The organism is Paenibacillus sp. (assembly GCF_035645195.1).
Taxonomy (GTDB): domain Bacteria; phylum Bacillota; class Bacilli; order Paenibacillales; family YIM-B00363; genus Paenibacillus_AE.
In genome coordinates, this window is sequence record NZ_DASQNA010000050.1 from 57,672 (window position 1) to 111,299 (window position 53,628).

At 62.3% G+C, this 53,628-nt stretch carries 40 protein-coding genes and 4 tRNA genes (1 of these 44 cut by a window edge); 9 read left to right on the forward strand and 35 right to left on the reverse strand.

The window, feature by feature from the left end; translation table 11 throughout:
- The 8 genes from tkt to VE009_RS26050 form a co-directional block, all read right to left on the reverse strand.
- Window positions 1-1,245: the 5' portion of a transketolase gene (tkt, locus tag VE009_RS26015; protein ID WP_325012843.1), read on the reverse strand. It extends 774 nt beyond the left edge of the window; the window shows 1,245 of its 2,019 coding nt (coding positions 1-1,245); the start codon lies at window positions 1,243-1,245; the stop codon falls past the left edge of the window.
- An 85-nt stretch (window positions 1,246-1,330) separates the two neighbouring features.
- Window positions 1,331-3,010, reverse strand: a complete 1,680-nt coding sequence (locus VE009_RS26020) for a DUF5050 domain-containing protein (protein WP_325012845.1) — start codon at window positions 3,008-3,010, stop codon at window positions 1,331-1,333.
- A 46-nt stretch (window positions 3,011-3,056) separates the two neighbouring features.
- Entirely contained in the window at window positions 3,057-3,467 is a 411-nt protein-coding gene (locus tag VE009_RS26025) for a PaaI family thioesterase (RefSeq protein ID WP_325012847.1), read from the reverse strand.
- A gap of 92 nt (window positions 3,468-3,559) precedes the next feature.
- On the reverse strand, window positions 3,560-5,236 hold the full coding sequence (locus VE009_RS26030) for a long-chain fatty acid--CoA ligase (protein WP_325012849.1): 1,677 nt from the start codon (window positions 5,234-5,236) through the stop codon (window positions 3,560-3,562).
- A gap of 28 nt (window positions 5,237-5,264) precedes the next feature.
- Complete coding sequence (locus VE009_RS26035; RefSeq protein WP_325012851.1) at window positions 5,265-7,058, reverse strand: acyl-CoA dehydrogenase family protein; 1,794 nt, start codon at window positions 7,056-7,058, stop codon at window positions 5,265-5,267.
- A 42-nt stretch (window positions 7,059-7,100) separates the two neighbouring features.
- Complete coding sequence (locus VE009_RS26040) at window positions 7,101-8,297, reverse strand: acetyl-CoA C-acyltransferase (protein WP_325012853.1); 1,197 nt, start codon at window positions 8,295-8,297, stop codon at window positions 7,101-7,103.
- A 17-nt stretch (window positions 8,298-8,314) separates the two neighbouring features.
- Entirely contained in the window at window positions 8,315-10,657 is a 2,343-nt protein-coding gene (locus VE009_RS26045; RefSeq protein ID WP_325012855.1) for a 3-hydroxyacyl-CoA dehydrogenase/enoyl-CoA hydratase family protein, read from the reverse strand.
- A gap of 1,426 nt (window positions 10,658-12,083) precedes the next feature.
- Complete coding sequence (locus VE009_RS26050; RefSeq protein ID WP_325012856.1) at window positions 12,084-14,309, reverse strand: (Fe-S)-binding protein; 2,226 nt, start codon at window positions 14,307-14,309, stop codon at window positions 12,084-12,086.
- Window positions 14,310-14,540: 231 nt separating this feature from the next.
- Here VE009_RS26050 and VE009_RS26055 point away from each other — a divergent pair, with 231 nt between their 5' ends.
- Both VE009_RS26055 and VE009_RS26060 read left to right on the forward strand, forming a co-directional pair.
- A complete protein-coding gene (locus VE009_RS26055; protein ID WP_325012858.1) occupies window positions 14,541-15,320 on the forward strand; it encodes an electron transfer flavoprotein subunit beta/FixA family protein in 780 nt (259 codons plus the stop codon).
- A gap of 30 nt (window positions 15,321-15,350) precedes the next feature.
- A complete protein-coding gene (locus VE009_RS26060) occupies window positions 15,351-16,352 on the forward strand; it encodes an electron transfer flavoprotein subunit alpha/FixB family protein (RefSeq protein WP_325012860.1) in 1,002 nt (333 codons plus the stop codon).
- A 37-nt stretch (window positions 16,353-16,389) separates the two neighbouring features.
- On the opposite strand, the gene VE009_RS26065 is transcribed toward VE009_RS26060, so the two are convergent.
- The 9 genes from VE009_RS26065 to VE009_RS26105 form a co-directional block, all read right to left on the reverse strand.
- A complete protein-coding gene (locus tag VE009_RS26065) occupies window positions 16,390-16,761 on the reverse strand; it encodes an STAS domain-containing protein (RefSeq protein ID WP_325012862.1) in 372 nt (123 codons plus the stop codon).
- Window positions 16,758-17,207 carry an ATP-binding protein gene (locus VE009_RS26070; protein ID WP_325012863.1) on the reverse strand — a complete coding sequence of 150 codons (450 nt, stop codon included), beginning with the start codon at window positions 17,205-17,207 and terminating at the stop codon, window positions 16,758-16,760. The genes VE009_RS26065 and VE009_RS26070 overlap by 4 nt, the downstream gene beginning before the upstream one ends.
- A gap of 80 nt (window positions 17,208-17,287) precedes the next feature.
- Window positions 17,288-19,090, reverse strand: a complete 1,803-nt coding sequence (locus VE009_RS26075) for a BTAD domain-containing putative transcriptional regulator (RefSeq protein WP_325012865.1) — start codon at window positions 19,088-19,090, stop codon at window positions 17,288-17,290.
- Window positions 19,087-20,718 carry a PP2C family protein-serine/threonine phosphatase gene (locus VE009_RS26080; protein WP_325012867.1) on the reverse strand — a complete coding sequence of 544 codons (1,632 nt, stop codon included), beginning with the start codon at window positions 20,716-20,718 and terminating at the stop codon, window positions 19,087-19,089. Before VE009_RS26080 ends, VE009_RS26075 begins: the two co-directional genes overlap by 4 nt.
- Window positions 20,711-22,318, reverse strand: coding sequence for a PP2C family protein-serine/threonine phosphatase (locus tag VE009_RS26085; protein ID WP_325012869.1), 1,608 nt, complete (start codon window positions 22,316-22,318; stop codon window positions 20,711-20,713). Before VE009_RS26085 ends, VE009_RS26080 begins: the two co-directional genes overlap by 8 nt.
- Window positions 22,319-22,465: 147 nt before the next feature.
- On the reverse strand, window positions 22,466-26,353 hold the full coding sequence (locus tag VE009_RS26090; RefSeq protein ID WP_325012871.1) for an S-layer homology domain-containing protein: 3,888 nt from the start codon (window positions 26,351-26,353) through the stop codon (window positions 22,466-22,468).
- 69 nt (window positions 26,354-26,422) lie between these two features.
- Complete coding sequence (locus VE009_RS26095; protein WP_325012873.1) at window positions 26,423-27,118, reverse strand: hypothetical protein; 696 nt, start codon at window positions 27,116-27,118, stop codon at window positions 26,423-26,425.
- Between the two features lie 157 nt (window positions 27,119-27,275).
- Window positions 27,276-28,166 (reverse strand): formyltetrahydrofolate deformylase, encoded by an 891-nt coding sequence (purU, locus tag VE009_RS26100; RefSeq protein WP_414694934.1) that lies wholly within the window; start codon window positions 28,164-28,166, stop codon window positions 27,276-27,278.
- 21 nt (window positions 28,167-28,187) lie between these two features.
- Window positions 28,188-29,318: a deoxyribonuclease IV gene (locus tag VE009_RS26105; protein WP_325012877.1), complete on the reverse strand. Its 1,131-nt coding sequence runs from the start codon at window positions 29,316-29,318 to the stop codon at window positions 28,188-28,190.
- A 150-nt stretch (window positions 29,319-29,468) separates the two neighbouring features.
- Here VE009_RS26105 and VE009_RS26110 point away from each other — a divergent pair, with 150 nt between their 5' ends.
- From VE009_RS26110 to VE009_RS26120, 3 genes are all read left to right on the forward strand, one after another.
- The gene (locus VE009_RS26110; protein ID WP_325012879.1) at window positions 29,469-29,897 is read left to right on the forward strand and encodes a DUF2621 family protein; all 429 of its coding nucleotides are present in this window, start codon (window positions 29,469-29,471) and stop codon (window positions 29,895-29,897) included.
- Between the two features lie 127 nt (window positions 29,898-30,024).
- Window positions 30,025-30,303 (forward strand): autorepressor SdpR family transcription factor, encoded by a 279-nt coding sequence (locus VE009_RS26115; protein WP_325012922.1) that lies wholly within the window; start codon window positions 30,025-30,027, stop codon window positions 30,301-30,303.
- A complete protein-coding gene (locus VE009_RS26120; protein WP_325012881.1) occupies window positions 30,300-30,935 on the forward strand; it encodes a DUF1648 domain-containing protein in 636 nt (211 codons plus the stop codon). Before VE009_RS26115 ends, VE009_RS26120 begins: the two co-directional genes overlap by 4 nt.
- Here VE009_RS26120 and VE009_RS26125 read toward each other — a convergent pair.
- Both VE009_RS26125 and VE009_RS26130 read right to left on the reverse strand, forming a co-directional pair.
- Window positions 30,905-31,714 carry a glycosyltransferase family 2 protein gene (locus VE009_RS26125; RefSeq protein ID WP_325012883.1) on the reverse strand — a complete coding sequence of 270 codons (810 nt, stop codon included), beginning with the start codon at window positions 31,712-31,714 and terminating at the stop codon, window positions 30,905-30,907. The two genes, VE009_RS26120 and VE009_RS26125, sit on opposite strands and share 31 nt — an antisense overlap.
- A 133-nt stretch (window positions 31,715-31,847) precedes the next feature.
- On the reverse strand, window positions 31,848-33,644 hold the full coding sequence (locus tag VE009_RS26130) for an adenylate/guanylate cyclase domain-containing protein (RefSeq protein WP_325012885.1): 1,797 nt from the start codon (window positions 33,642-33,644) through the stop codon (window positions 31,848-31,850).
- A gap of 138 nt (window positions 33,645-33,782) precedes the next feature.
- On the opposite strand from VE009_RS26130, the gene VE009_RS26135 reads away from it, so the two are divergent.
- Together VE009_RS26135 and VE009_RS26140 are read left to right on the forward strand one after the other, a co-directional pair.
- The gene (locus VE009_RS26135) at window positions 33,783-33,965 is read left to right on the forward strand and encodes a hypothetical protein (RefSeq protein WP_325012887.1); all 183 of its coding nucleotides are present in this window, start codon (window positions 33,783-33,785) and stop codon (window positions 33,963-33,965) included.
- A 1-nt stretch (window position 33,966) separates the two neighbouring features.
- Window positions 33,967-34,131 (forward strand): hypothetical protein, encoded by a 165-nt coding sequence (locus tag VE009_RS26140; RefSeq protein WP_325012889.1) that lies wholly within the window; start codon window positions 33,967-33,969, stop codon window positions 34,129-34,131.
- A gap of 66 nt (window positions 34,132-34,197) precedes the next feature.
- Here the strand turns inward: VE009_RS26140 and VE009_RS26145 are convergent, their stop codons facing one another.
- The 10 genes from VE009_RS26145 to pelF all read right to left on the reverse strand — a co-directional run bounded on the left by VE009_RS26145 (window position 34,198) and on the right by pelF (window position 48,396).
- Complete coding sequence (locus VE009_RS26145) at window positions 34,198-36,231, reverse strand: molybdopterin oxidoreductase family protein (RefSeq protein ID WP_325012891.1); 2,034 nt, start codon at window positions 36,229-36,231, stop codon at window positions 34,198-34,200.
- A 75-nt stretch (window positions 36,232-36,306) separates the two neighbouring features.
- Window positions 36,307-36,391, reverse strand: a tRNA-Leu gene (locus tag VE009_RS26150).
- 152 nt (window positions 36,392-36,543) lie between these two features.
- Window positions 36,544-36,625, reverse strand: a tRNA-Leu gene (locus VE009_RS26155).
- Between the two features lie 78 nt (window positions 36,626-36,703).
- Entirely contained in the window at window positions 36,704-38,533 is a 1,830-nt protein-coding gene (locus VE009_RS26160; protein WP_325012893.1) for an HD-GYP domain-containing protein, read from the reverse strand.
- Window positions 38,530-41,097 (reverse strand): HD domain-containing phosphohydrolase, encoded by a 2,568-nt coding sequence (locus VE009_RS26165; protein ID WP_325012895.1) that lies wholly within the window; start codon window positions 41,095-41,097, stop codon window positions 38,530-38,532. Before VE009_RS26165 ends, VE009_RS26160 begins: the two co-directional genes overlap by 4 nt.
- Window positions 41,098-41,143: 46 nt before the next feature.
- The gene (locus tag VE009_RS26170) at window positions 41,144-43,168 is read right to left on the reverse strand and encodes a hypothetical protein (protein WP_325012897.1); all 2,025 of its coding nucleotides are present in this window, start codon (window positions 43,166-43,168) and stop codon (window positions 41,144-41,146) included.
- A 15-nt stretch (window positions 43,169-43,183) separates the two neighbouring features.
- Complete coding sequence (locus tag VE009_RS26175; protein WP_325012899.1) at window positions 43,184-44,776, reverse strand: hypothetical protein; 1,593 nt, start codon at window positions 44,774-44,776, stop codon at window positions 43,184-43,186.
- Window positions 44,773-46,149 carry a hypothetical protein gene (locus tag VE009_RS26180; protein ID WP_325012901.1) on the reverse strand — a complete coding sequence of 459 codons (1,377 nt, stop codon included), beginning with the start codon at window positions 46,147-46,149 and terminating at the stop codon, window positions 44,773-44,775. Before VE009_RS26180 ends, VE009_RS26175 begins: the two co-directional genes overlap by 4 nt.
- A 32-nt stretch (window positions 46,150-46,181) precedes the next feature.
- Window positions 46,182-46,589, reverse strand: coding sequence for a hypothetical protein (locus VE009_RS26185; RefSeq protein ID WP_325012903.1), 408 nt, complete (start codon window positions 46,587-46,589; stop codon window positions 46,182-46,184).
- A gap of 25 nt (window positions 46,590-46,614) precedes the next feature.
- Window positions 46,615-48,396, reverse strand: a complete 1,782-nt coding sequence (pelF, locus tag VE009_RS26190; RefSeq protein WP_325012905.1) for a GT4 family glycosyltransferase PelF — start codon at window positions 48,394-48,396, stop codon at window positions 46,615-46,617.
- Window positions 48,397-48,613: 217 nt separating this feature from the next.
- Between pelF and VE009_RS26195 the strand changes: the two genes are divergently transcribed.
- On the forward strand, window positions 48,614-50,308 hold the full coding sequence (locus VE009_RS26195; protein WP_325012907.1) for an ABC transporter ATP-binding protein: 1,695 nt from the start codon (window positions 48,614-48,616) through the stop codon (window positions 50,306-50,308).
- Window positions 50,309-50,357: 49 nt separating this feature from the next.
- The gene (locus VE009_RS26200; protein WP_325012908.1) at window positions 50,358-50,561 is read left to right on the forward strand and encodes a hypothetical protein; all 204 of its coding nucleotides are present in this window, start codon (window positions 50,358-50,360) and stop codon (window positions 50,559-50,561) included.
- Window positions 50,562-50,572: 11 nt separating this feature from the next.
- Here VE009_RS26200 and VE009_RS26205 read toward each other — a convergent pair whose 3' ends face one another.
- From VE009_RS26205 to VE009_RS26230, 6 genes are all read right to left on the reverse strand, one after another.
- On the reverse strand, window positions 50,573-51,583 hold the full coding sequence (locus VE009_RS26205; protein ID WP_325012910.1) for a nucleotidyltransferase family protein: 1,011 nt from the start codon (window positions 51,581-51,583) through the stop codon (window positions 50,573-50,575).
- Window positions 51,567-52,571 carry a hypothetical protein gene (locus VE009_RS26210; protein WP_325012911.1) on the reverse strand — a complete coding sequence of 335 codons (1,005 nt, stop codon included), beginning with the start codon at window positions 52,569-52,571 and terminating at the stop codon, window positions 51,567-51,569. Before VE009_RS26210 ends, VE009_RS26205 begins: the two co-directional genes overlap by 17 nt.
- Window positions 52,568-52,993 (reverse strand): lasso peptide biosynthesis B2 protein, encoded by a 426-nt coding sequence (locus VE009_RS26215; protein ID WP_325012913.1) that lies wholly within the window; start codon window positions 52,991-52,993, stop codon window positions 52,568-52,570. The genes VE009_RS26210 and VE009_RS26215 overlap by 4 nt, the downstream gene beginning before the upstream one ends.
- Entirely contained in the window at window positions 52,980-53,267 is a 288-nt protein-coding gene (pqqD, locus tag VE009_RS26220; protein ID WP_325012915.1) for a pyrroloquinoline quinone biosynthesis peptide chaperone PqqD, read from the reverse strand. Before pqqD ends, VE009_RS26215 begins: the two co-directional genes overlap by 14 nt.
- Before the next feature lie 134 nt (window positions 53,268-53,401).
- Window positions 53,402-53,483: transfer RNA gene (locus tag VE009_RS26225), tRNA-Leu, on the reverse strand.
- A 10-nt stretch (window positions 53,484-53,493) separates the two neighbouring features.
- Window positions 53,494-53,566, reverse strand: a tRNA-Lys gene (locus tag VE009_RS26230).
- Window positions 53,567-53,628: the final 62 nt, after the last annotated feature.

The window sequence follows — 53,628 nt, forward strand, 5'->3', positions numbered from 1 at the left end:
GCGCACGCCGAAGTAGACATTGCGCTCCGCGAAGCTGCCCGGCTGGAACTTGCCCGTGTCGTTCAGATGCGTGTTCGTCGACGATTCGAGATCCGCGGAGCCGCCGATCAGCGTCGGCAGGTTCGGCGAGATCGCGTTCAGCACTTTGCCGGATGCGGCGCGCGTCGCCATCGGCTTCTCGCTAGTTCCGAACGTCGGAATCGCCGCATCCCAGCCCGCCGGGTTCTCGCCCGCGAACGCCGCTTCGAACTGCGCCGCAAGCTCCGGATGCGCGTCGCGATATTTCGCGAACAGCTCGCGCCATGCCGCTTCCGCCGCATCACCCTTCGCCTTCAGCTCGGCGAAATGCGCCGCGACCTGCTCCGGCACGTGGAACTCCTCGTGCGGCCACTCGTAGAACTCCTTCGTCAGCTTCGCCTCGTCGCCGCCGAGCGGGGAGCCGTGCGGACCCGCGTGGCCGCCTTTGCCCTGCTTGTTCGGGGAGCCGTAGCCGATGACCGTCTTCACTTCGATCAAGGTCGGCGCGTCGCTCGTCTTCGACGCCGCAATCGCGCGGTTGATCTCCTGCAGGTCGTTGCCGTTCTCCACGCGCAGGTAGTTCCAGCCGTACCCTTGGAAGCGCTGCGCGACGTTCTCGGAGAACGCGAGATTCAGATCGCCGTCGAGCGAAATATCATTGGAATCGTACAGCACGACGAGCTTGTTCAACTTCAGGTGCCCCGCGAGCGACGCCGCTTCGCCGGAGATGCCCTCCATCAGGTCGCCGTCGCCGCAGATGACGTATGTATAGTGATCGATGATCGGGAAGTTCTCGCGGTTATATACCGCAGCCGTGTGCGCTTCCGCCATCGCCATGCCGACGGCCATCGCGAACCCTTGTCCGAGCGGACCGGTCGTCGCGTCGACGCCCGCCGTGTGGCCGAACTCCGGGTGACCCGGCGTTTTGGAGCCCCATTGGCGGAACTGCTTCAGCTGCTCGATCGGCGTGTCTTCGTAACCGAACAAATGAAGAAGGCTGTACAACAGCATGGAGCCGTGGCCCGCAGACAAAACGAACCGGTCCCGGTTGACCCAATTCGGGTTCGTTGGAGTGTGGTTCATAAATTTCGACCAAAGCTCGTAAGCCATCGGCGCGGCGCCCATCGGCATGCCGGGATGTCCCGATTTCGCTTTCTCGATCGCGTCGATCGACAGCGTGCGGATCGTATCGATCGACAATTGCTCGACCGTTCTGCTAGTGTTCATGCTTTATTTTTCTCCTCCTCGGAAATGCGGTTGTACGGACAATTGGTATTATTGTACCATTGTGCCCCCCGCATTACCATATAGGTCAGCGCACGACCTTGGAGACCGCCTTCCAAGGAATCGCGTCGAGTCGAATCTTGCCTGGTTCCGTCGTAAAATTCGAAAACATGAAGTACATCGTGTCCCCGACGAACAAGAAATTGCCTCGGTCTCCCTTGGCCGCCTTCGGGTACACCGTCGACAGCGAAAACTTGCGGATGCTCCGGTCCGGCCCCATCCGGTAAATCGAATGCGGCTGCGTGAAGTGCATCATGTCGAAATACACGTATGAGCCGTGCACGCGAACTTGGTAAATATCCGAATTTTTCACCAGGAACGTTTTGCTCGTTCCGTCCAGCTTCGCCATGTGGAGGCCGTCCTTGTTTTCGTACGCCATCCATTCGTCGCCGACGGACAGCTTGAGCACCAAGGAGGAGAGCTTCGTTTTCCCGGTGCCGTCGAGCTTCATCCGGTAGAAGGCGTCCTCTTCCCGAACGCTGTAATAAATGTATTGCCCCCGGACGGCAAGCACGCCGAGCGTCGCGCGGTCGTACTTCAGCGCCGTCTCGCTCTCTCCCGTCGCCGCGCGCACCCGAACGAGCTCGAACCGTTCTTTGCCGTCGGCGAGCCGCTCCGTATTCAGGAAGAACGCGTACTCCTCGGCGAAGCCGACGAAATTCGAAGCCGAGCGTTCCGATCCGTCCGGAATCCAATGCGCGTTTTCGTACACCGTCTCGCGCGTTCGGCTTCCGTCCGTCTTGACGCGGCTCAGCTCGGAGCTCGAACCGCAGTACGCCCACTCCGCTTCCCCCGGGACGATCCCGGGCGATTGGCAAACCGTGTCCGACAGCTTTACCTTTTCCCGCGTCCGAACGTTCTCTTTATAAAAACCCATCCCCTTCGTCTCGACCTGCGCGTCCGGCACGTGTACGGAGCTAAGCCACGGATACTGCGAGTAGTAAATCCAGTCGCCCTCTTTCGCATAGCTGTATCCGTCGAAGAAATGCGTGTACAAGTATACGTCGTAGTCGGCGTCCTCCGTCGACATGTTCGGGAACGCCTGGTTCAAGTAGTAGGTCAGCGGCGTATTCCCGGACGCCTTGTCCGATGCGAGGTAATCGAAATCCGCCTGCTCGCCGATAAAAATGAGGCCCGTGTCCGCGTCATAATATACGGCTTTGCCCAACGTTTGCGCCGCGTAGCGCAGGGGCACGTACGTGCGGCCCTGGAGCTGAATCCCGTCGGAAGCGCGGACCGTCAGCCGCTTGCTTCCGAGCGTTACGATTGTCGCGGTATTGGCCGCGTCGTATTCGACTTCGGCGCCGAGGCTTTCCGATACGAACCGAAGCGGCACGTACGTGACGCCGCTGCGCGACACCGGGGTCACCCGCGGGTTGCCCGCGTCGATGCGGACGGCTTTGCGCGACACATAGGCGAACGAGCTCGACAAGTTCAAGATGATCGAGCGTTCGTACAGCCGGTTTCGCGCCTCGGCCGTCTTCACGTAAGGGTCGTCGGGCAGGAACGCCTCCACCGACGAGCCGTGTTCGCGCCGCAATTCGTCGAGCGCATCCCAAGGGTTTTCTTTCGGCAAAATGTACGCGAGCGGCAGTTCCTCCGTTCCGTTGAGCTCCGCGGAGGCGCGGCCGGGCAGCAAACCGGCGAACAGCGCGGCGGCCGCCAGAGCGGCGGCGAACGCCCGTTTCGAAGGGGGCTTGAGCATCATGATGTCTCCTTATGAAAGCAAAGTAGTAGGCCGTTGCGGCGACTTCCTACTTTAGCATACGGAAACTGCCGGTGCCAACCGTTCCCAGCTTGCCGTCTGCGCCTCGGACGGACGCTTCGACGGTGAGCGTCGACGCCGACTCGTGGAGCACCTTGGCCGTCGCCGTCAGCCGGCCGGCCGCGAGCGGCGCGACGAAATGCACGTTGAGGTTCGTCGTGACGGTGCGCTCGCCCGGCCGCGCGCTCATGACCGCCAGCGCCATGACGTTGTCGAGCAGCGACGCCAGCACGCCGCCGTGCACGATGTCCATCGCGTTCAAATGTTTCTTCTCCGCGTCCAGGGCGATGACGGTCCGCTCGCGCGAAACCTCCAGCGCTTCGCAGCCCAAGTAGTCCCAAAACGTGCCCGCGGCGCGCGCCTCCAACTGCTCCAGCCACTCTTTCTCTTTTTGATCCATATGCGTTTCCCTCCGCATCCGATTTCGTTTTATTGTATCAAAAAAAAGCCCCCGCAAGCCGGCGCTTGCGAGGGCTGTCGTCGGGCCTTCCCCTAACGCTTCGCCCGCTCCTCCTCGACCAGCGCGCGCCGGAGGGGCTTGCCGATCATCGATTTCGGCAGCTCCGCGCGAAACTCGATCAGCCGCGGCACCTTATACGCCGCCAGATGCTCCCTGCAGTACGCCTCGAGCGCCGCAGCGGTCACCTCCGCTCCGTCCTGCAGCACGACGTACGCCTTCACCGTTTCGCCGCGGTACGGGTCCGGCACGCCGGCGACGACCGCCTCTTTGACGCCTGGATGCTGGAACAGCACCTCCTCGATTTCCCGCGGATACACATTGAAACCGCTTGCAATAATGATGTCCTTTTTGCGGTCCACGATCTTGAAATAGCCGTCTTCGTCCATCGTTCCCATATCGCCCGTGAACAGCCATCCGTCGCGGAGCACCTTCTCCGTTTCCTCCGGGCGGTTCCAGTACCCTTTCATTACCTGAGGGCCGCGAACGGCGATTTCGCCGACGGCGCCGACCGGCAGCTCCTCGCCCGTCTCCGGGTCGACGACCTTGCAGTCGGTGTCGGGGAACGGGATGCCGACGGAGCCCACCTTCCGCATCCCCCAGATCGGATTCGCATGCGTCACCGGCGACGCCTCCGTCATCCCGTAGCCTTCGATGAGCCGGGCGCCGGACAGCGCTTCGAACCGCTCCTGCACCTCGAGCGGCAGCGGCGCCGCCCCGCTCACGCACACGTTGACGGAGGACAGATCGTACGCTTTCAGCTTCGGGTGATTGATCAAAGCGATATACATCGTCGGGGCGCCCGGGAAGATGGTCGGCTTCTTCGCGTGGATCGTGCCGAGAACCGTCTCGATCTCGAAGCGCGGCAGCAAGATGAGCTCGCCCGCGCGAAGCGCCGCTTGGCACATAAGCACCGTGAGGCCGAATACGTGGAACAGCGGGAGCGCCGCGAGAAACCGCTCTTCGCCCATCTTCGCGCGGTAGCACCATAACGCGTTCTGATGCGTGTTCGCGACGAGGTTGTAATGCGTCAGCATGACGCCTTTGGCGACGCCCGTCGTGCCGCCGGTATATTGCAGCGCGGCGAGCTCCTCCTCCGCGTCGACGCGCGCGAGGATCGGCGCGGCGAGACTTTCCGCCAGCACGTCTTTGAATCGATGCACCGTGTCGGTGTACGTCATAAGGACGTATTGCTTGCTGCGCTTCAGCTTAAGCGGGTACAGCCAGCTTTTCGGCCACGGCAGCTCGTCGGCGATCGACGTGACGACGACGTGCTCGATGTTCGTGTACGGCCGCGCCGCGTCGACGCGGGCGTACAGCTGATCGAGCGTGACGATCAGCTTCGCGCCGGAATCCGCGAGCTGGTGCTTGAGCTCATGCGGCTGGTACAACGGGTTCGTCTGCACGGCGACCGCGCCCGCCATCAGCGTGCCGTAGAAGGCGATGACGGCGGCCGGGCAGTTCGGCAGCATGATCGCCACGCGGTCGCCGCGCCTGATTCCGAACCGACGCTGCAGCGCGTTCGCGAACCGGTAGCTCGCTTCGAGCAGCCGCGCGTAATCGTACCGGGCGCCGAGGAAGTCGAGCGCGGGACGCGACGGATACCGCTCCGCCGCGTCGATCAACAGCTGTGCCGCATTGTGCTTCGGGTACGCGTACGACGGCGGCACTTCCTTCGGGTAATGGGCCAACCAACGCTTCGTCGTTTCCATCGCGATGTCCCCTTTCGTTGCGCCCGAATCAATACGCGTACCGAGCGTTCTCGACGACCCTCGCCGCCACCGTCCGCTTCAGCGCCGTGACGTCCAGCGGCTGATGCCGCGTCAATTTCTTCAGCGCCGACAGCATCGTGCGCAGCGCGTCGCCTTGCTCCATCGCCGAGAGCCGCCGCCGCGCGATGCGCTCGAGCTCCTCGAACGTCTCTTGGACGAACGCGCTCGTCATGGCGATCGAGAGCCCCGCCTTCGCCTCTCCGTCGGCGGCGATCCGCTTCTTCGTCCGCAGCAGCGCGCTCTCCGCCGCATACGTCCCGATGATCATGTCGGCGAGGTCCGCGAGCGCCTCTTGCTCCTGCTCGAATTGCAGGCCGTATTTTTGCACCGCGGCGCCGCCGACGAACAGAAACAGCTTCTTCATCGTGCCGACGAGATGCGTCTCCTGCGCAAGCGTCTCTTCGAAGCTCGCCGGCGGCGCCATCGACAGCAGCTCGCCTTGGAATTGCTGCGCCGCTTTCAGCAGCGGCAGCTCGCCCTTCATCGATTTCTTCAGCAGCGTGCCCGGAATGAGCAGCCGGTTAATTTCGTTCGTTCCTTCGAAAATGCGGTTGATCCGCGAGTCGCGGTACATGCGCTCGATTTTGTATTCCTGCACGTAGCCGTAGCCGCCGTGAATTTGCACGCCTTCGTCGACGACGAAGTCGAGCGCCTCCGAGGCGAACACTTTGTTGACGGAGCACTCGATCGCGTACTCGGCGATCGCCTTCGCCGACTTCAGTCCCGCATCTACCGCGCCGTAGTCGATGCCTTCGAGCGCCTCGTCGACGAGGCCGGCCGTCCGGTACACCATGCTTTCTAACGCGTATGTGCGGATGTTCATGTCGGCGAGCTTGGCGCGTACGAGCGGGAATTCGCTGATCGCGCGGCCGAATTGGCGGCGCTCGTTCGCGTAAGACGCCGCGAGCGCGATCGCCTCCTTGCAGCCGCCGAGCGCGCCGGCGGCCAGCTTGAAGCGGCCGATGTTGAGGATGTTGAAGGCGATGACATGGCCTTTGCCCCGCTCGCCGAGCAGGTTTTCTTTGGGCACGGGGACGTCTTCGAAGTACAGCGGAACGGTGGAGGAACCTTTGATGCCCATTTTCTTCTCTTCCGGCCCATTGCTGAAGCCCGGCATGCCGCGCTCGACGATGAACGCGGAGAAGTCCGTTCCGTCGATTTTCGCGTAAACGATGAACACGTCCGCGAAGCCGCCGTTCGTAATGTAAATTTTGCTGCCGTTCAGGAGGTAGTGCTTGCCGTCGTCCGACAGGCGCGCCGTCGTTTTCGCGCCGAGCGCGTCGGAGCCGGAGCCGGGCTCGGTGAGGCAGTACGCGGCGATTTTCTCCCCCGTCGCGAGCTGCGGCAAATACCGCTCCTTCTGCTCGCGGGTGCCGAAGAAGACGATCGGCAGCGTCCCGATGCCGACGTGCGCGCCGACCGACAGCGCGAACGAGCTCGCCCGGGCGAGGCGCTCGTTAATGATCGTCGAGCTGATTTTGTCGAGGCCGAGCCCGCCGAACGCCTCGGGCACGTCGGCGCCGAGCAACCCGAGCTCGCCCGCCTTGCGCAGCAGCTTCACCGTCAAATCGTAATTCAGCTTCTCGATGTCCTCGTCATGCGGCAGCACTTCGCGATCGACGAACTCTTCCGTCGCGTCCGCGAACATGCGCTGTTCTTCGGTGAAATCCTCCGGCGTCGACACGGAGCCCGGCGGCGCGTCGTCGATCAGAAAGCCGCCGCCTGCGGCGAACGTCCGCCGCTCGCGATCGATTTCGGTCATCGCTAATCCCTCCTCGTAGTGGGGTGGCCGCCCGGCGGCCCGTTACGCGTGCACATCGAACACGCCGGCGGCGCCCATGCCGCCGCCGATGCACATCGACACGACGCCGATGCCGCCGCCGCGCCGCCGCAGCTCGTGCACGAGCGTCGCGGTCAGCTTGGCGCCGGTCGCGCCGAGCGGATGGCCGAGGGCGATCGCCCCGCCGTTGACGTTGACCCGCTCCGGATCGAGGCCGAGCGCGCGGACGCAGTGCACCGCCTGCGCCGCGAACGCCTCGTTGATCTCGAACAGGTCGACGTCCGCGGGCGACAGCCCCGCCATCCGCAGCGCCCGCGGAATCGCCTCGACCGGCCCGACCCCCATAATCTCGGGGTCGACGCCGGCGAGCGCATATGCGCGGAACGTCGCCAGCGGCACGAGGCCGAGCGCTTCGGCTCGCTCGCGGCTCATGAGCAGCGCGGCGGCGGCGCCGTCGCTCATCTGCGACGCGTTGCCCGCCGTGACGGTGCCGCCGGCGGCGAACGCCGGCCGGAGCGCGGCGAGCGCTTCGAGCGTCGTGTCCGGCCGCACGCCCTCGTCGGCGTCGAAGACGAACTCGCGCGTGCGCGGTCGGCCGGCCGCGTCGACGTCGCTTAGCCGCGCCGTCACCGGCGCGATTTCGTCGCGGAAGGCGCCGCGCGCGAGGGCCGCCGCGGCGCGGCGATGCGACTCGAGCGCGAAGCGGTCCTGGTCCTCGCGCGTTACGCCGAACCGCCGCGCAACCTCCTCCGCGGTATGCCCCATGCTCATGTACGCTTCGGGCATCGCCGAGACGATGTCCGGGTGCGGCGACGGCTTGAAGCCGGCCATCGGCACGTGGCTCATGCTCTCCACGCCGCCCGCCAGCACGACGTCCGCCGCCCCGAGCATAATGCGCTCCGCCGCGAAGGCGATTGCCTGCAAGCCGGACGAGCAAAACCGGTTGATCGTGATCGCCGGCACCGTCGTCGGAAAGCCGGCGTACAGCGCCATAATGCGGGCGAAGTTGAGCCCCTGCTCCCCCTCCGGCATCGCGCATCCGACGATGATATCCTCGACGTCGGCTTTGGCGACGCCGCCGCCTGCCCGCTCCATCGCCGCGTTCAGGACGGCGACGCCCAGATCCTCCGCCCGCGTCTGGGCGAGGCTGCCCTTCTTCGCGCGGCCGACCGCCGTCCGCGCGATCGATACGATGACCGCGTCGCGTTTCGCGTCTCTCATGCGTTGTCGCACCTCCTTCAGTTGCGCAGCGGTTTGCCTTTGGCGAGCATATGCTGCATGCGCGCCTGCGTCTTCGGTTCGCCGACGAGACTTAAGAACGCCTCCCGCTCGAGATCGAGCAAATACTGCTCGCTCACGAGCGCGCCGGCGGGCGCGTCGCCCCCGGCGAGCACATGCGCGAGCTTGCCGGCGATCAATAGATCGTGATCGCTGATATAGCCGCCGGCCCGCATGCCGTACGCGCCCATGCGCAGCACCGCGGCGCCGTCCCGGCCGACGACGCGCACCCGCTCCGGGCGCTGCGGCGTATAGCCCGCCTCATCCATGGCGAGCACGGCCCGCTTCGCCTCGTAAATCCGGTGGTCGTCGTTCATGACGACCCTGTCAATCGCGCGCATGTAGCCGAGGTCGCGCGCGTGCGCGCCGCTCGTCGACGTTTTGGCGAGCGCCACCGTTTCGAACGCCGCGTTCACCTGCGGCTGCAAATCCGTCTCCGGCGACGCGGCTCCGGCAGCGATGCGCAGCGCCAGCTCCTTGCAGCCGCCGCCCGCCGGGATGAGCCCGACGGCCGTCTCCACGAGGCCGAAATACGTTTCCGACGCGAACAGGATGACGTCCGCGGGCAAGCAAGCCTCGACGCCGCCGCCGAGCGTCATCCGGTGCGGCGCGGCGACGACGGGCCGCTCGAGCCGCTTGAGCGCCGTCATCGCGCCCTGGAACATCCGGATGATCCGGTCGATTTCATCCCATTCCTCGTCCTGCGCCTCCAGGAGCAGCAACATCAAATTCGCCCCGACGCAAAAATTCCGCCCCTCGTTCGCGATCACGAGCCCCCGCCAATTGCGGCGCACCTCTTCGACGCTCTGCGTGATCATCGTCAGAATGTCCCCGCCGATCGCGTTGTTCGGCGAATGAAACTCGAGGCAAGCGACGTCGTCGCCGATGTCGATCAGCGAAGCGCCCGCGTTCGAACGAATCACCCTCGCGGGCTGCGCCTTCAACGCTCGAAGCGAAATCGTCTCCTTCCTCTCTGCCTGTTCCTCCCACGCCGTTCCGCGCACGTAGAACCTTTTCCCATCCGAATCCGCTTTATAGAACGTCTCGTTCCCCGCCGCCAGCCACGCCGTCACCCACGCCGGCACCGCGCGCCCCTCCGCCTGCATCCGCGCCACGGAGCTTCGAACCCCGATCGCATCCCACGTTTCGAACGGACCGAGCTCCCAGTTGAAGCCCCATTTCATCGCGTTGTCGATGTCGACGACCGAATCCGCAATCTCGCCCAGCCGCTCGGCCGAGTACAACAGCACCGGGGCGAGCAAATTCCAGGCGAGCTGCGAATACCGGTCGCCCGCGCCGAGCAGCGCCCGCAGCTTGCCGCGCGCGCCCTTCGCCTGCTTCGCCGCTTCCAGCGACGCGCTCGTCGGTTTGCGGCTGTCCGCATATTCCAGCGTCGCGAGATTCAGCGCTTGAATGACGCTGGCGCCGTCCGGCCCCTTCACCTTCTTGTAAAAGCCCTGCCCCGCTTTCTCCCCGAGCCAGCCTCTAGCGATCAGCGCCTGCAGCGGCGCCGGCACCTCGAACGCTTCCCACTCCGCCGGATCGCTCGCGCGTTCGCGCACATTGCCCGCCACATGCGCGAACGTGTCGAGCCCGACGAGATCGAGCGTGCGGAACGTCGCGCTTTTCGGCCGCCCCATGGCCGGGCCCGTCGCCGCGTCGACCTCCTCGACCGTAAACCCGCCCCGCTCCATCTCCCGCAGCGTGACGAGCATGCCATACGTGCCGATCCGATTCGCCACGAAATTCGGCGTGTCTTTCGCGACGACGACGCCCTTGCCGAGCCGCTTCTCGCCGAACGCCGCGATCCCCTCGACGACGACGGGATCGGTACCCTGCGCCGGGATAATTTCCAGCAGCTTCATATAGCGCGGCGGGTTGAAGAAGTGCGTCCCGAGAAAATGCCTCCGAAACGCTTCGCCTCGCCCCTCGACCATCGCGTTCACCGAAATACCGGACGTATTCGTCGACACGACCGTCCCGGGTTGCCAAACGCTCTCGATGCGCGCAAGCAGCTCGCGCTTCACGTCGAGCCGCTCCGTCACCGCCTCGATTACCCAATCGACCTCGGCGAGCTTCGGCAGCTCCGCTTCCAGCTCCCCCGGCTCGATCAGCCCCGCGCACGCCGGGCGGAACAAAGGCGCCGGATTCGTCTTCGCGAGACGCGCGATCGCCTTCTCCGCCGTGTCCCGCTTCACGTCGAGCAGCATGCAAGGAATGCCCGCATTGGCGAGATGAGCAGCGATCCCCGCCCCCATGACGCCCGAGCCGATCACCGCCGCTTTCCGAATGAGGAATGACATGCCGAAGAACCTCCTTCTGTAACTTTTGTTGCCTCGGGGCCATCCGCTTCGTTTTCTCTTCTGCAATACTTAAGACTCTGCTCCTCAACGACTGGCTGCCTTCTTTCTAAACCCTTCAGTTTGCTTGACGCTCCCCGCTAACGTTTGGACACTTTTGGACAGCTTTTCGGCAAACGTGACTGGGAACATCCCTCACTCGTGCCTTTGATGACCCCTTCCGTGTCCCCTCCCGGACTACTTGAATGTCTCCAACGGCCTTTGGACACTTTTGGACAGCTTTGGCAAAGCGTGACACTGGGAACACCCCTCCCTCGAGTCTTTGACGGCCTCTTCCGTGTCCCCTCCCGGACTACTTGAATGTCTCCGACGGCCTTTGGACACTTTTGGACAGATTCGGCAAACGCGTGACTGGGAACGCCCCCCCTCGAGTCTTTGATGGTCCCTTCCGCGTCCCCTCCCGGACTACTTAAATGTTTCCAACGGACTTTGGACACTTTTGGACAGCTTCGGCAAACGCGTGACTGGGAACGCCCCTCCCTCGAGTCTTTGATGGCCCCTTCCGTGTCCCCTCCCGGACTTCTTAAATGCCTCCAACGGAATTTGGACACTTTTGGACAGCAACTGAGCGTCCTACAAGCGATCCAGGCCCCCATGTTCCTGTAGTTTCACACCTCCAATTTTTACAATCGACTCCCGCAGTCACCTGCCTCGGTTCACTTAAACGGCTCCTTATGCCGTTGGACATTTTTGGACAACAACCAAGCGTTCCATAAGCATTCGCACATATATGATCCTTGGGCGTTCAACTACTACCGAATTACTTATCCGCCCCCATCAGTTATTGGACACTCTTGGACTGAAATCATGCTTCTGCAGCAATACGTTCAATTTCACTTCCCTTGGGGGTATCCCAACCCCGGATTGCTTATAACGCCGCTCAAGACTTTGGACACTTTTGGACAGCAACTGAGCTTTACGCAAGCGATTCATGACCTCCATGTACTCGAAGTTTCAAACCTCCAAGTTTTACAATCGACTCCTGCGGACCTGCCCCGCTTTACTTAAACGCCTCCTTATGCCGTTGGACATTTTTGGACAACAACCAAGCGTTCCATAAGCATTCCGTGCACTATATGTTCCTTGGGGCGCCCTACTACTACCGGATTACTTATTCGCCCCCGTCAGCCATTGGACACTCTTGGACTGAAATCAATTCTCCTGCAAAAAATACGCGCAGTCTCATGTCCCTTGGGGCATCCAATCCTCGGGTTGCTTACGACCACCCTCCCAACTTTGGACACTTTTGGACAGCAACTGAGCGTCCTACAAGCGATCCATGCACCCTATGTTCCGTGAACTTCCACCTCCGAATTTTTCAACCGATTCATGCTGTGACATGCCTCGGAATGGTGCTTGCCCGCGCTCGTTATTGTTTCGGGCCGAAAACGGATACTTCGAGCAGCTCTGCGACGTCGCGAGCGGCGAGCGATTGCTCGGCGTCCAATAGCTTTGCGCCGTCTTCCATCATCGCGAGGCAGTACGGGCAGGCGGAGGCGACGACGGTCGGCCGGACGGCCAGCGCCTGTTCGACGCGGGCGACGTTGACGCGGCGGCCTTGCGTCTCCTCCATCCACATTCGCCCGCCGCCGGCGCCGCAGCACATGGCGTTCTCGCGGCTGCGCGACATTTCGGCGAGCTCCACGCCGGGAATCGCGCGCAGCAGCTCGCGGGGCGGCTCGTAAATTTCGTTGTACCGCCCTAAGTAACACGAGTCGTGATACGTCACACGCTCCTTTACTACGTGCCGCGGCCTCAGCCGCCCCTCCGCCACCAACGCTGCGAGCAGCTCCGTATGATGGAGCACCTCGACGTCCGCGGGGAGTCCGAACTCAGGGTATTCGTTTTTTAGCGTGTTGTAGGTGTGGGGGCAGGCGGTGACGATTCGTTTCACGTCGTACTTCGCGAAAGCGGCGATGTTTTCCGCGGCCAGCTGCTGGAACAGCATTTCGTTGCCCATCCGACGCGGGGCGTCGCCGGAGTTGCGCTCTTCGTTGCCCAGCACCGCGAAGCTGACGCCCGCCGCGTTCATCAGACGCACGAGCGCGCGCGATACTTTCTTCGTGCGGTTGTCGTACGAGCCCATTGAGCCGACGAAAAACAGCACTTCGAACGAAGGATTCTCTTTCACCGTGGGTACGCGCAGCAACGTATCTTCCTCGGCGGCCGCGGGAGCGGCGGGCGATGCAGCGGCGCGGAGCTCGTCGATCCATTTCGCGCGGTCGTTCCGGGACAGCCCCCACGGGTTGCTTTGGCGCTCGATGTTCGTCATCGCCCGCTGCCCGTCGGCCGGCAGCCGTCCCTCCATCAATACGAGGTGGCGGCGCAGGTCGACGATTTTGTCGACGTGCTCGTTGTCGACCGGACACTGGTCCTCGCAGTTGCGGCACGTCGTGCAAGCCCAAATCTCCTCTTCGGTAATGACGCTGCCGATCAAGGACATCTCCTCCGGCCGCCCCTCGGTCGATGGCCGCCACCCTGCCTCCTGGGCCGCGATCGTCGGGCCGATGTCGCACCCCGGACCGACGGCCGGATCCGGCGCGACCCTCGACATCGCGTGCGCCCCGGCCGACTCGCCGAACGCGAAGGCAGGCACCCACGGCGATTTCGACGTGACGGCGGCGCCTTTTTCGACGAGGTGGTCCCTCAGCTTCGCGATCAAATGCATCGGCGACAGCAGCTTTCCTGTGTTCGAGGCGGGGCACACGTTCGTGCAGCGGCCGCACTCGACGCAGGCGAACAAATCGAGCATTTGCTTTTGGTCGAACTGCTCGATCGCGCCGACGCCGAACGATTCCGCCGTCTCGTCCTCGAGATCGAGTGCCCGCAGCCGGCCGGGCGGTTCCTTCCGCTTCAGCAATATGTTGAGAGGCGCCGTCACGATGTGGAAGTGCTTCGACTGAGGCACGTAAACGAGGAACGCGAGCAGGATGACCAAATGCGCCCACCAAGCGGCGTAGAAGCCGACCGCAGACCCGAGCCCGCCGGCGCCGACAACGGGAGCGAACACGGACGCCAACGCGGAGCTGATCGGCGCGGTCCACTCCCATTCCCCCGCGGCCTCCCCTCCACGGCGCAGCCGGTCGAACGCAAGCGTCAGCAGCACGGAGGCCATCAACGCGGCGATGAACCAGATGACGATGCTCGGCTTCCAGCCGCGCTTCAGCCGTTTCAGCTTTTCGCCGTACCGCCGGTACGCCGCGTACAGCATCGCGAGCAGGACGAGCGCGACCGTCGTCTCCTGCGCGAGCTCGAACGCGCCGTAGAACGGAAGCGGCAGCCCGGCGCCGAATAAGCCGCGCGCGAAAATATCGAGCGCCCCGACCTGCAGCACGAGGAAACCGTAAAAAATGACGACGTGCATGATTCCGCTTTTGCGGTCTTTCAGCAGCTTTGTTTGTCCGAACGTTTCCGCGGCGAAACGTCTCAGGCTTCCCCGCAGCGCGACCATTGCCGCCTCGCCCAGCTCCCGGCCGTCGACGGGCCGACCGAGCTTCACATAGGCATATCGGTGCGCCACCGCGCGAACAAACCAATGCACTCCTAGTCCCGTAACCAGCAAAAACGCCAACCCGTTGATCCATGCCCACACCATGCCGAACGCCTCCTCTCCGATCTCGATGCGCTGCGGACAAGTGGATGAAGCGCTTTCAAGGCAGCGAATTCCCGCTTACCATCATCGTACGCGGGGCCGTTTGTCCGTTAGGACGCTTTTCTCACGAGGACTGCGACGAGGCTTTCGGGCGGGCGGTTCAGGCGTAGGAGACGGTTTCATGGCATAGGATGGTAAAAAGGTTCTCGCAAATACGAAACGGAGGCGGGACGGATGAACATCGTGGTGTTCGTGAAACAAACGTTCGATACGGAGGAGCGGATCGTTCTCGCGGGAAACGGGGTTTCGGAGGAAGGCGTCAAGTTCGTCGTCAATCCGTACGATGAATATGCCATCGAACAGGGCATCCGGCTGCGGGACGAGGCGGGCGGCGGCAAGGTTACCGTCGTCTCCGTCGGGCCCGCCCGCGCGGCGGAGGCGCTGCGGACCGCGCTCGCGATGGGCGCCGACGAGGCGGCGCTCGTCGACGACGCGCGCATCCCGGCCGACGAATACGCGGTGTCGATCGCGCTGGCGGCCGCGGCGCGGCACGTCGCGGGCGGGACGCCCGACGTCGTGCTCGGCGGCAATTTTTCCGTCGATAACGGCGCGGGGCAAGTGGCTATACGCGTGGCGGAGCTGCTCGGCATGCCGCACGTCGCCGCTGTGACGGCGCTGACGATCTCCGGCGGGGTCGCGTCGGCGGAGCGCGACGCCGAGGGCGACGCGGAGCTCGTCGAGGTGCCGCTGCCGGCGTTATTCACCGCGCAGCAGGGGCTGAACGAGCCGCGCTACCCTTCTTTGCCGGGCATCATGAAAGCGAAAAAGAAACCGCTTGCGACGCTCGCGCTCGACGACCTCGGCTTGACGCCGGAGGATGTGGCCGCAAAGACAGTCCGGGTCGGTCTGGACCTGCCTCCGCCGCGGGCGGCCGGCCGGTTGATCGCCGGCGACCCGGCGGCGCAGGCTGCGGAGCTCGCGCGGCTGCTGCGCGAAGAAGCGAAGGTGCTGTAAAGAGAGAGCTGATGAAGGAGGTTGACTACTATGTCCAACCGCAAAACCTGGCTCGTTATCGCCGAGGAGCGCGACGGAGCGCTGCGCCAAGTGTCGTTCGAGGCGCTCGGCGCGGCTTTCGCCGCGGCGGCGGAGGGCGACGCGATCGTCGCCGCCCTGATCGGCAGCGGCGTCGCGGGGCACGCCGACGCTTTGGCCGCGCGCGGCGCGCAGCGCGTGTACGTCGTCGACCGCCCGGAGCTGGCGGTCTATCATCCGGAGGCGTTTCTCGCCGCCGCCCGGTCGCTCGTGCAGGCCGTGCAGCCTGCCGGAGTGTTCCTCGGCCATACCGCGGCCGGCCGGGATCTCGCGCCGCTGCTGGCGGCGGCGCTCGGCTGCGGCGCGGTCACCGACGTGACCGCGGTATCGCCCGGCGGCGAAGGCGGCGCGCCGCCGGTGTTCACGCGCCCGCTGTACGCGGGCAAAGCGGCGGAGCGGCGAACGGCGGCGGAGCCGTTCGTCGTCACCGTGCGCCCGAACAACATTCGGGCGCCGGAGCCGGCGGACGGCGCGGCGGCCGCCGCCGTCATCGCCGTCGAGCCCGCGGCCGCGCCGCTGCGCGCAATCGTGAAGGACGTCGTCAAGAAGACGTCCGGGCGCATCGACCTGACCGAGGCGAAGGTCGTGGTCGCGGGCGGGCGCGGCGTGAAGAGCGCCGAAGGGTTCGCGCCGCTGCAGGCGCTGGCGGATGCGCTCGGCGGCGCGGTCGGCGCTTCCCGCGGCGCGTGCGATGCGGGCTACTGCGACTACGCCCTACAAATCGGCCAAACGGGCAAAGTCGTCACGCCCGAGCTCTATATCGCCTGCGGCATCTCCGGCGCCATCCAGCATCTCGCGGGCATGAGCGGCTCGCGCGTCATCGTGGCGATCAACAAAGATCCGGAAGCGCCGATTTTCAAGGTCGCGGACTACGGCATCGTCGGTGATCTGTTCGAGATCGTGCCGCTGCTGACCGAGCAGTTCCGCGGCGCCGCGGCGGGCGGCGAAAATTGATGCGACGCGCCCTTGGCGAAGAAGAGGAGGAGGAAGCCTACGCTTCCTCCTCCTCTTCTTCGATGCGCTGCAGCACCGCGTATTCGTCCGGGTAGATCGCCATGTACTCGGTGAGGCCGACCATCCGGAACAGCTTTTGGTAATGCGCGTTCACGCCGTACGCGAACGTGCGGAAGCCGGACTTCAGCCCGAGCCGGACGAGACGAATCAGCACGGCGATGCCGGCGCTGTTCACGTAGGGCACCTCGGTGAAGTCGATGACGAGTCGCCGCTTGCCGCCCTCGAGCCCGTCCTGCCAAGGGCGCGCGCCGAGCAGCGCGTCCTCCGCCTGCTTCGTCACGTCCCCCCGCAGATGCACGAACGTACACCGTTCCGTTTCGCGGACGACGACCGAAACCTCTTGATTCATGCCTGTCGTTCCTCCTTCGCGGCCCGAAACCGCAATTCCGCGCAAAATCCGCGCTCATCGTGGTAAAACAGCACTTCGTCCGCCAACTCGCGCATTAAAGCGATCCCCCAGCCGCGAGGGCTTCCTTCAATGATCGACGCTTTGCGCGGCTCGCGCGCCGCGTCGAACGCCAGCCCCTTCCCCTGGTCGTATACGCGTACGACGGCGAAGCCTCGGCGGAACGCGAAAGTGACGACTACCCGGCGATCCGGTTCGAGGCCGTTGCCGTGCTCGACTGCGTTCAAGCACGCCTCGGCCGCTGCGCTGGCCAAATCCTCCGCTCGATATTCGGGAAATCCGTGCAGCCTTGCCAACTTCTTCAGATCGGCCAGAATGCGCTTTTCCTCGCCCCATCGGCTCGGAAAGCGCCACGTGCGGAGCGGCCGGCCCCCGGGTTCGTCCTTCATGCGTTCACCCGCTTCCTGTTCGGCGCAGTGATGCGCCTCTATGCTTCCATTATCTTACTCCACGCCCGCTTACATTTTCCTTACAACATTGACGAATCAACGATCCGTTTGGTTTCAGGCAGCGGCGCGATGCCGTACTCTTCGAGCAGACGCCGTTCGAACGCCGCATAACGCCGCTTCGCTTCGGCGCCTCTGCCGGCTTGGACGAGCAAGAGCAGCAGCGATCGGCAAGCTTCCTCGTCCAGCGGCTGCAGCTCCAACCACCGCTCGCATACCGCCTCCGCCTTCGCCGCATCCCCTTTCCGCGCCGCAAGCGCGTACAGCTGCCTGAGAACGCGGAGCTGCTTTTGCTCCAACTCGTTCCTAAGGCGTTCGAGCCATTCGATGTACGGCAAATCCGGCAGCAGAGGACCGTAAATTTCGGCGGCAGTCCCGTACATCTCTTCGGCCAGCTCCGGATGCGCGTCCGCGAGCTGGTCCGCCACCCGGATCAGCGCCGTATATTTCTCGACGTCGACCTCTTCGATCCACGGCTCGGGCAGCCGCAGAACGCCGTCGCGCAGCGCAGCGCCGTCGCTCCAGCCAAGCGATTGCTCGAGCACGCGCCTCAGCTCGTGCACGACGACGTACAGCTGGTTGGATCCTTTGACCGGGTCCGCGGCGTCCCCGAACAGCGCGTCGACCGCCTGCTCCCGCGGCATGCTGTAGCCCGGACGCAAGAGCAAACAAAGGAACAGCTCCTGAGCCTTCTTCCGCTTCCAGCGCAGGGGGGCGACCGGCGCGCCCGCGCGCTCGACCGCGAAAAGGCCCATGCAGCGCACGCGCACCGGCGCGGACGCAGCCTTGCCGGGGCTCGCGTTCTCCGCCTTGCGGAGCAGCGCCTCCGCGCGCGAGACGAACCGCTCGTACTCCGGCGGCAGCCCAAAGGCGCGCAACGCTGCCGCTTCCGCCAGCGCCGCCGCCGCATGCACGCGGTCGCCGCCCGTGACGAGGCGCAGCGCGCGGAGCAGCCAGGCTTCGGCCTGCAGCTCGAGATCGCCGGGAAAGCGCGCCGGCGCTTCGCGTTCGTACCGCTCCGCTTCCGCCGCCGCGTCCGGCCGGCCGAGCCGGAGCCTCGCGGCGAGGCGCGACGCCTCATGCAGCAGCCGCATATGATCGTCCGACGCGCCTTCGCAGGCGATCTTCGCCGCCCGCTCCGCTCGCTTCCATTGGTCCGGCTCGTCGGCCGCCCAAGCGTCCTCCATGGCGTCGAAACACTCCAGCAGCCGAACATGCCTCGCGTACGAGGCGTCCCACGACGCCTTCTGCCGCAGCAGCCTGCGCAGCGCGTCCTCCTCGCCACGGTCGGCTTCTCCGCCCAGGCGGGCCCACGCGTACAGCGCCTCGAGCGACCGCTCTGCGCAATCTTCCGCCATGAAGCTTCTCGCCGCCCGTTCGCAGCGCCGCCGCCGCTCCGCCGCGGACAAGCCGAGCAAGTGCCCGCCGCGCCCCAGCGCCAGCTCCGCATCGGGCCCAGCGGCGGCGCCGGCTTCCGTCTCCCCGCGGAGGAAGCGCAAGGCGGTTTCCGCCTCGGCGACGTTGCCGAGCCGCACATTCACGCACGCGAGCCAGGCGATCGCCTCCGTCAGCCGCTCCGCCGCGCCGTGCCGCGCGAACCCTTTCACCGCTTGCTCGGCCAGCCGCTTCGCTTCCTCGCAGCGCCCTCGGCGCAGCCGGTCGCGGGCGTACGCGGCGGCGACCGCCGGCGACCGCGCCAGCCAAGCCTCGGGCGGCGCCTCCGCCCCCTCGGGCCACTCGCCTCGCAGTTCGGCGATCCGGCATTCCAGCGCGAACAAATCGGCAAGCTCCCGCTCGCCGTCCCGCTCCTTCGCCCCGCCGTTCATGCCGACGCCCCCCCTGCGACCGGCTCCGCCCAGGTCCGATCGCCGTCTCCGGCCGCTCCCGCGTACCGCAGCAGCAGCATCGTTCGATCGTCATCGTAAACGCCCTGCCGGGGCGGCGGCAGGAAGCCGTTCAGCCGCTCCAGCAGCTCTCGCGCGTCCCCTTCCTCCGGAAGCGCCGCGAGCGCCTCCTCCAGACGGTCGAAGCCGAACATACCTCCGTCGTCGGCTTCGGCCTCCACGATGCCGTCGGTATAGAGCAGAAGCCTGTCGCCCGGGCGCAGCTCGAAGATCGTCTCCGTGTACGTCTCGTCCGAGTCGATCCCGAGCGGGAAGGACGGCGAAGGCCGCAGCTCCTCCGCCCGCCCGTCCCGGACGAGATACGGCGCGACATGCCCGGCGGACGCGTACGTCCACCTCCCGTTCGCCGGATTCCAGCAGCCGATGCCCATCGTGACGTACATTCTTCCCTTCAGCGTTTCGCTGAACAGGCCGTTCAACGCGCGCAGCGCCTCGGCGGCCGAAGCGCCCTGCCTCGCCTCCTTCCGAAACAACGCCAGCGTCGCAGTCATCAGCATCGAAGCGGCTACGCCTTTGCCCGAGACGTCGCCCACCATAACGAGAAAGCTGCCGTCGCCGCGCTCGACGATGTCGAACACGTCGCCCCCGACTTCGCGGCTCGGCGACGAAACGGCCGCCGCATCGAAGGTTTCGCGCGTGCGGAAGACGGCCGGCAGCAGCTTTTGCTGCACATGGTAAGCGAGCTTCAGCTCCCGCCTCATCTCCTCGGCCTCTTTGCCCATGCGGCGCTGCAGCAGATTGAAAGCCTCCGTCAGCTCTCCCAGCTCGTCGCCCGACACGACCGGAATCGGCCGGTACGTCGCCGATGCGCCGCCCCTCGCCAGCTCCTTGATGCTGGCGAGGACGGCCCGCGCGTCGCCCCTCATTTCTACGATCAGCAAATAAAACACGACCGTGCAGAACGCGAAGCGGGCGCCGACGGTCGCCGCGATATCCCAGATGTCGATCGGGCGGTCTTCGTTCAGCAGCAAATATTCGACCCCGCTGGAGGCCAGGATGAAGCAGCACCCGACGATCGCGAGGCCGAGCGGCGCGGCGAACGACCGGCCCGGCGTGCGGGTTTCGGCGCGGAGGCGCATGACGTACGGCCGCACCGTTCTTCGGCACAGCGCGTACATGAGCAAGCCAATGATGAGCGCGATCGTCTGTTCCGCGACTAAATTTTTAGCGAGAACCCGGTAATCCTCCCAGGCAAGCGATGACAACGGCACATCGTAAAACTGAAATTGCAGCGCGTGATACAGCCCGGAGAACAGCAGCGAGATCGCCATCAGCCCGGCGAACAGCCGGCCGGGCAGCCGCAGCAGCTTCGCGTACAGGTCGCGGTCGGATGCCGGTCGGCTCAGCCGCGCATACGCCGACAGCAGCAAGATCGCGATAATGAGCAAATTGCCGGCCATGACCGCCGGAATGTTAAACCGGAGCAGTTCGCGCAGCGAGCTGCCGTGCAGCAGTACGTTGTTCAACATAAGCATGGCGGTGCCGACGAGCAGGGACAGCACAAAAATGAGCACCAGCCGAGGAAGCAACCGCAGCGCCAATTTACGCAAACGCGCGCACCCCTTTCTCCGAAACGTTCCGCCGTTCGACGACGAGCAGCGTCCGAGCCGACGGATGCCGCTCTCGTCCGCCTTCCGTCGCTTCCAATAGAGCCTCGATGAGCGATTCCGCGCCGCCCTTCTCGGCGACGGATTCCGCGAGACGCTGCAGCGCAAGGAAGCCGTTATCCCGCTCCGTCGATCTCGCCCGCTCGGCGACGCCGCTCGTGTAGAACAGCAGCCGGTCGCCCGGCTCCATCGTCCAGCGCTCGCAGCCGTAGACGGTGCCTTCGGCGGCGCCGAGCGGCAGCGCGTCGAGCGCGACCGGCCGCACCGCCCCGCGGCGCAGCAGCAGCGGAGCGGCGTGCCCCGCGCTCGCGTATTCCAACGTTCCGCCCGAGGAGCCGAAGATGGCGAGGCCCGCGGTCACGATCGTTCCCCCGCGCGCCGTATCGTAAATCGAAGCGTTCAATCGCCGAAGCAGCTCCCCCGCCGTACCGCCCTCGCGCGCCTCGGTGCGGAACAGCATGACCGCCGCGGTCGTCATCAAGGCGGCGGCCACCCCGTCGCCGGACACTTCTCCGCACAGCAGCGCCATGCGGCCGTCGGGCAGCGGATGCCAGTCGTAGAAGTCCCCTCCGACTTGCGCCGCGGATCGCCTGCTTTGGCCGCAGCGAATCCGCATGTCGCCGTAATCGGCCCGATCCCCGGGAAGCAGCATGCGCTGCAGCGCTTCCGCCATCTCGAGATCGCTTCGCAGCTCCTCGTCCTCTTTCGCCGCTTTCGTCTGCAGCGCATTGAACGCCGCCGCCAGCTCCCCGATTTCGTCGCCCGACGTCACGGGCAGCAATCGGATGCGACGCTCCGGCCCGGAGCGGACGAACGCCCGGATCGTGTCCGACAGCGTCCTAAGCTCCCTCCGAAATTGGAGGATGAACGCGAACAGCACGGCGACGGCGAACGCCAGCGCCAGCGAGGCGACGACCGCGGTCGCAGCCGCGCCCGGCTGCTCGTCCCGCATCAGGTGGTTGCGGATAAACCAAATTTGCGGCACGGCGGCGACCGTGAGGCTCGTGACGAAGACGGACAGCCACAGCCCCAGGAACGATCGGGAACGCTCCGGCAAAGCGGCGGCCGCCTGCAGCCGACGAAGCGCCGGCCGCACCATCCGGCGGGCGAACGACATGTAGGCGAACGCCCACAGGAAGCCGAAAGCCGCCTCTACGACGATGTGCCGCAGCACCAACTCGTCGAACGGTCTGATCCGGAAATGGAAAATTTCCAGGATGTGATATACGGCAGAAATGAAGGCGCCGGCGGCAAAAACGCCGATAAAAATTTCCTTCGGAAATCCGCTCAAGACGCGGAACGCTCGGCGCTCCTCTTCGATGCCCCTCCCTCCGTCGACCGCCGGGAGCAGCGGTTTCAGCCTCCATGCGGTGTAGCGGTGAAGCAGGAACGAATATAGAAACACGGAGCCTGTCACGAAATAAAAATCGAATCGAAAGATGTGGCTCAAGGACGAACCATCGATCCCGACATTATAGGAATTCATGCAGATCACGGCGGCGAGCGCAGCCCCATAATAGAAGACGAGCAAGGTCCTGATCAAAACAGACTACCTCCTTGGCCGCTCGATAGGTGTTTAGGACTACAATTCGTGCCGGATTGGCGAATTCCTTCCTATCCGATCGCGTTTACAAACGAGAAGAAACCGGGTTCTCCCGGTTTCTTCAAGTCTATTCGTTTCCCTCGCCGATCAGTCGATAAATTCGAGATGGCGCAGCAATCGGTACAGCATCGCCGCCGCTTCCGCCCGGGTCGACTCGTCGTTCGGGGCGAACGTCCCGTCCGGGCGCCCCGATACGATGCCTGCGTCCGCGGCGAGCTCCACCTCCGCCTTCGCCCACTCGGCGACGACAGCGGCATCGGCGAACCGGTCGGCCGAAACCGAAGCCGAAGCATCCGCTTGGCCCCGTCCGACGAACGTCAGCGCGCGCGCGATCATGACGGCCATTTGCTGCCGCGTGATCGTATCGCCCGGACGGAACTGTCCGTCTCCGACGCCGCCGACGATGCCGCGCTCCGCGGCGGCGCCGACCGCGCCGGCGTACCATGCGCTCCCTTCGACGTCCGAAAACTTACTCGCCGTCGGACGCTCGTCGAGCCCGAGCGCTCTCACCAGCATCGCGGCGAACTCGGCGCGCGTAACGCTGCGGTCCGGCGCGAATGCGGTCGCCGACGCGCCGTTCAGCACGAGCTTCGACGCCAGCAGCTCGATATCCCGCTTCGCCCAATGGTCCGCGACGTCCTCGAACGTCTTGAACGATTCGGCCACCGCGTAGATTGAATTACCGTTCCGTTTGATCACGACCCGCGTCGCGCCGTCCTCCGTCACGAACAGCGCCGGCACGAACCGCATCGCTCCGGTCTCCGGATCGAAGACGACCGCCGTCGCCCGATTGCCGTCGACCTGCTGCGGCACGATGATGCTGCGCGAAACGTACGTACTGCCGAAATCGTTCACTTCGGTCGATCCGCCGGCGCCCTCCGCCGTAATGCGGAATTCGACCGCTCCGCCGAGCAGCGCGAGGCCTTGCCCTTCGGCCCTTCCTTGCAGCTCTGCGGCCGTTTCGCCCGATACTTGCTCCATCGTGATCGTGATCGTGACGCCTTCGGCTGCCGTCCCCAGCTGCGCGGCCAGCGCATCCAGGTTCAGCAGTCCGAGCGGCAGCTCATAGGTGGCCGTCTCGCTCGCCACTTCAAGCACTGCGCCTTCCGCGTCCGCCGACGCGCCGGCCAAAGCGCTTGCCGGGATGGCGACCGCCGCGACCTGCTCGGTGGCGCCCAGCTCGAGCCGGATGCGCTTCGCCTCGGCCGGCCGTTCGACGAGCCGCGCAAGCGCTTCGTTCAGCGCCTTCGCGTCGACGGTCACCTTCGTCACCGCCTTGCCGTCGGCCGTCGTCTCCCGCGTCTTCACAGCCGCATCCTGCCCAAGCACGACTTCCTCGCCGCCGTCCCCGGCGTCTTGCGACGCGGACGGGTTCGGCGCCGCCCCGCCGGGAGCGTCGGTCCCCGTGCCGCCGCCGTTGCCGCCGTTGTTATTGCCGCCGCCGGAATCGGCGCTCGGCAGCGGGGTCATATCGACGTAAGGCATCTCGGCGTCTCCGACCTTGTACGTCTTCGCCGGCGGCACGAACGGGCTGTACCCCGCGCCGGACGCGCTCACCGCGACGTTCTCGATCCGGTTCTCGTAGCCCGGTATCGTCACGAAAAAGCTGTACGCGCCCGGTTCGACGTCCAACGAAACATGCATATACTTCGCCCCGTCGACCGTTCTCGTATGGAACGAGATCGGAATGCCGGAGGCGTTCCCCCCGTACGTCGCGTCGGTGACCGTGCCCTCCAGGCTTGCCGGTATCGACGCCCCGGCGAAGACGCGAATCCGGAACCCGTCGTAATTCACGCCTTGGGGGAACTTAAAGTCGCCGTAAATATGCTCGGCGCTCGGCGCCACCGTCACCGGGAACGAGCGAGATATTCCGCCGTGCGTTGCCGTGACGACGGCCTCGCCCGCCTTCAGCGCCGTCACGACGCCGTCGTCGACCGATACGATGCCCGCCGGCTCCGCGCTGTACGTCGTCGCGTCGTCCGTCGTGACGTCCGATTGGCTCGAGTCGGAATACACAGCCGTAACCTTGAACGACTTCGTCGGATTATGGGTCACTCGAAGCTGCATGAGTGCCGCATCCACGTTCAAGCCCGTCAACGTCTTCTGCGGCGGATTCTCCTCGCTGTCCGTATTCGCGGAAATGGATACGGTCTTCTCCGAGTAACCGACGTTGAACGAGACGATCATGCCGCCCGTCGTCACCTCGACCTGCTTGTTGCTCAGCGAACCGCTGCTCAGCGCCGCGGTCAGCTGCTCCGGCGCCGTCACGCCCCATTCGCCGAGCAGCTTGCTCGGCAGGAACGCCTTGAACTGCCCGACGTTCTCTTCCCCGTTCGCCCGATAGTGCGGGCCGGCGATAAAGATGCTGACCGTTCTCGTCGCCGCGTCGTATGCCGGCTGACCGAACGACTGGGCGTCGGTCACGATATACATGCCCCGCACCAGATCGCGCTGCTCCGCCGTCAGCATCGCGCCGTCGTCGAACGCCAGCTGAATCGCGTTCGCATAGCTGATTTCCGCCCGGTCGTGCCCGTCGCCGTCTTTCGCGCCGTCGCGGTCGAACGAGAACGGCATCGGTCCGACCCGGATCGCCGCCGTACCGTCCTGCACGCTCCACTCCTTCACGTCCCCGGTCCCGATCAGGATGACCGGGTCGAACGAGCCCGGCTTCACGTCGAGCGCATACACCGTGCCTGCCGAGTCTCCCGGGAGCTCCGTGTAATCGTAGCTCTGCACCGGCTGGCCTTCGTACACGCTCTCCGTCACCGCCGGCGTCTTGTTATTCAGCTTCACCTGCAGCAGCCCGCTCTGGACTTCGACGTTCGGAAGCACGCCGTCGGCGGAGCCGGGGCCGCTGAAGACGCTCACCGTCGCGCACGGCGGCACGGCCGGGTCGCCGCATACCGTGCTCGGCGGCGACGGAGGCGTCGTCGGAGGCGGCGGCGGAGGCGCATAAGGCACGAACGCCAGCGTAAGCTGCGCCGAATCTTGTGCGCCCGCCTCGTTGACCGCGCTCGCCTTGACGACGATCGTGACGTTCGCCGGCGCCGTTAACGGCATCGCGGCCGCGCCCATCGGCGCAAGGCGAATTTTGTTCGCGTCGCTCTTCGTGACGGTCAACCCGATGAAATCCGGCAGCCCGACGATCGCGAGGTCGGAAGAACCGACCGTATCTTTCACGGTCGCATTGCCGAGCGTAATCTCGAACGCGTCGCCGTCCGCCGCGGCCATGTTGTTTTCCTTCATGGCCACCTCGGCGTCCGTCGCGGTCGCCGCAATCGGGCCGAGGCCCCCTCCTCCGTCACCTGCGGTTTGAATACTCTTCGGCGTGGATTCCGACATGCCGTAAGGCGAAACGGTTTCGACTTTGTACCAATACGTTTTTCCTTGCCCAATATCGTACGCGCTGTCCGCATCCCCCGTCGGATGAATAAAGCCGTTCACCGTCTTCGCATTGATCATCGCGAAGGGGCCGTTTTCGTTTTCGGCGCGGTACACCCTGTATTCCGTAGCGCCGTCCACTTTCGACCACATGATTTCAATATGCTCGGTGCCGGGGAAGCCGTAATCGAGCTCCGCCAGCGACAAGATGTCCGGGGTCGGCAAGCCGCTGTAGGTGGACACCGTCCCTTCCGTGCCGGTCCGTTTTGCTCGCACGGTAGACGTCGAGCCCCAAACCGATTCCTCCAGCACAAACATATCCGGGTTCAGCCCCGGCGAGGCGGTTCCGGAAAACGCCGCTCGATGCTTCCCGCCTTCGTCCGTGATCGTCGGCGTCCCAAGAGTTACCTCAGTTAAAGCATCCGCAGAATTCCCGTACGAAAGCTTGATCGAATAATTTGCACCCTCATCCGTAAAATACTCGGATGTGTAAAGATGCCCTTCGGCAGCCCCTGTCGCGGAATCGTACGTCACCGTAAACGTTTGTACGGCGAAGGCGGAGAACGGCATCAGCAAACTTACGAGTAGCGACAAAACGAGAGCCGTGCTTATTTTTGCTCGAGTTGAGCCGGATACCATGTAAAATCCCCTTTCCCCGCGCTCTTACTTGATCGCTTGCTGCTCTTCGTCGGTAATGAAGTACATATGGATGTCGTAGTGGGGAATCTCCATACCCGGATGGCCCGTCGGCTGGAACTCGATGTCCGTTTGGACGACCGCCGGCGACGGCACGCCTTTCATGCCCGGCAGGTTACGGAAGTTGACGCCCTCGGCGAAATCCTCCTGCGCAATCATGTACTCCAGGAAGATGAGCTTCCCCTTATATACGCCGTAAATCGGACCGGTCGGCAAATCGCCAGCAACCGGGTTCGCCCAGTGCTCGCCCATCGCCGGCACGACGATCGGTTCGAGCTGGATCGTGCCTTCGGGCAGCGCCAAGATGTACAGCTCGGCATGCTCTTGGTCCCACGTCACGCTTTGCGCGCCGACCGCGCTCGCGAGATCCCGCGCCCATGCGGTGGCGACGCCGTCCTTCATCCGGATCGGGACCGATTTTCCGTTCACCGTCGCCGACTTCCGATCCGCGCCGATCGCCGCTTCCCCGCCGAACAGAGCCGCGAACGCTTCGACCGATACGTACGTTTTGCCGCCAGCCACGTGGTTTGCCGCCGATGCGACCTCGACCCCGTTCACGAGCACGGACAACTTCGCCGCCGAATGCCCCGCATGCGCGGACGCCGCGCTCGCCCCGCCGAGCAGCATCCCCGCGCACAGCAAACCCGCCAACACTTTTCTCATCGATCAACGCCTCCTTGGTTTCCATTTCCACGACGATGATATCAACCGATTCTTACAAAATCCTTACAAAATTCTTCGTCCCGAACGCACAAAAAAACTCCCTTGTCCGCCGGGACAAGGGAGTCGGCCAATTCGGGGTACCCCGAATGTTTCGCTATTAATTAAATACGACCGTCTTGTTTTCGTGCACGAGAATGCGGTCCTCGAGATGCCACTTTACGGCGCGGGCGAGCACCGTCCGCTCGATCATGCGGCCGATGCGCTTCAGGTCGTCGACGTTGTCGCGATGCGTCACGCGCTGGACGTCCTGCTCGATGATCGGCCCGCCGTCGAGCTCTTCCGTCACGTAGTGCGCCGTCGCGCCGATCAGCTTGACGCCGCGTCCGAACGCCTGACGGTACGGGTTGCCGCCGATGAACGCCGGCAGGAACGAATGGTGAATGTTGATGATGCGGTTTCGGTACGACTCGATGAACGTCGGCGACACGATCTGCATGTAGCGCGCGAGCACGATCATGTCGGCGCCGTACCGCTCGACCGCTTCGACTTGGCGGCGCTCCGCCTCCGGCTTCGTCTCCGGCGTGACCGGAATGTGCACGTACGGAATGCCGAACGGATCGACGAGCCGTTTCATGTCCGGATGGTTGCTGACGACGACGGCGATGTCGGCGTACAAATCGCCCGACTGCCACGACCAGAGCAGCTCCAGCAAGCAGTGATCTTCCTTCGATACGAAGATGGCCACCCGCTTCTTCACGGACGCGAGCGTGAAGCGGCAGTCCATGCGGAATCGCTCGGCGATCGGGGCGAAGTCGCGCTCGAGCTCGCTGAGCCGGCCGGCGAGGCCCTCCAGATCGAACTCGATCCGCATGAAGAACATCCCGCCTTCCGGATCGGCGGAATATTGGTCGGATTGCACGATGTTGGCGCCGTGCTCGAACAGAAACTTCGATACGGTCGCGACGATGCCCGGGCCGTCCGGGCAGTAGATGAGCATGCGCCCGCGGTCGGGGCTGATCAGCTTTTTAGAAGTTTGCAACGGAATCATCATAATGCGGCTTGTCTCTCCTTATGCCAGCTTCGCGACATTCACGCCCGCGAGCCACGCCGTCAATCGGTGGTTGATCTGCTCCTCGGTCAGGTTCGCGAACAGCTTGTCTTCCATAATCATATCGTACAAACGGTCCATCGGCTCGCGCGGATCCGCCTTCTTCGCTTTCGCGTCGCTCTTCAGCGTCTCCCACGTACTCACGATGAAGTTGCGGTGATGCACGTCCTTCTCGCTGAAGAACGAATGCAGCTTCTCGACGTGCTCAAGGAACTCGTCGCCGAACCGCTCGCGGTGGTCGCCGCGAAGCAGCGCGATCTCCGCCTCGTACATCGGACGCTGCGAAGCGTCATCCTTGCCGATCCACGGCGTCTCGAGAATCATCGGCAGATCGCTAAGCTTCTCGTGATCGACGATCCGCTTCATCGCTTCGAAGCCGATCCAGCCGGCGCCGATCGGCGCGTGGCGGTCTTTGCCCGCGCCGCGCGGGTTTTTGCTGTCGTTCAGGTGGACGACCGCCAGCTTGTCCAATCCGACGATGCGGTCGAACTCTTCAAGCACGCCGTCGAGATCGTTCACGATGTCGTACCCGGCGTCGTGCACGTGGCACGTGTCGAGGCAGACGGTCAGGCGCGAGTTGTCCTCGACCCCTTCCATGATGCGTGCGAGCTCCTCGAACGAACGGCCGATTTCGGTGCCTTTGCCGGCCATCGTCTCGAGCGCGATCTTCACGTCCGTTTCGGACGTTCCTTTCAGCACCTCGTTCAGCCCTTCCGCGATGCGCGCGATGCCGTAATCGACATCCTTGTCGGTGTACGCGCCAGGGTGCAGGACGATATTTTTCACGCCTAAATAATGCGTCCGCCGAATTTCTTCCTGCAGGAAGTCGACCGCGAGATCGAACGTGTTGCTTTTATACGAACCGAGGTTGATGATGTACGGCGCGTGCACGATAATTTCGTCGATGTCGTGCGCCTTCATCAGCTCGCGTCCTTCTTCGATGTACTGCTCTTCGATCGGCTTGCGGCGAGTGTTCTGCGGCGCCCCCGTGTAAATCATGAACGTGCTGGAGCCGTAGCTGACCGCTTCCTCAGCGGCGTTGAGCAGCCCCTTGTCCGAGAAGGACACGTGGGACCCGATTTTCTTCGCCATCTATATCAAACTCCTTTCGGCTTAGCCTGCATAAGCTGCATGGACAATCTATACTATTGTACTTGATTTCGCGCCGCTTTGGAACCGTGCCGGGGGTTCCCTTGCCTCCCGGCGGGCGAGATGGTACGATTTTAGCGAGGTGATCGTCGGATGAATCAAGGGCTCGCTTGGTTTATTTTTTTCTGGGTGTTCATTATGGTCGGTTTCATATCCATCGGCGGATATTTTATGTTTCGCAAATTTTTGAAGGTGCTCCCGAAGGAAGACGGCAAATCGACGCTCGACTGGCAAAACCATTGGGTCGAGAGCAGCCGCCACCTGTGGACGGAGGACAGCAAGGCGTTCCTCGGGCAGCTCGTGGATCCGGTCCCGGCGGCGTTCCGCGACATCGCCAAGCATACGATCGCGGCGCGCATCGGGCAGCTGGCGCTCGAGCGCGGCGCCCCCGAAATCACGCGGGAGCTGTGCGTAGAGGGATACATCTTGGCTACGCCGAGAAGAGATTATAAATTTTTGCGCAAATTTTTGGACGAGTCCGGCATCGACTACGAGCGCTTCCGCCCGATGCTGGAGCAATGAACGCGCGGCGCCCCTTTTCGGGGCGTCGTTTTTTTGTGCTTTCGCCCGCTTGACAATCGGCATCGCTCCGGATTATATTTTGATTGTTAGAAAATTATCTAAATATCGAAAGAGGGACGTTATGCCGCTGAACGACGCGTTCAAAGCGCTGGCCGACCCGACCCGCCGGAAAATACTCGACCTGCTCAAGGAAGGCGACTTGTCCGCGGGGGAAATCGCCGAGCACTTCGAGATGACGAAGCCGAGCATTTCCAACCACCTGAGCTTGCTGAAGCAGGCGGAGCTCGTCCGCGACGAGCGCCGGGGCCAGCATATCGTGTATTCGCTCAACACCACAGTGTTTCAGGACGTTTTGAAATGGATCATGGACCTGCAGGACGCAGGAGGAAGGAATGAAGAACGATGATGAAAAAGATGTGGAGATTCACGCTGCTCGCCGCCGCCGTTAGCGTCGCCGCAAGCCTCTACTTCTACGCCGAGCTGCCGGATTCGATGGCGGTCCACTTCGGCCCCGGAGGCGATGCCGACGACTGGCTCGTCAAGCCGGTCGCCGCGTTCCTCATGCCCGCGATTTTGCTGTTCGTCGCGGCGGTGCTGCATTTCACTCCGAATTGGGAGCGAGACGAAAGCAAGCGGCGCCGCGCAGGCGAAGCCAACGCGTTCGTCGGCGTCGTCGTCGCCGCCCTGCTGCTCGGCATTCACGCGTTCCTGCTCGCTTACAATCTCGGCTACCCCGTCAGCGCTTCGTTCGTCGCGACGGCGTCCGTCGGCTTCGTGTTCGTCGCCATCGGCAATATGCTGCCGCGCATGCCCCAAAGCAGCTCCAAGCTGTTGCAGCTGCCGGAATCGGTCTACGCCAAATACGCCCGTTCCCAGGGCCGCGTCATGGCGGGAGCGGGACTGCTCATGCTGCTCTGCATCTTTTTCTCCGACCCCGCGCGCATGTATGCGATGTTTTTCCTGATCGTCGTCGTGATCGCTTCCGTGATCTTCGGCTCCTTCGCCGCTCAGCGCCGCAGCCGCGAGACGAAGGGCTGACCGTCCCAGACGATCTCCGACGCGGTGCGCCGCGAGCGGATCTCTTCCTCCTCGAGCATGAGGAAGAAGTTTTTCGTCGGCAAATAGCCGAGGCCGTGCTTCGCGCTCAACCGGTCCAAATACGGGCGCATCGCGTCCTGCTTTCCCGATTGGTTGTCGCCGCCCTGCGCCGCGAACGCGTACAGCGTCCCGGCGCGGGGCACTTTTTTCACCTTCCGCCCGCTTTCGTGTACCCGAAGAATCCAATCCCAATCCCAATAGTTGCGCATTTCCGCGTCGAACGGCCCGAGCGCGTCGTGAAGCTCTCTGCGGTACAGCGAGCCCGACGCCACATAGGTATTGAATTTGCGCAGCAAGCCGATATCGTACTCGTAGGCGAACAGAAACCGTCCGGTCGGCAGACGGGTGCCGTTCTTTCTGACATAATCGAAAATTTCGACGTCGCCGAAGACGAGCTCCGCTTCCCCTGCCTCTTTCAGCATCGTCTCCATGTGATCGGGCACGATTACATCGTCGTCGTCGATCGGCATAATCCACTCGCCCCGCACATGCGGGAGCGCCGCATTCCTCGCCCACACATGATACGAATTCACGGGCAAATCGATTATTGTGACGGACAGCTCCGGGTACAGCGCGACGACGCCGTTCGGCGGCTCTCCCGCGTCGTTAACCAGGATGACTTCGAAATCTTGGAACGTCTGCCGAGACAAAGCCTCCAGCAGCTCCGCCACCGTATCGGGGCGGTTGTAAGTCGGCGTGATTACCGTAATGGTCGGCACGGTCGCATTCCCCTCGCTCGATTCCGCTTCTAACTGATTCCATTGTACCTATTCGTCAAGAGTTCCGCCAATCGCGAAAAACCGCGGCCGAAGGCGTCCCTTCGACCGCGGTCCCGCGCTTCCCGCGCGCCTGTTACGTTGCCGGCCCGAGCACCTCGTACAGCTTGACGGCGACCGTTTTCCCTTTCATCATCCGGTCCCCGACATAATTGAAGCGGAAATACTCCTTCGTCCGCTCATACGTCGCTTCGGAGACGAGAATTTGTCCCGCCGTCGTTTGCGATTCGATGCGCGCGGCCGTATTGACGTTATCGCCGATACAAGTGTAGTCGACCCGGAGATACGATCCGATGTTGCCGACGACGACTTCGCCGGTATGGACGCCGATGCCGCAATTGACCGTAACCCCGTGGCGGGCCTCGATGCGCTCCCGCACCTCGATCATCCCTTGCTGGATATCCCATGCCGTCTTGACCGCATAATACGGATGGTTGTCGACGTCGAGCGGCGCGTTGAAGATGAGCATCGCGGCGTCGCCGATGAACTTGTCGATCGTGCCTTTGTTCTCGAGCGCTTTGTTCGTGATGAGGTCGAACATTTCGTTCAAGAAGTCGACGACTTCCTCCGGCTTCAGCTTCTCCGACAACGTCGTGAAGCCGCGGATGTCGAGGAACAAAATCGATAGTTCTTTGTTGATGCCGCCGAGCTTGATTTCCAGATTCGTCGTCGCGATCTCCTTGACGAGGTCCGGAGAGATGTACCGGCCGAACTGCTTCGTAATGAAGTTTTTCTGCTTGTTCTCGAGGTACGATTTGACCGACACGTTCAAAATATACGTCAGCAGCAAGACGACGAGCGGATTGACGACGTCGACGTATACTTTGCTTTGCCCGTACACGGCATATTGCAACGCGAACAGACCGGCGACGATCGCCGCGAACAGGACGACGCTGTACGTCGTCTTGAGCCTCCACGCGAACCACCACGTGAGCGCGAACAGCAGCAGCATCAAGCCTAACGTAACGTACCAGTCCGCTTGGTTCGTGACGGAGCCCTCGAGCAGCTGATGGATAATGTTCGCGTGGGCGTATACGAGCTTCATTTCCCGCTCGATCGGCGTCGCGCCGTTGTCGTTCTCGAAGCCGACCGCGTTGAAGCCGATCAGCACGATCGCGTCCTGGAACACGACCGGGTCGATCTCTCCGGCGACGACCGAAATGAACGGCACCGTCAAAAACTCGTCGCTGGCGGCGTTGTAATTTATGTACATTTCCGTCTTGGCGTTTCGGCCGGCGAAATAATCGTTCTCCAAATATTTGGACACGTCGGCGCCCGCCATCTGCGCCGCGTTCAGGGCGAGAGACGGAATGAGCGTGCCGTCCGGCGCTTGAATTTGGAGCACGGTGCGCCGGATGACGGAGTCGTCGTCGATCAGCGCGTTGATATGCGCCGTCCGGACGTGCTCCGCGAACAATTCGTACGGCTGCCGCACGTCGTAGGCGACCAAATAATCTTTCACGTCCGCGTGCCGCGTCACCTGCTCGGTGATGCCCACGACCGGGAACACGACGTTGTCGTACTGCGAGAGCGCCTCGGCGAACGCCGCGTCGGCCTCCGGGTCGGACGCTTCGTCGAAGCTGATATCGAAACTGATCGAGGACGGTTCGAAGCCCGGTTGATTCAGCATGTGCAGCAGCTCTACGTATACTCGGCGGTCCCACGGAAAGCGGCCGATCGCTTCCAGCGACATGTCGTCGATGCCGATGACGACGATTCTCTCGTTCGGCTCGTGAGACATATTGTTCGTCATATGGTACCCGTACAGCGCCCGATTCAATACGTTCCATTGTTCATTCAAAAACAGCACTAACGTCAGCAGCAGCACCGCCGCGTTCGCAGCGGACAACCACACTTTCATGTTCCGGTTCATCGTTTCCCCGCCCTCGTTTCCGTCGATGTAGGACGTAAACGATCATATCACAAATTTCGCCGATTCGGGGGAAAAAAGTCGCATTTCCGCAGCCGGATATCCGCGTCTGCCGATACGCAAAATACGTGAGAAAGGAGCGTGGAACTCGTGCAAAAGGACTATGTATTCGCGGAATTGCCGAGCCAAGCGGTGCATCGGCTTCGGGAGTGGGAATCCGTGCTGAAGAACGAACTGGGCGAGGAAATTACGCTGATCGCTTACGAAAAAGAAACGCCCGGCGGCGAGTCGACCGCCTGCCGAGCGGATGTGGAGGGAAACTGAGATGACGCAAGATACGAATCGAAATGAGGCGCCCCGCGGCGACGTGCGGTTCGAAGCGCCGCCCGCGAGGCTCGTCGCCGAACGCGAAGACGATGCCGACATCGAACAGGAGAACGAGCGCCTGAAAGCCGAGCGCCCGTACCCGCATTCCTGCGGCGGGGTATAATAACGCAACGAAGCCCTCGGCGGATGCGCGCGGCCCCGCGAGGGCTTTCTTTGCCATGACTCTATGTTATGATTCCTCGTACTTCTCGACATCGACCCGGCCGGAGAAAAACACCGCGCCGCCGCCCATATCCGCGAGGCGGTCCGGCGTCAGCGCGTTGACGAGCCGCTTCGTTCCCGGGGCGTCCGCCCACAGCCCTTGGCTGACGACGACGCCCGGCAGCACGCCGTCGCCGCTTGCGACGGTCAGCACGCATTCGCCGCGGCCGTTCCACACCCGGATCCGGTCCCCGTCCCAAATGCCTCTCGCCTCCGCGTCGGCCCGGTTCATATGCAGCTTCGGCGTCTTCTCGAACGTGACGTGCTTCTCGTTGTTCGAGAACGTCGAGTTCAAGAAATGATGGTTCGGGCCCGGAATGAAGACGAACGGCAGCGCTTCTTCCGCTTCGGCGTTCAGCGGCGTATACGTCGGCAGCGGCGGCAGTCCGCGATCAGCCATCTGCCTCGAATACAGCTCGATTTTGCCGCTCGGCGTCGGCAGCTTGCCCGGCAGCGGCAGGCGCGCGCCGACCTTCGCGTAATGGTTTTCGACCAGCTCTTCGTAGCGAATCGATTCCCGGCCGAGCGCCTGACGGATCATCTCCTCGTCCGAATCCCGCAGCGGCGCGTCGTCGTAGCCCATCGCTTCCGCGAGCAGCCGGAACAGCTCCGTATTCGATTTCGCTTCCCCGTACCGCTCGATGACGGGCTGCTGCAATTGCATATACAAGTGCCAGTAGGAAGTATATATGTCCGTGTTTTCGAACGACGACGTCGCCGGCAGCACGAGATCCGCGTACGCCGCCGTCTCCGTCAGGAACAAGTCGTGCACGACCGTAAACAAATCGTCCCGCGCAAGGCCCGCCTTCACCTTGTTCGCCTCGGGCGCGACGACGACCGGGTTGCAGCCGTAGACGAACAGGGATCGCACCCGCGGCGCGCCCTCCAGCAGCTCGCGGCCGAGGCGATTCATGTTCACCGGAGGCGCGGACGCTTGCCGCAGCAAATCCGGCCGCTGCAGCGCGAACGAATCAATCTCGAAATAGCCGCTGTTCGACTTGATCGCGCCGCCGCCCTTGACCTGCCACTGCCCCGTCAACGCCGGCAAACACGAGATCGTCCGGACCGCCATGCCGCCGTTGTCGTGATGCTGCAGCCCGTTCCCGATGCGAATGAGAGACGGCGATACGGAGCCGTACAGCCTCGCCAGCCGGTATATATCCTCCGCCGGCACGCCGGTGATGCCGGCGGCCGTCTCGGGATCGTACGCCTTAACGTGCTCGCGCAGCTCCTCGCTGCCGACCGTGTGCGACGCAAGGAACGACTCGTCCGTCATCCCTTCGGCGAACAGCACGTGCATCAGCGCCAGCGCGAGGGCGGCGTCGGTGCCCGGCCGGATCGGAATGAACCAGTCCGCCCATCGACCGGTCTGATTCTTATGCACGTCGATGACGACGATCGTGGCGCCGTTCTTCCGGGCTTTCTCGGCGATGGCCACCTGATGCATATTGGTGCTGACCGCATTGACGCCCCAGAAGACGAAGAGCTTCGCATGAATCGTGTCTTCCGGGTCCGTGCCGAAACTGCCGCCCATCGTGTACCGATAGCCTTGCGAGCCCGCCGCGTTGCAGATCGTCCGGTCCAACTGTCTGGCGCCGAGCCGATGGAAGAAGCGCCGATCCATCCCTTCCGCGTTGATCAGGCCCATGTTGCCGTAGAAGCTGTAAGGCAGAATGCTCTCCGGGCCCTCGTCGCGGATGAGCGCCTTCCAGCGCTCGGCGATCGTCGCGATCGCTTCGTCCCAGCCGATCCGTTCGAACCGGCCTTCCCCTTTGGTCCCGACCCGCTTCAACGGATATTGCAGCCGCTTCGGATCGTACAATCTTTCGGGCATATGCCGCACCTTGTTGCAGATGTTGCCCTTCGTCACCGGGTGATCCGGATCGCCGTCGATGCGAACGATCTTTCCTCCCGCTTTGTGCACGAGAAGCCCGCATTGATCCGGGCAATCGAGCGAACAGACCGATCGGAACACGCCGTCCGTTTGCGCCGCCATCGTCATCTGGCATCCCTCTCCTTGCTTACCGTAAAATAAAAAGAAGCCCTGTGCGCCAAGGCTTCTGTGCATTTGTATGTATGGTGCGGTCGGAGAGATTTGAACTCTCACGCCTTGTGGGCACTGCCGCCTGAAGACAGCGTGTCTGCCGTTCCACCACGACCGCATATCTCTTGGAGAGACAATAAAAATGATAGCACGCCCTCGAAAAAATGTAAAGAGGGGTTCCTTGGCTCGGACGGTCCGAAACGCCTCTCGGCGAAAACGCAAAAAAACCGGCCGCGCTGTTCGCGCAACCGGCTCTTCCGTCCTGCGATATGCGGTCGGAGGGATTTGAACCCTCACGCCCAGTGGGCACTACCCCCTCAAGATAGCGTGTCTGCCGTTCCACCACGACCGCGTGCAAGAACAAATATACCCGATTGCGAAGCAAAAGTAAAGGCGGGGATCGCTGGCAACTGCGTCGGTCCGGATCTGCTTACGTCCGCGCTCCCGCCGCGATCACGTTCCTGCGGGTCATCGCTTCGGTCTTCACGAAGCAGCTGTCGCACGACTTGCCGTGCGCGGCGCACAATACGCCTTCGGTTTCCCAGCAGTTGACGTCGGCGCGCCCGAAGGCGGGACATGAGCTGCAGATGCTTTCCGGCACGCAGCACATCTCGCTGCAAGCGCCGAGCGATTTCGGGGAATCGACTTGCGCGCGCCGCTTGGACGTGTACCAGTCCAAGAACGCTTGCACCATGTCCGGGTCGAGCTGCTGGCCGCCCGCCGATCGAAGCATTTGCAGCGTCTGATCGAACGTAAGCGGATCCCGGTAATTGCGCCCGTTCACTTTGGCGAGGAACAGCTGCACGACCGCGATGATGCGGGAGCCGATCGGGATGTCCGTCCCCTTCAGCCCCGCCGGGTAGCCGTGACCGTCCATCCGCTCGTGGTGGTGCCGGATGTACGAAGCCGTCCGCTCGTTCCCTGTCGCGAAAGAGACGATCAACGCGCTCACCTCGGCATGCAGCTTCATGAGCTCGAATTCCGCCTCCGTGTACTGGCCTTCCTTTTGAAACAAGTCGCTCGACAGCGCGATCGTGCCGATATGGCTCAGGTACGCGGCTACGGCCACGTCCCGGATGACGTCGTCCGGCAAGCCGAGCTGACGGGCGATGATAATGCTGTACCGGCTCATCAATTCCGAATAGCCGATCGTGTTCGGACTGAGATCGTCCAGCAGTCTGGCGAGCGCCTGCAGCAGCGGAACGTAAGCTCCGGAGCCCCGCAAATACGACTTTTGAGCGCGGGCGAACTGCTCGTAATTTTGCGCCAGCGTTTGCAGAAACAGCAGCTTCCAGTATCTCTCCTGCATCGTCTTGAACCAAAACAGATAGTAATGACTGCCGAAGGAAACGTACAAAACGTGCTTCATGCCGGCGTCTAGCATAGCGGCGGGCAGGTCGCCTTCGACGTCCTGCACTTTGCCGGCGGCGCCCCTTCCGCGGAAAGCCTCCAAGGCAGCCGCGTCGTCCGCGAGCTTCGCCGCGACGTCCGCCGCCGCGCCGGCCGACGACGCGACGCGGCACCTCGGCTGCGTGGCGTCGACGAGGCAGCCGCCGGCGGCTTTCAGCGTATTTAAGCAGAACGGCAAAATTTGCGCGAGCGCTTCGTTTTCCTCTAGAGCGATTTTGCTTAAGTTGACGATGGCGTTCTTCGAGGCCATGGCGATGTGGGCTTGCTCCTTGACCTGCTCCGCCTCGATCACCTCTTCCACCATCGGCCGCACGAAGTCCATCCACCGCTTCAGCTTCCGTTTGGCGCGGCGCGAAATGCGAAGCACCGGACCGAGCCGGATGACGCCCTTGCTGCTGATCGGCAGGACGAGCAGCGGCACTTCGCCTTCCTTCACGATGTCGATGCCCTCGGTCAAAAACCGCTTCTCCGCCGTCGCCCCGGGCTTATAGACGTCCCCCTCGCTCTTCAGGAACGCGTTCGCGTTCGCGGCCGCCTTGCCGCCCCGAAATCGCGACGCCCGCAGCATCAGCTTGTCGTACCGTTCGTTCCGAATATAGAGCGCGTACGTCTGCGCTTCGAATTGGGCGCTCACCCCTTCGAGCACGACCGACATTTTCTGATCGAAGTTCGGTTGGGCGCGAATTTTGTCCAGCCATTCGTACACGGCTTCCAGCTTCTTCACGCCCGCTCGGACTTTCGCGATATACCACGCCGCGGCGACGCAGATCAGCAGCAGCCCTCCCGCGGCTGCCGCAGCCCAAATCAGCTCGACCGCAAGCCGCGTGTCCAGTATGTCTGCCAGGTTCATTCCCCCGCCTCCCTTCGATCCGGTGTTTCGTCGTCGCACCACGCGACGTAGTCGCTCGTCCGGGACAAATGGACGAAGCCGCAGCGCCGCGCGGCCCGCCCTTCCGTCCCGCTTCCTCCGTCCAGACTGACGGCAAACAGCCGCAGTCCGCGTTTCTTTAGCATTTGCAGCGTGTTGATCTGGGCTTCGACCCAGCGGTCGGAGACCAGGGCGTCCCGCCAATCTTCCCAGAGGAAGCCGTCGAGATACTTGGCCGCCGCCGCGAGCGCGTGGAAGCCTCTGTTTTGCACGATCATCAGCGACGGATGGCGCTCCTTGATTCCCGCCAGCAGCTCGAGGTAGCCTTGGATCAGCTCGTTCCGCAGCAGCGCGGAATCGATATGGTCGTCGATGTCGCCCACCGTATCTAAAAATACGGCATCGCACCCCAACGCGACGACGGTGCGGTCGATCTCGTCCAGCACAATCCGCCGATAACGCTCCCGCCGGATATCCATCAAATACGAATCCCATTCCGGAAAGTGAACGCGTTCTCCGCCTCGGCGGAGGAAATCGCCGTCCTGCAGCTTTTCGCCCCTCGCGGCGTTCCATGTCGGCCATTCCATGACCGATACGTAGCCGGCAATTCGCGTTCCCGCCGACTGCAGCGTTCGCACGGCGGCTTGCGTCCAATGGTTCGGCTCGACGATCGCGAAGTCGTAGGCTTTCAAACGCTCAAGAATCGCGTCGTCGACGGCCCCATAGTAAATCATAAAACGATCGATTCGATCCGGAGCCGGCTTCGGACGGGCGCTTCTTCCCGCTTCCTCAAGCGCGCCGGCTTCTGCGGCCGCGGCTTCGGTCTTTCCTCGCATGTCCGAACGCGTTGACGCTTCCGTATAGATCAAACAAGTTTCGCACGATTTGCCGTGCAGCCTGCAGCGGTTCGCTTCGGTTTCCCAGCACGGGCGATCCCGCCGCCCGAAGGCCGGGCAGCCTTCGCACAGCTCGGAAGGGGTGCAGAGCAGATCCCAGCAGGCGGCGATCGGCTCGCGGTCAGACCGCGCCCCCTCCCGCTTCCGGGCGAGCCAGCGGATGAACGCGGCGACGGCCTCCGCATCGAGATGCAGGCCGGATAACGCCTCCAGCTTTTCGATCGCCTTGTCGAAAGGCAGCGGGTCCCGCCCCTTCCGACCGTGCACCGCCGCCAAAAACGTCTGCACGACGGCGATGACCCGAGCGCCGCGAGGGATGTCGTCCCCGGTTAACCGGTCGGGATATCCGCCCCCGTCGATCCGTTCATGGTGATGGCGAATGGCCGCGGCCGTATCCCGGCTGCCCAAGACGGACTCGACGAGCAGGGCGCCTAGATCCGCATGCCGCTTCATCTGCTCGTATTCCGATTCCGCGAACCGCCCTTCCTTCGTCAGCAGCTCGACGGGAAGCGCCGCCGCGCCGATATTGCTGAGGTGAGCGGCCAGCGCGGTTCGCTGCACCTCTTCGTCCGGCCATCCGAGCTCCTTCGCGAGCACGGCCGCGTACCGGCTCATTTGCTCCGCATGCCCGACGGTCCAAGGGGTCATGCCGTCCAGCAAATCCGCGATCCGTTTCAGCGCGTCCGCCTTTCGGCCCGCACGAAAGGCGCCTTCGCGCTCGGCATAATAGCGCTCCGCCCCGCGGCAGCAAGCCTCCAGAAATTGCGCGGCCCGCTCCGCATCCCAGCCGAACGGAAGCCGAACGGCGCGGAACGCCAGCCGCCGCGTGCCGGAGGGGGTTCGGTACCGGCAGCGGAACACGTGCCTTCGCGGGTTTTCCGCCGTCTCCGCGGCGACGCTCGCGCCCTCGTCCGCTTCCGGGCCCCCTTCGTCGAGCTCGATCGGCTCGAGATCCAGCGCGGCCGCGGCCAACCGGAAGCCATGCCGCACGGCTTCCTCCGGGTCCGACACGAGCTGACTGAGCCTGCGCCACGCCTCGCCCGCGATGCCGGCTTCCTTCGCCTCTTCCTCCAGCCGATCGACCTCCAGCGCCCAGCCGGCCATCGGAGCGATCGCGTCCGCCGCGCGAGCGGCCCGCTCCGCCGCCCTCCCGCCGCGCTTCGCGATCGGCCCCGCCAGCACGAGCACCCGGTTCTCCGCCGCTGGAATTTGCAGCAGCAGCGCTCCTTCCTCGCGGATCCACGAGAACGGCCGGTCCACCGCGCGGTCCGCAGGCAGCGCCGCCGGCGGCAAATACGGCTCGCCGGCGTAGGGCACCAAACCGCTGTAGGACGGCGCGGCTTGCCCGACATCCGCCTTCGCATGCCGGATCGCCCTAAGCGTATATTTCCGTGCGGAACGATCCAACACGTAAAGCGCGTATACCGGCGCCTCAACGTATTGGGACAGTCCGTCCAGCAGCCACTGCGCGTTATTGTCGAAGCCGAGCTTCGGGTGCATCCGCGAGTGAAGACGGCGCAGCTCGGCCAGCTCCTCCGCCTGCCGCCGGCTCATTCGGCGCCATGCCATCGCCGCGGCGGCCGAGACGCAGGCGGCGATCCCGAGGACGAGCGCGGTGAGATCGACCGCATGTACGTTATCGTATGGCACGGTACGGTCTTCCCTCCCACTCTTCGACTCGTGATCGGAATGAAGCTTATTCCGTCAAATTTTTCAGCAAATCGCTGAAAATCGGCTTATCCCAAACGAGTTCCGCTTTTTTCTCTTCCGGAACTCCTCTATAAATATAGTATATCTTCACTTTATCGTCTTCGTAAAAGACCTGAAGATCTTTGTTGAAAGATTGGTATTCCGACAGCCATTCCCGCAGCTCCGCGTACTCCGCCTCTCTCCGCGCATAGTCGGGTACCATTGACTCGTATATGACGGAGTTCGGATCGTGGCGAAACACTTCTTTCTCTTCGACGATATAGATGTGATAGGACACGTTCGGATCGGGAGCGATTTGATCCCTGCGCGTTAAAGGGAACGCTTGGGGCTCGAATTCCGAAATCAACGTCGAAATGTACTGATGCCTTCCGTTGCCGAGCGAGAGCGAATACCCTTCGACTTGGGAAAATACGATCCACGTATTATCGTAATGGCGCTTCGCCATTTCCAAATACTGTTCCGCCGCGGAATCCCACATCATCTTATAGGGAATGATCGGCGTAAGCCGAATGGACAGCGCCCAGAAGGCGATGGCCGCGGCAGCCGCCAAGCATTCCGCAACGAATCTGAGGCGTTCCTTCGATCGAAACAAGGCGGAAGCCGCAGCATGCCACGCCACCCCGAGAGCCAAGCAAGTCGCCACCGTCCAAGCCGCGTCGCTTCGCGTCTGGATGACCACGTTCTGCGTCAGCGTCCCGCCATACCAATAAAGGAAGAAGCACAGGGCGACGAACAGCACGACGAAGCCGTACGCGAACCGCCGGTCCCGGCGGCCGAACAGCGCGGCCAGCGCGACGACCGCTAGGCTGACGAGCCCCGCGTAATCCCATCGGTTGAGCGGCGGAGGCGTAAATTGGGCCTGCGCCAGCAAAAATTCCGAAGAGGTCGAATGCAGCCCGGCGCCGAACAACATCCCGTAGACGATCGGAATAAACACGACGACGACACAGGCAATGCCCGTCGCCGCGCCGATCCAAAACTTGCTGACGCCTTCCCGCCCTTGGAAGAGCGCCATCAGCATCAGCAGCCCGAGCCCCAAGCCCGCATAGCCGAACGAGATAAAATGAGTGAAGCCCATGACAGCGCAGCCCGCCGCCCCGGTCCACAAATCCTGCCGGTTCCCGTTCGCGAAGTACTTGGAGAAGAAGTAAAGCGTCGGAAGCAGGAACAGCAGCGCGAACTCCTGCGGAAGCGTCGCCGCTTGGCGCGCCCAAGCATCGCCGACGCCGTGCAGCGGCTGGCCCGCCAGCCCGTACGCCGCCGCCGCGGCGACGGCGGCGATGCGGCCGCCGCCCGTCCATCTCGAGACGACGAAGTACAGCCCCGCCGCAATCAAGCACGTACTCGTGGCGCCGAAATATTTGACGACGTACAGAGTGTCGATTTGAGCGAACTTTTGAATGAACGCCATAAAAATAAATTGCCCTTGCGGGTAAATGCCGCCGACGAACAATTCGCGCTGGATGATATATTTCGTCCACAGCAAAATGACGGCCCCGTCGGACATCGACGGCGCGGCGCTGTGCAGCGGGTCGTACCATCGCACGTACGCCGCCATCCCCATCGCGGCCAGGAACAACCCGACGGCGATCAACTTCGCCGGAGACATCCGGCGCACCGTCAGCCGCTTGTCGGTCCAGACCTTCCTCCCGAGCATATACTTCCATTCCAGCTTGAGCCGGAACGCGATTTCGACCAAATCGTAAAAACGAGCGCCGATCGCCGTGTACACGTCGACGCCCTTGTCCTTCTTCGGCGCGATATACGATCGCAAGATAAGGAACACCAAAATACCCATGATGGCCAACACTTCGAACAGCTTCGTGACGACGAGCAAATAGCCGAGCGCCATGTACAGGCAAGCCGCTTTCAGCGCGCCTGCGGCCAGCGTCTCCAGTCGGTCCTCGTAGGCGGTTCGGAAGATGAGCTTCGGAACGACGATCAGCAGCAGCCACCAGGCGAACGCGTAGTGAACGAGATGAAACAAATGATTCGCGACGCTCGAATACATGCCGCTCCTCCTCCCTTAGCCGGCCGCATATAAGTAGTAATCCAGCTTATTGAGGACCTTCAGCATGTGACGCACCGACAAGACGGCGAAGACGATGCTGCCCGCCAGCAGCCCGAAAATCGCCGTGTCGTATTCGAACCAGCGGCTCAGCAGAAAGCCGACGAGCGCGTTGACGCCCACCGCCGGAATGATCGATCGGTTGACCATGTCCGCTTGGGACAGCGAAAACAAAATGACCGCGTTCATCAAGGCGATCGCCAGAATGACGTAAGCGATCAACGCGACGACGAAGACGAATTCCGTCGTGTCCGAGCTGATCAACGGCTTCCCGGCATACCCCACATACCAATCGTTCGCGAGATGCATGCCCTTCCACACGAGCGCCGCGCTCGCGACCGACGTAACGACGATCACGCCGAACATTTTAAAATAAACTTTCTTAAAGAAGCGGTTCATGCGATCCGTCTCCGCTCCCCAGTACTGCTTCTGACTGTCTTCCAGGTCGAGCATCAGCTTATGCACGATGACCTCGCTGACGCCGAGCGGCACCATCAGCACGAGCAGCGCGAAGTCGAGCCCCAGCTCGTATTCCCCGCGAAACCAAATAAAGTACGGCATATACGAATCATGGGCGGACCAAGCGTTGATCCGGTCGATGAATAAGAAAAAAAAGTAAAGAAACCCGTATATAAAATACGGCATGACCGAATATACCGTGATGGACATGCGGGGCAGCTGCGGAGTAATGCCCTTCTCCTCTTTCCGTTCCGCGACTTTGAAGAAGTACAGGACGAGCAGCATGCCCGTCGCCGAAACGATGCTGATCGAAATGAGCTGGGCGAAAATGATGTCGAGCGGCGTAAACGTCATGAGCAAAAACACGATGAATATGCCCATGATGATCAATCCGGTGAACGTCAGCTCCCGCCTCAAAATGTACATGACCGTCACGGACAGCCAAATCGATGTCAGGAAGAAGAAGTACAGGACGATGTACATGAACATGTTCATCGGAAATACGTTAAAGACGACGTTAAAGCCGTAGATCAGCACGCAGGTGACCAGACAGGTCACATACCCGGCCCGGATGAATTGGAACGTCACCCTGCGGCCCATATTGTAATAGCCTTGGAATAAATAGAAAAACCCTCTTCGCGCGATCGCCTGCGTATAGCCGCCGACGACGATAAAGCTGAGGATCGTCCCGATCGCGATGCACGTCGCCAGCTCCACGGTCAAATACTCGTAAGACCAGAGGGAGAACTTCAGCGTCAGCATCGAGACTACGGATATGGCCATCGGCAGCGCGAAAATGACGCCGCGCAAAAAGCTCTTCGTCAGCTCGAACGTGACGTATACCATGTTGCGCTTCGGGGGCGGTTCGAACGGCGTCACGACGACGCGCTGTTGGATATGCTCCCAAATCGTATCCGCCAGCTCGAATACGTCCTGCATCCCGAGCTGCTCGCTCGCCCGGCTGTCGTTCCAACCCATGGACTCCAGCAGAGCCGCGATCTCGAATCGGTCCTCGGGGAACATGTTCCGTTTCTGCACTTCCTCGACGACCCGTTCGTACAGCGCCCTGCGATTGTGCACCGCGAGCGTCATTGCCTATCCCCCTCGCTTAAAGAGGGTACGATCATATGAACGATCAAATCGGGCAGCTTCCCTTCGCGGTCGGCATCCTGCACGATTTGCGGCGTGATGACCTGATGTTTGGCGGCGATCAAACGGCCGTCATGCGCATACAGCGCCTCGCCCGCCAGCTTCCCGACGATATACCGGTTCCGGATCGCGACGATCTCCTCGCTAAGCGCCGAACTCCCTGCCGGCTCGGATTTCGCCCGATCCGTCTGTTCGACGCGAGCCGCGGCGGCCGGCGGCGGAGACGCCGATGGCTCGGGCTGAGCGGCCGCGGTCGGTTGAACCGCCGGAGGCGGAACCGAAGGCGCGATTGAACCCGCCGGAGTCGAGGACGCTTCGTGCGGCGTCTGCGCGGATTTCGCGGTCTGGCTTCCGAAAAATTCGGACGATCTGCTCTCCGCTCTCTCTTCCGCCGCGTAGGCCTCATCCTCTAAGCTTCCGTCCAAATATTCGTGAATGTCCCCCCAGAACGTCGATGGCTTCGTCTTTTTCGCAGTCGGCGGCGCCGATTGCTCCCGCTTTCGTTGAACGTAACGGGCTGGCGCCAGCGGGAGGACGGAGCCGAGGGAAGAGGCGGCCTGAAGCTCCCGCTCCGCCGCGGGCTCTTCCTCCCGCTCCTCCCGTCGCTCTTCCGGCTCCTCCCGCTCCGCGGGCTTTTCTTTCTCGAGCGCCCGCTCCTGCGCGAGATCCTCTTCCGGCGCTTGCTTCTCCACGATCGTTCGCAGCTTGAATTGGATGACCTTGGCCCGCTGGTGGAGAGCGGCAAGCTCCTGCTCGCCCCTCTCCAGCGGGGATGGCTCGGACGCCGCTTCCGGCTCGGCTTCCGCGCGCGCTTTGGCGGCGGCCGCCTCGGCGAGCGAAGCGTCGCTCTCCTGCGCGGCCTGCTGTGCGTCAGGCATCGCCTCCAAGCGCTCGACCTTGCGAAGCATCTCGCTTAATTCCTCCAGCAGGTCGCGGAACGTCTCCTCGTACGTGCGCGCCTGCCCCTCGACTTGCTCCAGCCGCTTGCGGGACTGCTCCTCTCTCGCACGCATCTTGGCCAGTACCGCGTCCGCTTCCAGCTCGCCCAGCGCGCGCAGCGCCTTCTTGCTCTGCGCGAGACGGGCGCCGGCGGCGTCGAACTGCGCTTCCCGGCTTCTGCGCTCTTCCAGCTCCGTTTCCAGCCGGGCGGCTTCTTCCCGCAGCGAATCCGCCTCCTTGGCAAGCTCCGCGATCCGGTTGCGAAGCTTCGCCGTTTCCAACTCCTGCAAATGCTTCAGCTTGCGGAAATATTCCGCCGTCTTCTTCGGATGAAGACCGAACAATCTCCTCCGGAGCGGTTTCTTCCAATCGCTCATCGTTCCACCCCCTGCCGCGGCGCCCGCATCGTTTATTCCTCTTCCTTGCTGCGCTGCTCAGCCTTCTCCGCGACGTCCTGCAGCCGCTTCCTCATATCGGATACCATGGATTGTTGACGCTCCAGCAGCAGCGTCTCCAGCTCCCGATGTTTCGCCATCGCCGCTTCGTACCGTTCCGTCGCTTCCTGGACCTGCATCGTCGCCGCCATGTGCTCCTCCAGCAGCTCCTTCGCCAGCGCATCGCCGCGCTCCGGCGCGGCGAGCTCCGCTCGCATCCGGTCGATCTCCGCGCGAAGCTCGGCGCATTCCCGCTCCAGCGTTTGCAATTGCGTTACTAACCCGCTATTGAGCGCTTCATGGGACTGTTTGCTCTGTTCGATCGCATCCTCTACCGACTTCGGAGAGTAGCCCCATAAAGCTCTTTTGGTCACTCTAGTCATCGCCGTTCCCCTTTTGCCCGCAGCGTCACGCGCTTCGGCCCGCCGCGCCGCCCGCTACCAGGGCGACGTAGGCTTCATACTTATACAGCTCTTGGAACGCCTTGTCGTACTCGCCGATCCGATTGAACGCCTGTGCGATTTCGGCCATAAGCACCGGCGCGAGCACGGAATCCGGCTGCAGCCAGAGCGCTTTCTGGAACTGCACGATCGCTTTCTGGTCGTACCCGCTCGCGGCGAGCGCGTAGCCTTTCTCCATCAGAAGCTTCTGCTCCTCCAATGTCGACGCGGCGCGCGCCGCCGGCTCCTCCGTCTTCGCGGCCGCGGCCGGCATCCACTCTTCCGCCCGAACAGCCAATTTAATGTAGCTCTTCAGGTGAAGCTCCAGCACCCGGTCGAGCGTGAACAGACTAAGCGCTCTTTGCCGGCCTTCTCTGCCCAACTCTTCGCGCAGCTCTCGATTGCGCAGCAGCTTCATCAGCGCCTCCGCCATCTCCCGGCTGTCGCGCGGAGACACTAACAGCCCCGTGTCGCCCAGCGCTTCTTTCACGCCCCCGACGTCCGTCGCGACGACGGGCTTGCCGGTCATCATCGCTTCGACGACGGAATACGGGAACGCCTCCGAAATGCTGGAGAGCGCGATCACGTCTCCGCTTTGATACGCCGCGGACGTGTTGCCGGTATGCCCGGCGAAAATGAACGAATTCCCGAGCTGCAGCTCTTCCTTCAACGCCAAACATTGCTCGTAATACGCCGGTACGGATACGGAACCGTAAACGACGAATTTCGTCTCCGGCATGCTCTCCTTGACCGCGGCGGCGGCCCGCATGAAGGTCATGATGTCTTTGATCGGGTCGATGCGCGCGACCATGACGACGGTCGGCGTCGCCTGCGGCGCCGGGGGCGCCTCCGTGAACACCTTCTCGTCCACGCCGTTGTAAATGACCTTGACGTTGGAGGGAGCGACGCCGAACCGCGTTTCCCATCGCATGTTGTATTGGCAGACGGGAGACACTTGATCGGCGAACGCGTAGTTCATCGTCGTGATCGATTGGACGAACCGGATCAAGAACGTGCTTAAATAGGAAGAATATCCGTTCCTCGACAGCGATAAATACTGCTCTCTCAAATAAACGCCGTGCTCCGTGAGCAGGTAAGGCGTATTGTTCGCCAGCTTCGACAGTACGCACGGAATGCCGCAAAACGCGGCGGCCGACGAATGCGTGACATGAACGTCGGGAAGCGGAGTATTTAAAATATTAAGAAATCTGTAAATCCATCCGAGGCTTTGGTTCAGGCCGTAAATGTCCGGCTGACCGATCCGGTTTTCCTTGTCCGCGGAAGCCCGGAGGATGATGTCCTTGAACGTGTTCCAAGTCAATTCGGACTTGAAGGTGACTTTGTATTCGTAATACTTAAAATACTCATGCATGCGCAGCAAAGTTTCGGCGAATCGAACCGGTTGTTTGTGCTGAGCGATAATTTCTAAAATCAACTCGCGAAAGAGCGGAATGAAGTTTTTCTCGATATCTTGACTGTGCGTCGCATGCTTCATTTTATAGATATGAGAGAATGGCGTTTCCAAATGCTCCGCCGGCTCCTCCGTGCCCCACAAAGGCATTTTGATCAATGCCGACGGATTCGGAAGCTGGAATTTTTGCGTCACGAAAGGGTTCATCAGCACGCTGTAAATGACGTAATCGACGGAAGTAAGCTTTTGAATCAAAATGTCGCACCACGTGCTTACGCCGCCTTGGTGAAACGGATACGTCCCTTCCGTAGCCAGCATGACTTTTATCCTATCATTCACGGCGCCTCCCCCTTTCTTTTTATACTAAAATCTAGAAAAATTATATGGTTCGCATGGTTAAATTTCAACGAAACATGCGCTCTAACCTGTAAATACAAATAAATCTTAACACAACCAGCTAAACAAAAAATGAACAGCGATACCGATCGGTTCCGTTGTTTCCTCCGCCGATTATGTTATCATGAAGCTAAAACGCACCGGCGACCGAGGGACCGCAATGCATATCATCCGGCGATTCATTATTTTGCTTCGACCGCATTACAAGCAAGGAGCGGCGATTTCCGCGCTCATGCTGCTTTCCACGGCGTTGACGACGATCAGCCCGTTTTTTTATAAGGAACTGATCGATCAAGGCATCCTGAACGGCGATTCGCGCACCCTATTCGCCATGCTGCTCGTCATCGGACTGTCCATGGCGGCGCAGGAAGCGATCTATTTGCTTCGGATCCGCTTTCAAATCCGGCTGCGCAAAGATTTATTCGTTCGGCTGCGCCTGCAGCTGTACGCCCATTTCATGCGTTTGCCGCAATCGTTTTATTCGGAGCGTCACAAAGGACGACTCCTTTCCAGAATAACATCGGACGTGGAAGCCGTCCAAAACCTTCTTCTGGATAAGTTTGTTTCTTTCGGCCAAAGCTTGTTCGTCGGCCTGTTCATTTTCGCGATCATTCTGATCGTCGATTGGCGCATGGCGGCGGCGTCGACCGCCGTGCTGCCGCTGCTCTACCTCATTTACGTCCGTTTCCGCGCCAAGCTGTCCGAACGCAGCCGGAAAGTGCAGGAAAAACAAGAAGCTCAGATGGAAAGATTGCAGGAAGATTTGGCGATGGTGAAAGCCATTCAAGCGTATTCCGTCGAGGAGCGGCACATCGATCTAGCGCGCGAGGTTCTGTATGAGACGGAAGACGCAAGGAGCGAATTCAGCCGCACTTACGCGCGCGCCTCCTCTTCCACGGTCGTCATTAACATTGTAGGGTTAATCGTCATTTGGGGAATGGGCGGCGTCGCCGTCATGGAGCAGCGGATCACGTTGGGCACGCTTGTGGCCGTATCTTTTTATCTCAACTATATCATCGGCTTGTTCTTCAACGCTTACTACGCCGTGATGGGCTTTCATGTATCGGCGCCGGCGGCCCGGCGCATCTTCGAAGTGTTGGACAAGCCCCTGTCGGATTCGCCCGAAGAGGGTACGATGCCAGCGTCGTTTCGCGGGGCGGCCGTCGTGTTCAAGGACGTTTCGTTCGCATACGATAAAGGAGCGAAGCCCGTCTTGCAGAGCGTCGACGTATCTTTGTCTCCGGGGGATTTCGCCGGCGTCGTCGGCGGGAGCGGGCAGGGCAAGACGACGCTCGTCAACCTGCTGTTACGCTTCTACGACCCTGACCGCGGGGCGATCGAAATCGGCGGAACCGACATCCGGAAGTTTCGGCTTGCGGAGCTACGCCGGCAGATCGGCTATATTCCGCAGGAGGACCTGCTCTTCAACGCGTCCATTCGCGAGAACATCGTCATGGGCCGCGCCGGCGTTACGGAGGAGCAGTTCGTTCGGGCCTGCCGGCTCGCGAAGGTGCACGAGTTCGCCGAACGGCTGGAGCTCGGCTACGAAACTTCCGCGGGACAGCAAGGCCAGCGCCTGTCCGGCGGACAGCGGAAACGGGTGCTGATCGCGCGAGCGCTGCTGGAGGATCCGTACCTGTTGGTCTTCGACGAAGCTACGGCATCGCTCGACGAAGACGCCGAACAGGAAATTCTCGAGTCGATCGCCGCCTTGTCCGCAGGCCGCATCATTCTCTTCATCTCGCATAAGCTGAGAAATTTGTCCTACGCGAACAAAGTGCTGGTGGTGGAGAGCGGCACGGTTCGCACCGTAATGGATAAAAATGAAATACAAAAAATGGTTGAAAAGTACTAGTGCTGTTGATATGATCAATCTAAAATCACCGATGGAGGTGAATCGATTCATGTCGGAAAAACTTCAATACGAAAGACCGGTCCTCACGAAACACGCGCAGTTGAGGGAAGTTACCCTCAGCAGCTTGGGCGGCAATGGCAACGGTAACGGCAATGGCGGCGGTCAAGGCAACAACGGCGTCGGCAACGGCGTAGACACGGCGCCCGGCAATTCAGGCGGCACGAACGGCAACAACGCCGACGGCTCGAACTAATTCCTACAACCTCATCGATTTTTCTTGCCCATTGCCGTTAACCCTTTAACGGCAATTTTTATTGCCGAAACCGCGTATTTGAAATAGCTCCCTCCGTAATGCAAATCTAAGAACATCCTGCTCGGCCGAACGATTTGGGACGCGGCTTTCCATTTCAATGCGAGGCCCGGCGTCGTGACGAACTGGATGAAAAAGCGGTCGAACCCCGTTCGCTGCGCGGAGCTCGTGCGGAACACCCATGTTTCGAAAGCGCCCGCTTTCACATCCCGCTTGCCCCACTCTTCCGGGATGTCGATCCCCGCCAACTCGGATGCTTTGCGGAGCGCATACGCGATCGGCAGCCGCAGGCGATGCCGATCCGCGATGCTGCCGAACGCCTGCCAATCGAATGCGTCGCCTTTCTGGCGCAGCAGCGCAGCAATATCGCAGGCGGACACCTGCCAATTTTCGAAGTGATGCTGAAACAAGTGAAGCGCAAGATGCGTGAGCAGCAGTTCCGGGCGGAGGACGGTCATCGTTTGGCCGTTCTCCATCGTTATCGTCTCCGTATTGGCGAATACGACGTCTGACGTCAGCGAGCCGAGATACGGATACGGCCCCAAGGAAAAGTGCACGTCGATCGGCACGACGGGCGCCGAGCGCGTCGAATACGTGATTTTGTTGGAGATATGCAGATGCGTCCATTGGTCGATACCGACGTCGAAAGCTTCGTAGCCCATGTCGCGGAGCACCGTTGCCAGCCGCGGAAAATCGGCGATGTCGACCAAGAGATCGATGTCGTCCACCGGACGCAGCCCGAACGGGTACGCCGTTTGGATGAGATGCGCCCCCTTCAGCACGACGGATCGAATGCCGACCTCCGTAAGGCGGCGCAGCAGCTCCGCGAGCCGGTGGCGAATGAACAAATTGCGCGCCCCGACCTCGCGAATCAGCGCTTTGCTTTCGTCGTCCGCCGTCTCGTAGTCGATACGCCCGCCGTTTCGAGTATATCGAATGAGCGGAACTCTATATTTCTCTTCCATGCTGCCGTTCCCCCGCCCTGGACATAAATTCGCTCGCCACCGCATGCCATCTCTCCCGGTCTCCGCCGAGAACGATCCTCCCCGCGGGAAGACGGACGAGCTCGGACAGAAACTGAAACTGCGCTTTCGTCGTGTCCGGATCGAAGCACACCAGCGTAAGCGGCAGCAGCTCCAGCAGCGCTTTGCCGGCCGGGATCGGTTCGACCCGGCTGCGCTCCTCCGGCGCCCACTGCGGGAACAGCAACCCCTTGAGCGGGCTGGACAGCCGGGTGCGTTCCGGATACAGCCGCCGGACGTCTACGTCGTTTTTCCGTCCGCCCGCTGCGCCGGATAAGGAGGCGCTTTCTTTCATCTCGGGAAGATGAGCCACGTTGGAGGCGAACAGCTTGGCCGGTTCGTAGAGGCCGAGCAGCTCGAAGCCTTCCGCCGTTCTCCTCAGGAAGGTGCGGTCGTCGGAGTGGAAGTCGAACCCGTGGTGCATCAGGTGTACCGACAACGTCGATTTGCCTTGGCCGGATTTGCCGGCCAGCAGCAGCCCGAAGCCGCCCGCGCTGACGGCGCCGGAATGACAAACGTACAGCCCTTCTTGGCGCATCAGTTCGAGCATCGGATGAAGGAAATCTTCCAGATCCCATTGGGACGCCGTCAGCAGCGGAGCGTACGCGTATCCGATGATCGTTCGCTTCGCCCGGTCCACGATGGAGGTGCCGGTTCGCTTGCCCTCCACGATCCACAGCCCGCCGTCGACGTAATATTTCGCCTCGTTGCTCTCGTGCATCGGTTCGGCGCGCTCATCGACCCGGTACGGAATCGGGCTGCCGATCGGAACGTCGTAAATGACGACATCGATCGTCGGCGGCGCATCGTCTCGATCCGCGACCTCGAAGTCGTTCAGCCATCGAGTTATCGCTTCCAGCAGCGATTCGTTGTCCGCGGCGATGTCCACGACGACGTGCGCGATCGCGAACCGTTTGTTGGTGAACGTCATGTTCCGTTCTCTCCCGAAGAATAAATCACGCGATATTTCGATACGAATTCCTCCGTATCGGCGAATACGTCCCCGCCGACCGTCAACCAAGCATGGCCGTCCAGCTTCTCGTCGCGTTTGTGAACGCCGATATGAATCCGGACGCCGCGGACGCCGCTGATCAGCAAAGTATAGTATAAAAGGAGGCTTCTTTTGAGGCAGTTGTTGCGGATGACGAAGAGCGGGAACCGGGACAACTTGTTCGCGGCGTCGATTCGGCGCTTCAGCAGCGGTTCCGGCACCGGTTCCGCGGCGCGCTCCGCTTCGATCCGCCGCAGCAGCGCCGGCAGCTTCGCGAACGGCAGCGCGGCCCAAATCGCAAGCGCCGCGCATACGGCGCGCATCCAAACGCTCGCGGCGCCGTCCGCGTCAGTTCGCCGCATCGACGATCAACAGCTTCTCGTCGGCCATGTGCTCGACGAATTGAACGACGTCCCGCTCGATCTCGTCCGGCGCATCGAAAGCGGCCCGAAGCTCCGTTATAATATCAGCGATCGACCGCTGCCCGTCGCAGCGCTCCCATACCGCCGCACCGATCGGGTTCGTGCTGTAATAGTACCCATTGTTGAGGTTCAGCAGAATCGTATCCGGAGGCATGGATTGAAACATAATGTCCTGCGCTTTGCGCGGACGGCTCTGCATCGTGACAGCGGTCATCGGTCGATTCTCCTTTAAGAGAAAGTTTCACATAGTAAACTTTATACCGAACCTCTTCGTTGTTCAAGTATCCTTTTTTTCAATGAAAAAAGGACCTTTACCCCAATGGTAAAAGTCCTTGCCGTCGAACGTAATGCGGTCGGTGGGATTTGAACCCACACGTCCAATGGACACTACCCCCTCAAGATAGCGTGTCTGCCGTTCCACCACGACCGCGTATGAAAAGTGAGCCATGAAGGACTCGAACCTTCGACACCCTGATTAAAAGTCAGGTGCTCTACCGACTGAGCTAATGGCTCATGGTGACCCGTAGGGGATTCGAACCCCTGTTACCTCCGTGAAAGGGAGGTGTCTTAACCCC

Bases quoted from the DNA above. Each gene is read 5' to 3' on its own strand.
- VE009_RS26075 (WP_325012865.1), bottom strand. From the start codon at position 19,090: ATGAACGGCGGGGCGAAGGAGCGGGACGGCGAGCGGGAGCTTGCCGAT.
- VE009_RS26175 (WP_325012899.1), bottom strand. From the start codon at position 44,776: ATGACGCTCGCGGTGCACAATCGCAGGGCGCTGTACGAACGGGTCGTC.
- VE009_RS26215 (WP_325012913.1), bottom strand. From the start codon at position 52,993: ATGCGGCGAACTGACGCGGACGGCGCCGCGAGCGTTTGGATGCGCGCC.
- VE009_RS26140 (WP_325012889.1), top strand. From the start codon at position 33,967: ATGACGCAAGATACGAATCGAAATGAGGCGCCCCGCGGCGACGTGCGG.
- VE009_RS26035 (WP_325012851.1), bottom strand. From the start codon at position 7,058: ATGACCGAAATCGATCGCGAGCGGCGGACGTTCGCCGCAGGCGGCGGC.
- VE009_RS26040 (WP_325012853.1), bottom strand. From the start codon at position 8,297: ATGAGAGACGCGAAACGCGACGCGGTCATCGTATCGATCGCGCGGACG.
- VE009_RS26205 (WP_325012910.1), bottom strand. From the start codon at position 51,583: ATGGAAGAGAAATATAGAGTTCCGCTCATTCGATATACTCGAAACGGC.
- VE009_RS26045 (WP_325012855.1), bottom strand. From the start codon at position 10,657: ATGTCATTCCTCATTCGGAAAGCGGCGGTGATCGGCTCGGGCGTCATG.
- VE009_RS26025 (WP_325012847.1), bottom strand. From the start codon at position 3,467: ATGGATCAAAAAGAGAAAGAGTGGCTGGAGCAGTTGGAGGCGCGCGCC.
- VE009_RS26180 (WP_325012901.1), bottom strand. From the start codon at position 46,149: ATGAGCGATTGGAAGAAACCGCTCCGGAGGAGATTGTTCGGTCTTCAT.
- VE009_RS26130 (WP_325012885.1), bottom strand. From the start codon at position 33,644: ATGAACCGGAACATGAAAGTGTGGTTGTCCGCTGCGAACGCGGCGGTG.
- VE009_RS26145 (WP_325012891.1), bottom strand. From the start codon at position 36,231: ATGACGATGGCGGCGCAAACGGACGGCGTGTTCCGATCGGTCTGTTCG.
- VE009_RS26185 (WP_325012903.1), bottom strand. From the start codon at position 46,589: ATGACTAGAGTGACCAAAAGAGCTTTATGGGGCTACTCTCCGAAGTCG.
- VE009_RS26200 (WP_325012908.1), top strand. From the start codon at position 50,358: ATGTCGGAAAAACTTCAATACGAAAGACCGGTCCTCACGAAACACGCG.
- VE009_RS26070 (WP_325012863.1), bottom strand. From the start codon at position 17,207: ATGAAGGACGAACCCGGGGGCCGGCCGCTCCGCACGTGGCGCTTTCCG.
- VE009_RS26210 (WP_325012911.1), bottom strand. From the start codon at position 52,571: ATGACGTTCACCAACAAACGGTTCGCGATCGCGCACGTCGTCGTGGAC.
- purU (WP_414694934.1), bottom strand. From the start codon at position 28,166: ATGATTCCGTTGCAAACTTCTAAAAAGCTGATCAGCCCCGACCGCGGG.
- VE009_RS26195 (WP_325012907.1), top strand. From the start codon at position 48,614: ATGCATATCATCCGGCGATTCATTATTTTGCTTCGACCGCATTACAAG.
- VE009_RS26095 (WP_325012873.1), bottom strand. From the start codon at position 27,118: ATGAGAAAAGTGTTGGCGGGTTTGCTGTGCGCGGGGATGCTGCTCGGC.
- VE009_RS26030 (WP_325012849.1), bottom strand. From the start codon at position 5,236: ATGGAAACGACGAAGCGTTGGTTGGCCCATTACCCGAAGGAAGTGCCG.
- VE009_RS26060 (WP_325012860.1), top strand. From the start codon at position 15,351: ATGTCCAACCGCAAAACCTGGCTCGTTATCGCCGAGGAGCGCGACGGA.
- VE009_RS26120 (WP_325012881.1), top strand. From the start codon at position 30,300: ATGATGAAAAAGATGTGGAGATTCACGCTGCTCGCCGCCGCCGTTAGC.
- VE009_RS26065 (WP_325012862.1), bottom strand. From the start codon at position 16,761: ATGAATCAAGAGGTTTCGGTCGTCGTCCGCGAAACGGAACGGTGTACG.
- pqqD (WP_325012915.1), bottom strand. From the start codon at position 53,267: ATGACCGCTGTCACGATGCAGAGCCGTCCGCGCAAAGCGCAGGACATT.
- VE009_RS26050 (WP_325012856.1), bottom strand. From the start codon at position 14,309: ATGGTGTGGGCATGGATCAACGGGTTGGCGTTTTTGCTGGTTACGGGA.
- VE009_RS26110 (WP_325012879.1), top strand. From the start codon at position 29,469: ATGAATCAAGGGCTCGCTTGGTTTATTTTTTTCTGGGTGTTCATTATG.
- VE009_RS26020 (WP_325012845.1), bottom strand. From the start codon at position 3,010: ATGATGCTCAAGCCCCCTTCGAAACGGGCGTTCGCCGCCGCTCTGGCG.
- VE009_RS26160 (WP_325012893.1), bottom strand. From the start codon at position 38,533: ATGAACCTGGCAGACATACTGGACACGCGGCTTGCGGTCGAGCTGATT.
- VE009_RS26170 (WP_325012897.1), bottom strand. From the start codon at position 43,168: ATGTATTCGAGCGTCGCGAATCATTTGTTTCATCTCGTTCACTACGCG.
- VE009_RS26055 (WP_325012858.1), top strand. From the start codon at position 14,541: ATGAACATCGTGGTGTTCGTGAAACAAACGTTCGATACGGAGGAGCGG.
- VE009_RS26105 (WP_325012877.1), bottom strand. From the start codon at position 29,318: ATGGCGAAGAAAATCGGGTCCCACGTGTCCTTCTCGGACAAGGGGCTG.